At 41.9% G+C, this 55,522-nt stretch carries 68 protein-coding genes and 1 pseudogene (1 of these 69 only partly in view); 52 read left to right on the forward strand and 17 right to left on the reverse strand.

Going from position 1 to position 55,522, the window contains the following annotated elements:
* Positions 1–258 precede the first annotated feature (258 nt).
* The 6 genes from NDN11_RS01885 (at position 259) to NDN11_RS01910 (ending at position 5,856) form a co-directional block, all read left to right on the forward strand.
* Positions 259–2,214, forward strand: a complete 1,956-nt coding sequence (locus tag NDN11_RS01885; protein ID WP_167248680.1) for a DEAD/DEAH box helicase — start codon at positions 259–261, stop codon at positions 2,212–2,214.
* 419 nt (positions 2,215–2,633) lie between these two features.
* Positions 2,634–3,452, forward strand: a complete 819-nt coding sequence (locus NDN11_RS01890; RefSeq protein WP_167248682.1) for an ABC transporter ATP-binding protein — start codon at positions 2,634–2,636, stop codon at positions 3,450–3,452.
* Positions 3,449–4,228 carry a lipid asymmetry maintenance ABC transporter permease subunit MlaE gene (gene mlaE / locus NDN11_RS01895; protein ID WP_065343266.1) on the forward strand — a complete coding sequence of 260 codons (780 nt, stop codon included), beginning with the start codon at positions 3,449–3,451 and terminating at the stop codon, positions 4,226–4,228. Before NDN11_RS01890 ends, mlaE begins: the two co-directional genes overlap by 4 nt.
* Positions 4,228–4,905, forward strand: a complete 678-nt coding sequence (gene mlaD, locus NDN11_RS01900; RefSeq protein ID WP_251110630.1) for an outer membrane lipid asymmetry maintenance protein MlaD — start codon at positions 4,228–4,230, stop codon at positions 4,903–4,905. Before mlaE ends, mlaD begins: the two co-directional genes overlap by 1 nt.
* 19 nt (positions 4,906–4,924) lie before the next feature.
* Positions 4,925–5,557 (forward strand): MlaC/ttg2D family ABC transporter substrate-binding protein, encoded by a 633-nt coding sequence (locus tag NDN11_RS01905; RefSeq protein WP_251110631.1) that lies wholly within the window; start codon positions 4,925–4,927, stop codon positions 5,555–5,557.
* Between the two features lie 11 nt (positions 5,558–5,568).
* Positions 5,569–5,856, forward strand: a complete 288-nt coding sequence (locus NDN11_RS01910; protein WP_167248684.1) for an STAS domain-containing protein — start codon at positions 5,569–5,571, stop codon at positions 5,854–5,856.
* 45 nt (positions 5,857–5,901) lie between these two features.
* Here the strand turns inward: NDN11_RS01910 and NDN11_RS01915 are convergent, their stop codons facing one another.
* Positions 5,902–6,915 carry a magnesium and cobalt transport protein CorA gene (locus tag NDN11_RS01915; protein WP_167248685.1) on the reverse strand — a complete coding sequence of 338 codons (1,014 nt, stop codon included), beginning with the start codon at positions 6,913–6,915 and terminating at the stop codon, positions 5,902–5,904.
* A 172-nt stretch (positions 6,916–7,087) separates the two neighbouring features.
* On the opposite strand from NDN11_RS01915, the gene NDN11_RS01920 reads away from it, so the two are divergent.
* A complete protein-coding gene (locus NDN11_RS01920) occupies positions 7,088–7,672 on the forward strand; it encodes an LOG family protein (RefSeq protein ID WP_167248686.1) in 585 nt (194 codons plus the stop codon).
* A gap of 10 nt (positions 7,673–7,682) precedes the next feature.
* Positions 7,683–8,078 (forward strand): NUDIX hydrolase, encoded by a 396-nt coding sequence (locus NDN11_RS01925; RefSeq protein ID WP_167248687.1) that lies wholly within the window; start codon positions 7,683–7,685, stop codon positions 8,076–8,078.
* Here NDN11_RS01925 and NDN11_RS01930 read toward each other — a convergent pair.
* The gene (locus NDN11_RS01930) at positions 8,032–8,715 is read right to left on the reverse strand and encodes a ComF family protein (RefSeq protein WP_251110632.1); all 684 of its coding nucleotides are present in this window, start codon (positions 8,713–8,715) and stop codon (positions 8,032–8,034) included. The genes NDN11_RS01925 and NDN11_RS01930 overlap by 47 nt on opposite strands.
* Positions 8,708–10,753: an ATP-dependent DNA helicase RecG gene (gene recG, locus NDN11_RS01935; protein ID WP_251110633.1), complete on the reverse strand. Its 2,046-nt coding sequence runs from the start codon at positions 10,751–10,753 to the stop codon at positions 8,708–8,710. Before recG ends, NDN11_RS01930 begins: the two co-directional genes overlap by 8 nt.
* An 18-nt stretch (positions 10,754–10,771) precedes the next feature.
* Here recG and NDN11_RS01940 point away from each other — a divergent pair, with 18 nt between their 5' ends.
* Both NDN11_RS01940 and NDN11_RS01945 read left to right on the forward strand, forming a co-directional pair.
* On the forward strand, positions 10,772–11,590 hold the full coding sequence (locus NDN11_RS01940) for an NAD-dependent epimerase/dehydratase family protein (protein ID WP_167248690.1): 819 nt from the start codon (positions 10,772–10,774) through the stop codon (positions 11,588–11,590).
* A gap of 125 nt (positions 11,591–11,715) precedes the next feature.
* Positions 11,716–12,693, forward strand: a complete 978-nt coding sequence (locus tag NDN11_RS01945) for a putative solute-binding protein (RefSeq protein WP_251110634.1) — start codon at positions 11,716–11,718, stop codon at positions 12,691–12,693.
* 39 nt (positions 12,694–12,732) lie between these two features.
* Here NDN11_RS01945 and plsB read toward each other — a convergent pair whose 3' ends face one another.
* Entirely contained in the window at positions 12,733–15,279 is a 2,547-nt protein-coding gene (gene plsB / locus NDN11_RS01950; RefSeq protein ID WP_251110635.1) for a glycerol-3-phosphate 1-O-acyltransferase PlsB, read from the reverse strand.
* 298 nt (positions 15,280–15,577) lie between these two features.
* On the opposite strand from plsB, the gene NDN11_RS01955 reads away from it, so the two are divergent.
* A complete protein-coding gene (locus NDN11_RS01955; RefSeq protein WP_167248693.1) occupies positions 15,578–16,450 on the forward strand; it encodes an acyl-CoA thioesterase in 873 nt (290 codons plus the stop codon).
* 129 nt (positions 16,451–16,579) lie between these two features.
* Positions 16,580–17,821 (forward strand): dicarboxylate/amino acid:cation symporter, encoded by a 1,242-nt coding sequence (locus NDN11_RS01960; RefSeq protein WP_167248694.1) that lies wholly within the window; start codon positions 16,580–16,582, stop codon positions 17,819–17,821.
* A 61-nt stretch (positions 17,822–17,882) separates the two neighbouring features.
* Here the strand turns inward: NDN11_RS01960 and NDN11_RS01965 are convergent, their stop codons facing one another.
* The 6 genes from NDN11_RS01965 to NDN11_RS01990 form a co-directional block, all read right to left on the reverse strand.
* Complete coding sequence (locus NDN11_RS01965) at positions 17,883–18,827, reverse strand: metal-dependent hydrolase (RefSeq protein WP_251110636.1); 945 nt, start codon at positions 18,825–18,827, stop codon at positions 17,883–17,885.
* A gap of 129 nt (positions 18,828–18,956) precedes the next feature.
* Entirely contained in the window at positions 18,957–19,733 is a 777-nt protein-coding gene (gene yihA, locus NDN11_RS01970; RefSeq protein ID WP_005201214.1) for a ribosome biogenesis GTP-binding protein YihA/YsxC, read from the reverse strand.
* 84 nt (positions 19,734–19,817) lie between these two features.
* Positions 19,818–20,270, reverse strand: coding sequence for an RrF2 family transcriptional regulator (locus NDN11_RS01975; protein ID WP_005147145.1), 453 nt, complete (start codon positions 20,268–20,270; stop codon positions 19,818–19,820).
* 79 nt (positions 20,271–20,349) lie between these two features.
* The gene (hmpA, locus tag NDN11_RS01980; RefSeq protein WP_167248696.1) at positions 20,350–21,561 is read right to left on the reverse strand and encodes an NO-inducible flavohemoprotein; all 1,212 of its coding nucleotides are present in this window, start codon (positions 21,559–21,561) and stop codon (positions 20,350–20,352) included.
* A gap of 141 nt (positions 21,562–21,702) precedes the next feature.
* Positions 21,703–23,253, reverse strand: coding sequence for a helicase HerA-like domain-containing protein (locus tag NDN11_RS01985; protein ID WP_251110637.1), 1,551 nt, complete (start codon positions 23,251–23,253; stop codon positions 21,703–21,705).
* Positions 23,254–23,272: 19 nt separating this feature from the next.
* On the reverse strand, positions 23,273–24,466 hold the full coding sequence (locus tag NDN11_RS01990) for a PLP-dependent transferase (RefSeq protein WP_251110638.1): 1,194 nt from the start codon (positions 24,464–24,466) through the stop codon (positions 23,273–23,275).
* Between the two features lie 169 nt (positions 24,467–24,635).
* On the opposite strand from NDN11_RS01990, the gene NDN11_RS01995 reads away from it, so the two are divergent.
* The 32 genes and pseudogenes from NDN11_RS01995 (at position 24,636) to NDN11_RS02150 (ending at position 42,383) form a co-directional block, all read left to right on the forward strand.
* Positions 24,636–25,364, forward strand: coding sequence for a type 1 glutamine amidotransferase (locus NDN11_RS01995; protein ID WP_167248699.1), 729 nt, complete (start codon positions 24,636–24,638; stop codon positions 25,362–25,364).
* 227 nt (positions 25,365–25,591) lie between these two features.
* Complete coding sequence (gene rpsJ / locus NDN11_RS02000) at positions 25,592–25,903, forward strand: 30S ribosomal protein S10 (RefSeq protein WP_000070912.1); 312 nt, start codon at positions 25,592–25,594, stop codon at positions 25,901–25,903.
* A gap of 59 nt (positions 25,904–25,962) precedes the next feature.
* A complete protein-coding gene (gene rplC, locus NDN11_RS02005) occupies positions 25,963–26,601 on the forward strand; it encodes a 50S ribosomal protein L3 (protein WP_004657674.1) in 639 nt (212 codons plus the stop codon).
* An 11-nt stretch (positions 26,602–26,612) separates the two neighbouring features.
* Complete coding sequence (rplD, locus tag NDN11_RS02010) at positions 26,613–27,215, forward strand: 50S ribosomal protein L4 (protein WP_004804113.1); 603 nt, start codon at positions 26,613–26,615, stop codon at positions 27,213–27,215.
* Complete coding sequence (gene rplW, locus NDN11_RS02015) at positions 27,212–27,532, forward strand: 50S ribosomal protein L23 (protein ID WP_004641070.1); 321 nt, start codon at positions 27,212–27,214, stop codon at positions 27,530–27,532. The genes rplD and rplW overlap by 4 nt, the downstream gene beginning before the upstream one ends.
* Positions 27,533–27,543: 11 nt before the next feature.
* Positions 27,544–28,368, forward strand: coding sequence for a 50S ribosomal protein L2 (rplB, locus tag NDN11_RS02020; protein ID WP_004660349.1), 825 nt, complete (start codon positions 27,544–27,546; stop codon positions 28,366–28,368).
* 13 nt (positions 28,369–28,381) lie between these two features.
* The gene (gene rpsS / locus NDN11_RS02025; protein WP_004641066.1) at positions 28,382–28,657 is read left to right on the forward strand and encodes a 30S ribosomal protein S19; all 276 of its coding nucleotides are present in this window, start codon (positions 28,382–28,384) and stop codon (positions 28,655–28,657) included.
* 11 nt (positions 28,658–28,668) lie between these two features.
* On the forward strand, positions 28,669–28,998 hold the full coding sequence (gene rplV, locus NDN11_RS02030; RefSeq protein ID WP_004657676.1) for a 50S ribosomal protein L22: 330 nt from the start codon (positions 28,669–28,671) through the stop codon (positions 28,996–28,998).
* 1 nt (position 28,999) lies between these two features.
* Positions 29,000–29,816, forward strand: a pseudogene (rpsC, locus tag NDN11_RS02035) (30S ribosomal protein S3).
* The gene (gene rplP / locus NDN11_RS02040; RefSeq protein WP_004657678.1) at positions 29,756–30,169 is read left to right on the forward strand and encodes a 50S ribosomal protein L16; all 414 of its coding nucleotides are present in this window, start codon (positions 29,756–29,758) and stop codon (positions 30,167–30,169) included. Before rpsC ends, rplP begins: the two are co-directional and overlap by 61 nt.
* The gene (gene rpmC, locus NDN11_RS02045; protein WP_000849927.1) at positions 30,169–30,366 is read left to right on the forward strand and encodes a 50S ribosomal protein L29; all 198 of its coding nucleotides are present in this window, start codon (positions 30,169–30,171) and stop codon (positions 30,364–30,366) included. Before rplP ends, rpmC begins: the two co-directional genes overlap by 1 nt.
* Positions 30,363–30,620, forward strand: a complete 258-nt coding sequence (gene rpsQ / locus NDN11_RS02050; RefSeq protein WP_004657679.1) for a 30S ribosomal protein S17 — start codon at positions 30,363–30,365, stop codon at positions 30,618–30,620. Before rpmC ends, rpsQ begins: the two co-directional genes overlap by 4 nt.
* Positions 30,621–30,712: 92 nt before the next feature.
* Positions 30,713–31,081 (forward strand): 50S ribosomal protein L14, encoded by a 369-nt coding sequence (gene rplN, locus NDN11_RS02055; protein ID WP_004657680.1) that lies wholly within the window; start codon positions 30,713–30,715, stop codon positions 31,079–31,081.
* A 9-nt stretch (positions 31,082–31,090) separates the two neighbouring features.
* Positions 31,091–31,408: a 50S ribosomal protein L24 gene (gene rplX / locus NDN11_RS02060; RefSeq protein ID WP_004804115.1), complete on the forward strand. Its 318-nt coding sequence runs from the start codon at positions 31,091–31,093 to the stop codon at positions 31,406–31,408.
* A gap of 16 nt (positions 31,409–31,424) precedes the next feature.
* Complete coding sequence (gene rplE / locus NDN11_RS02065) at positions 31,425–31,961, forward strand: 50S ribosomal protein L5 (RefSeq protein ID WP_004657683.1); 537 nt, start codon at positions 31,425–31,427, stop codon at positions 31,959–31,961.
* A gap of 9 nt (positions 31,962–31,970) precedes the next feature.
* Complete coding sequence (gene rpsN, locus NDN11_RS02070; protein ID WP_004641050.1) at positions 31,971–32,276, forward strand: 30S ribosomal protein S14; 306 nt, start codon at positions 31,971–31,973, stop codon at positions 32,274–32,276.
* A gap of 11 nt (positions 32,277–32,287) precedes the next feature.
* Positions 32,288–32,683: a 30S ribosomal protein S8 gene (rpsH, locus tag NDN11_RS02075; RefSeq protein WP_004804117.1), complete on the forward strand. Its 396-nt coding sequence runs from the start codon at positions 32,288–32,290 to the stop codon at positions 32,681–32,683.
* Between the two features lie 13 nt (positions 32,684–32,696).
* Positions 32,697–33,230, forward strand: coding sequence for a 50S ribosomal protein L6 (gene rplF, locus NDN11_RS02080; RefSeq protein ID WP_004804118.1), 534 nt, complete (start codon positions 32,697–32,699; stop codon positions 33,228–33,230).
* Positions 33,231–33,244: 14 nt separating this feature from the next.
* On the forward strand, positions 33,245–33,595 hold the full coding sequence (gene rplR / locus NDN11_RS02085) for a 50S ribosomal protein L18 (RefSeq protein ID WP_004775881.1): 351 nt from the start codon (positions 33,245–33,247) through the stop codon (positions 33,593–33,595).
* 2 nt (positions 33,596–33,597) lie between these two features.
* Positions 33,598–34,095: a 30S ribosomal protein S5 gene (gene rpsE, locus NDN11_RS02090; protein WP_004657688.1), complete on the forward strand. Its 498-nt coding sequence runs from the start codon at positions 33,598–33,600 to the stop codon at positions 34,093–34,095.
* A gap of 6 nt (positions 34,096–34,101) precedes the next feature.
* Entirely contained in the window at positions 34,102–34,278 is a 177-nt protein-coding gene (rpmD, locus tag NDN11_RS02095; protein WP_004804119.1) for a 50S ribosomal protein L30, read from the forward strand.
* Positions 34,279–34,281: 3 nt separating this feature from the next.
* A complete protein-coding gene (gene rplO, locus NDN11_RS02100; protein WP_004804120.1) occupies positions 34,282–34,722 on the forward strand; it encodes a 50S ribosomal protein L15 in 441 nt (146 codons plus the stop codon).
* 45 nt (positions 34,723–34,767) lie between these two features.
* Positions 34,768–36,087 carry a preprotein translocase subunit SecY gene (gene secY, locus NDN11_RS02105; protein WP_171061115.1) on the forward strand — a complete coding sequence of 440 codons (1,320 nt, stop codon included), beginning with the start codon at positions 34,768–34,770 and terminating at the stop codon, positions 36,085–36,087.
* A gap of 21 nt (positions 36,088–36,108) precedes the next feature.
* A complete protein-coding gene (rpmJ, locus tag NDN11_RS02110; protein WP_000867907.1) occupies positions 36,109–36,225 on the forward strand; it encodes a 50S ribosomal protein L36 in 117 nt (38 codons plus the stop codon).
* Positions 36,226–36,332: 107 nt separating this feature from the next.
* Positions 36,333–36,689: a 30S ribosomal protein S13 gene (rpsM, locus tag NDN11_RS02115; protein WP_004657696.1), complete on the forward strand. Its 357-nt coding sequence runs from the start codon at positions 36,333–36,335 to the stop codon at positions 36,687–36,689.
* Between the two features lie 19 nt (positions 36,690–36,708).
* Positions 36,709–37,095, forward strand: a complete 387-nt coding sequence (gene rpsK / locus NDN11_RS02120; RefSeq protein WP_004281491.1) for a 30S ribosomal protein S11 — start codon at positions 36,709–36,711, stop codon at positions 37,093–37,095.
* A gap of 12 nt (positions 37,096–37,107) precedes the next feature.
* Positions 37,108–37,734 (forward strand): 30S ribosomal protein S4, encoded by a 627-nt coding sequence (gene rpsD, locus NDN11_RS02125; protein ID WP_004657698.1) that lies wholly within the window; start codon positions 37,108–37,110, stop codon positions 37,732–37,734.
* An 18-nt stretch (positions 37,735–37,752) separates the two neighbouring features.
* A complete protein-coding gene (locus NDN11_RS02130; RefSeq protein WP_004657700.1) occupies positions 37,753–38,760 on the forward strand; it encodes a DNA-directed RNA polymerase subunit alpha in 1,008 nt (335 codons plus the stop codon).
* Between the two features lie 18 nt (positions 38,761–38,778).
* Entirely contained in the window at positions 38,779–39,144 is a 366-nt protein-coding gene (gene rplQ, locus NDN11_RS02135; RefSeq protein ID WP_004641032.1) for a 50S ribosomal protein L17, read from the forward strand.
* Between the two features lie 269 nt (positions 39,145–39,413).
* Positions 39,414–39,932 (forward strand): tetratricopeptide repeat protein, encoded by a 519-nt coding sequence (locus tag NDN11_RS02140; protein WP_251110639.1) that lies wholly within the window; start codon positions 39,414–39,416, stop codon positions 39,930–39,932.
* A 333-nt stretch (positions 39,933–40,265) separates the two neighbouring features.
* Positions 40,266–41,756, forward strand: a complete 1,491-nt coding sequence (locus NDN11_RS02145; protein ID WP_004804131.1) for a flavin-containing monooxygenase — start codon at positions 40,266–40,268, stop codon at positions 41,754–41,756.
* A 126-nt stretch (positions 41,757–41,882) separates the two neighbouring features.
* Positions 41,883–42,383 (forward strand): DUF2059 domain-containing protein, encoded by a 501-nt coding sequence (locus NDN11_RS02150; RefSeq protein ID WP_251110640.1) that lies wholly within the window; start codon positions 41,883–41,885, stop codon positions 42,381–42,383.
* Positions 42,384–42,432: 49 nt separating this feature from the next.
* Here the strand turns inward: NDN11_RS02150 and NDN11_RS02155 are convergent, their stop codons facing one another.
* A complete protein-coding gene (locus NDN11_RS02155) occupies positions 42,433–43,605 on the reverse strand; it encodes an acyl-CoA dehydrogenase family protein (protein ID WP_167248702.1) in 1,173 nt (390 codons plus the stop codon).
* A 187-nt stretch (positions 43,606–43,792) separates the two neighbouring features.
* On the opposite strand from NDN11_RS02155, the gene NDN11_RS02160 reads away from it, so the two are divergent.
* The 7 genes from NDN11_RS02160 (at position 43,793) to NDN11_RS02190 (ending at position 49,740) form a co-directional block, all read left to right on the forward strand.
* Positions 43,793–44,050 (forward strand): FAD assembly factor SdhE, encoded by a 258-nt coding sequence (locus NDN11_RS02160; RefSeq protein WP_004804137.1) that lies wholly within the window; start codon positions 43,793–43,795, stop codon positions 44,048–44,050.
* Positions 44,043–44,432 (forward strand): hypothetical protein, encoded by a 390-nt coding sequence (locus NDN11_RS02165; RefSeq protein WP_251111469.1) that lies wholly within the window; start codon positions 44,043–44,045, stop codon positions 44,430–44,432. Before NDN11_RS02160 ends, NDN11_RS02165 begins: the two co-directional genes overlap by 8 nt.
* A 207-nt stretch (positions 44,433–44,639) precedes the next feature.
* Entirely contained in the window at positions 44,640–44,846 is a 207-nt protein-coding gene (locus tag NDN11_RS02170; RefSeq protein WP_167248705.1) for a hypothetical protein, read from the forward strand.
* 359 nt (positions 44,847–45,205) lie between these two features.
* Positions 45,206–46,321, forward strand: a complete 1,116-nt coding sequence (locus NDN11_RS02175; RefSeq protein WP_251110641.1) for a hypothetical protein — start codon at positions 45,206–45,208, stop codon at positions 46,319–46,321.
* Between the two features lie 75 nt (positions 46,322–46,396).
* Positions 46,397–46,978 (forward strand): rhombosortase, encoded by a 582-nt coding sequence (rrtA, locus tag NDN11_RS02180; RefSeq protein ID WP_167248707.1) that lies wholly within the window; start codon positions 46,397–46,399, stop codon positions 46,976–46,978.
* A gap of 179 nt (positions 46,979–47,157) precedes the next feature.
* Positions 47,158–49,362 (forward strand): TRAP transporter large permease subunit, encoded by a 2,205-nt coding sequence (locus tag NDN11_RS02185; RefSeq protein ID WP_167248708.1) that lies wholly within the window; start codon positions 47,158–47,160, stop codon positions 49,360–49,362.
* 69 nt (positions 49,363–49,431) lie between these two features.
* Complete coding sequence (locus NDN11_RS02190; protein WP_167248709.1) at positions 49,432–49,740, forward strand: hypothetical protein; 309 nt, start codon at positions 49,432–49,434, stop codon at positions 49,738–49,740.
* A gap of 2 nt (positions 49,741–49,742) precedes the next feature.
* Here the strand turns inward: NDN11_RS02190 and NDN11_RS02195 are convergent, their stop codons facing one another.
* Positions 49,743–50,624, reverse strand: a complete 882-nt coding sequence (locus NDN11_RS02195) for a DMT family transporter (protein ID WP_251110642.1) — start codon at positions 50,622–50,624, stop codon at positions 49,743–49,745.
* Between the two features lie 81 nt (positions 50,625–50,705).
* Complete coding sequence (locus NDN11_RS02200) at positions 50,706–51,473, reverse strand: AraC family transcriptional regulator (protein ID WP_251110643.1); 768 nt, start codon at positions 51,471–51,473, stop codon at positions 50,706–50,708.
* A gap of 118 nt (positions 51,474–51,591) precedes the next feature.
* Here NDN11_RS02200 and NDN11_RS02205 point away from each other — a divergent pair, with 118 nt between their 5' ends.
* A complete protein-coding gene (locus NDN11_RS02205) occupies positions 51,592–52,506 on the forward strand; it encodes a DMT family transporter (RefSeq protein ID WP_251111470.1) in 915 nt (304 codons plus the stop codon).
* Between the two features lie 49 nt (positions 52,507–52,555).
* Here the strand turns inward: NDN11_RS02205 and NDN11_RS02210 are convergent, their stop codons facing one another.
* The 4 genes from NDN11_RS02210 to NDN11_RS02225 all read right to left on the reverse strand — a co-directional run.
* A complete protein-coding gene (locus NDN11_RS02210) occupies positions 52,556–53,008 on the reverse strand; it encodes a hypothetical protein (protein WP_251110644.1) in 453 nt (150 codons plus the stop codon).
* Positions 53,009–53,018: 10 nt separating this feature from the next.
* Positions 53,019–53,225, reverse strand: coding sequence for a YheV family putative metal-binding protein (locus tag NDN11_RS02215; protein ID WP_004657752.1), 207 nt, complete (start codon positions 53,223–53,225; stop codon positions 53,019–53,021).
* Positions 53,226–53,263: 38 nt separating this feature from the next.
* Complete coding sequence (locus tag NDN11_RS02220; RefSeq protein WP_251110645.1) at positions 53,264–55,303, reverse strand: M3 family metallopeptidase; 2,040 nt, start codon at positions 55,301–55,303, stop codon at positions 53,264–53,266.
* 62 nt (positions 55,304–55,365) lie between these two features.
* Positions 55,366–55,522, reverse strand: partial view of a hypothetical protein gene (locus NDN11_RS02225; RefSeq protein WP_251110646.1) — the end only. The gene runs 449 nt beyond the window's last position; 157 of the gene's 606 nt are visible here — the last part of the coding sequence; its start codon lies beyond the right edge, outside the window — the gene reads right to left on this strand; its stop codon occupies positions 55,366–55,368.

The following is a 55,522-nucleotide window of genomic DNA, read 5'->3' on the forward strand; positions in this document are numbered from 1 at the left end:
CCAGTTCATTACCTGAACATTCAGTTCTATTCATTATTAGCGCACGCTGTCCGTAGAGAGGACCACATCTTGCGCCCAAATCGCTTAGCGATTCTTCAGGTTGAAGCAGTAATCAAGCGTGCGTTAAGTCCACATCGTCGTTATTCGGATCGCCGCTGAACATCATCTATTTTTCAGCTTGAGTCGCTTTGCCGCTTGTTGCCGATGTCTATTTTTTGTATTTATTAAAATGGAGCACCCATTAGGGTGAAACTCTCTATGAGCAAAACTTTTGCCGAATTTTCTTTACACGAAACCTTACAACAAGCGCTTGAAGGTTTAGGTTTTACCACTCCAACTCCTGTGCAAGAACAAGCGATTCCCGCTGCGTTAGAAGGGAAAGATTTATTAGTTTCGAGCCAAACTGGTTCAGGTAAAACAGCTGCATTTTTACTTCCAACGTTAAATGCATTAGCAGGCGAAGAAGCATTTGTTTCTTTTAAAGACCGTATGAAAGCGGTTACTCAGCCTACTATTTTAGTTATTTCTCCTACGCGTGAATTGGCTCAACAAGTAAGCCAAGACGCGATTGCATTTGTACGTCACATGAAAGGTGTTCGTATTGCTGCAATTATGGGTGGTATGCCTTTTGGTAAACAAATTCAACAGCTTAAAGGTGCGCAAGTTGTTGTTGCGACTCCAGGTCGTTTACTTGACCTTGTAAACCGTCGTCAAATTAAACTTGATAAAGTTGAATCATTAATTGTTGATGAAGCAGACCGTATGCTTGATCTAGGCTTCTCTGAAGATTTAGAAGCAATTGGTGAATTAGCTGCAAACCGTAAACAAACATTAATGTTCTCTGCAACATTTGCGGATCGTATTATCCGTCTTGCTGAACGCATGATGAATGATCCACAACGTATTGCAATCGAAACTGGTCACAGTACCAATACTGATGTAACTCAAACATTACATTGGACTGATGGTTTTGAACACAAGAAAAAATTACTTACGCATTGGTTATCTGACGAATCAGTAGATCAAGCTGTAGTTTTCGCAAGCACGCAAGAAGATACAGATATGCTTGCTGAAGAATTAGCTGAAGCTGGTCACTCAGTTGTTGCGTTGCACGGTGCAATGCCACAAACCGTTCGTAACCGTCGTTTACGTAGTATTCGTGAAGGTCGTGCAAAAATCTTGGTTGCAACTGACGTTGCAGCGCGTGGTTTAGACGTACCAACAATTTCACACGTAATTAACTTCGGTTTACCGATGAAAAACGAAGACTACGTACACCGTATCGGTCGTACAGGTCGTGCTGGTCGTACAGGCCAAGCGGTTACTTTAGCGACTTACCGTGAGCGTGGCAAAATCCGTGCTTTAGAAGATTATTTAGATGCACGTTTAAATGTATCTGAAATTGAAGGCTTAGAGCCATCTCCACCTCCTGCTCGCTCAGGTCGTGATGGTGGTGGTCGTGGCCGTGATGGCGGTGGTCGTGGTCGTGGTGGCCGTGATGGCGGTCGTGGTGGTTTCGGCGGTGGTCGTCGTTTTGAAGGTGAAAGCAGCTTCAAACGTCGTGAAGGTGGTGATGACCGTCCACGCCGTAGCTTCGATGACAAACCACGTGGTGAACGCCCATCATTTGGTGGCGAAGATCGTCCACGTCGCGAATTTAATTCAGATCGTCCACGCCGTGAAGGTGGTTTCGAAGACCGTCCACGTCGCGAGTTCAACTCTGATCGTCCACGTCGTGAAGGTGGTTTTGAAGACCGTCCACGTCGCGAGTTCAATTCTGACCGTCCACGTCGTGAAGGTGGTTTTGATGACCGTCCGAAGCGTAGCTTTGGTGGTGAAGATCGTCCGCGTCGCGAGTTCAACTCTGACCGTCCACGTCGCGAAGGTGGTTTTAATGATAAACCGCGTTTTGATTCGAATGATGACAACCGTGGCAACCGTGTAGATTACAAACCACGTCGTGAAGGTAGCTTCGGTGACCGTCCAAAACGTGATTTTGGTGATCGCCCACAACGTGAAGGTGGTTTTGGTGACCGTAAGCGTAGCTTCGGTGGTGATGACCGTCCAAAACGTAGCTTCGGTGGTGAAGATCGTCCAAAACGCAGCTTCGGTGGTGAAGATCGTCCAAAGCGTAAGTTTGGTGAAGATAGCCCAGCACGTGGTACACGTGAAGAAACTTTCGGTGGTGACCGTCGTCGCAAAAACGATTTTTAATCGTTAAAAACCGATAAAAACAAGAAGCCAGTTGAAAAACTGGCTTTTTTATTTTGTGTTAGTCATGTAAAATCTAAAAAATGTGTACTAATTCAAATTTTATATAAGAAATGAATAAGGTTAAGCAAAATAAAAGTCTTTTGAGTCAAATGTGGTCTTTCATGTGTAGTGAAGGACTACCATGTCTATTTGTCATTCTTATGCTTTGTAATGGTTTGTTCTTTGCTTATGCACTTTTTGATACTAATCACTCTGACTCATTTAATGTCAATTCTCAACATACAACTAGCCAAACTGTTTCGAAGAATAACTACATAAATTAAATAATCTTCATACCATCGGTTATCAAAATAAAAACAAGCGTTTAATGTTTCAGTGTATAGTATGCGTGCATAAAAAGTGCAGGAATGAATGCCATTATGAATAACAAATCTCCTCTCGATAGCGAAGCCTTAATTGAAGTTAAAAACTTGAGCTTTAATCGAGGAGAACGCGTCATTTATGACGATATCAGTCTTAAAATTCGACGTGGTCAAATTACTGCAATTATGGGACCGTCAGGCACGGGTAAGACAACTTTATTACGTTTGATTGGTGGACAGTTGAGTCCAGACCAAGGTGAAGTGCTGCTTGATGGTAAAAATATTGCAGCGATGTCTCGGAATGAGTTATTTGCAGCTCGCGCACGTATGGGAATGTTATTCCAGAGTGGGGCTTTATTTACCGATATGTCGGCTTATGAAAATGTAGCCTTTCCAATTCGTGCACACACCAAGTTACCTGAACATATTATTGCTGAATTAGTAGGCTTAAAACTAGAATCCGTAGGCTTGCGTGGTGCTGAGCAATTAATGCCCTCTGAACTTTCAGGTGGGATGAACCGTCGTGTTGCTTTGGCGCGTGCGATTGCGTTGGATCCTGAGCTGATTATGTATGATGAGCCCTTTGCAGGCCAAGATCCGATTGTCATGGGTGTTTTAACCCGTCTTATTCGCTCTTTGCGAGAAGCTCTCGATTTAACAACCATTATTGTCTCGCATGATGTTGCAGAGACTTTATCGATTGCTGATTATATTTATGTGGTGGCAGAAGGCAAAATTCAGGGTGAAGGTTCACCTGAACAATTAAAAAATCATGCATCGCCATTTGTACGCCAGTTTTTAACAGGTTCAGTTGAGGGGCCTGTCGAATATCAATTTACACACCAAGCATATTTAGATAACGAGGTTCGTCCATGAATGCGATTGCCTGGTTAGGTAGACTCGTTATTGAGCGGATAAAAGGGATTGGTGCTGCGGCACTGATGCTTTTGCAAGTTTTATTTTCCATGCCATCAAAAGGTGGGTTTCAGCGCTTTATTTATCAAATGTATCGTGTCGGGGTGATGTCCCTGCTGATTATCGCTGTTTCAGGTTTGTTTATTGGTGCGGTTCTTGGTCTTCAGATGTACAGCATTCTGGTCACTTTTGGTAGTGAGGCAATGTTGGGCACTGCAATTTCATTAACTCTGTTGCGTGAACTGGCGTCAGTGGTTGCTGCATTGTTATTTGCAGGTCGTGCAGGTTCAGCATTAACAGCTGAAATCGGCTCAATGAAGCAAAGTGAACAACTCGCCAGCATGGAAATGATTGGTGTTGATCCGCTGAGACAAATCGTATCGCCACGTTTGTGGGCTGGGATTGTCAGCTTGCCGATGCTCACGGTGATTTTTGCAACCATTGGTATTATTGGCGGCAAAATGGTAGGTGTCGATTTCTTAGGTGCGGATGAAGGTTCATTCTGGGGTGGTATGCAAAGCAGCGTACAATTCTGGCATGACATTTTTAACGGCACCATTATTAAAAGCATTGTATTTGCTTTAATTTGTACATGGGTAGCGGTCTATCAAGGTTATGCTTGTGATCCGACGCCAGAAGGTATCGCGACCGCAATGACGAGAACGGTTGTATATTCTTCACTTTGTGTATTAGGTTTTGATTTCGTGTTGACTGCGGTCATGTTCGGAGGGATTTAATGAAATCACGTACTAGTGAGCTGGCCGTAGGTATTTTTGTCATTATCTTCGGTATCGCTCTATTTTTTCTTGCGATGAAAGTCAGTGGTTTAGTTGGTACTAATTTACGTGATAGCTATAGCATGACAGCGCAGTTTGATAACGTAAATGGTTTAAAAGCACGCGCGAAAGTGACCATGAGTGGTGTAACCATAGGTCGTGTTGAGTCAATTACGCTTGATCCTGTAACACGTTTGGCAACCGTAAAATTTGATCTAGATGGTAAGTTGACCAGCTTTAGCCCAGAGCAATTAAAAGAAGTGCAAAAGAATGCACTTGAAGAATTGCGCTATAGCACTGATTATCAACAGGCTGATGCTACGAAACAAAAAGAAATGGAACAGCAACTTATTGCTAACATGACCTCCATTACCAGCCTTGATGAAGATGCTTATATTATGGTTGCAACCAATGGTCTATTGGGTGAGAAATATTTGAAAGTTGTCCCAGGTGGTGGTGTGAACTACTTGAAACGTGGTGACGTGGTTTCAAATACCCAAGGTACGATGGATTTAGAAGATTTAATCAGTAAATTTATTACTGGTGGTGCTGGTAAAGCCACATCGAGCTCGACAGAGACAGAAAGTCCAGCTTCAAAGCCAGCGGCTGCTGAAGCAGAACCGTCTTTTGTTGAGTAATTCAGGTTAGGAGATTGAAGTGAACACATTATTGAAACAAACTCTAACAGCAAGCGTATTATCAACAATGCTTGCAAGTGCGGCATTTGCGGCACCAACAGAGACCCCGCCTGATTTTGTTAAGCGTGTGGCTGATGGCTTGATTACTCGTTTAAAAGCAGAGAAACCGAAATTACAGAATAATCCAGCTTTAGTCCGTACTATTATTCGCCAAAACCTTGATCCTTATGTGGATTCACAAGCATTTACCCGCATTGTGTTGGGTACTTATGCGAATAACCAATACACCAATGCTGCACAGCGCGCTCAGTTTGAACAAAACTTCCGTGCCGTGATTATCGAAAACTACGGTGGTGCTTTTGCAAAATACACCAACGAAAGTTACACCATGCGTCCGTTTAAATCGACCAACAGCAAAAACCCTGTGGTGACTTTAGACTTCTTGCACAATGGCGAGAAAATCCCTGTTTCATTCCAGTTAACGGACAAAGGTGATCAGTGGAAAGTACGTAATATCAATGTATCTGGTATTGATCTAGGTTTACAGTTCCGTAACCAATTTGCGGCGACTGTTCAACGTAATGGTGGCGACATCAATAAAGCGATTGCAACATTTAAACCAGATGCAGATGCTGCAGTTAGCAAAAAATAAGTAGGTGACGGGTGATTCAGTATATTGATCAGCAGTTAATTGTGTCGAAGACGATTAATTTTGAAAATGCAGAACAGATCTATCAAGCTGGCTTAAAGCATATTCAGCAGCACAAGGACTTTCCTTTGGTTGTAGATTTGGCTCAGCTTGAACAGGGTAATACTTTGTCTTTGGCGGTGTTGGTGCAATGGTTGCGTCAAACACCAGAAAACAAAGGTCTGCATTTTAAGAATGTTTCTGAAAAAATGCTAAAGATCATCCAAGCTTGTCATTTACAAGATGATTTGAAATTGATTTGATAAAAATCTTGTAGATATAAAAAAGCACCGCAAGGTGCTTTTTTATTAGATCCATTTCTTCCAGCGGAAGTACACCATTGGCAGGATCAAGAATGCCATCAGAATGCCAGTGACAATCCAAAAACTGAGACTACCGTGGGCAAATGGCAGGACATCGGTGTTCATCCCATAAATACTGGCAATCAGCATAGGTGGTGCAAGCATACTTGGTAAAATCGAGAATCGACGAATCGTATCGTTCTGTTCAGTATTAATGAACCCAGAGGTTGTATCCAGTAAGAATCGTACTTTTTGGAATAAGAAAGCATCATGTTCAACTAAAGAGCGGACATCCTCACTTAACTCTCGAATATCAGCATCATAAATATGACTGCCTAAAGCACGAGGACGAGACAAGAAGGTGAGTACACGACGTAAATCAATTAAACACAGTTGTGCTTTTCCGAGCATATCTTCTTGTTGCGCCAAGCGCGTAATCATGTCGTCTAAGTCGAGTATTTTCTCTCGATGATGATTATTGAGGACTTCTGTGGAGTAACGTTCTAAGTCCTTGTGGATATCTTCTAAGATATCCGCAAGCTCATCCAGTTTTGCTTCGAGTAAACCAAGCAAGATCCAAGTTGGATCTTTATAGTCCATATCATAGTCATTGCGACGAGCCCGTGCGCGAAAGGCACGAAAAGCGACTAACTTCTCACCGCGTAAAGTAAATAACCGATCTTTATGCAAAATAAAGGCAACAGTTTGTACCATAGCCAGCATGTGTGAGGAGTCGTCAGTATCTCCGTCGACTTGAAAGTTTTTATTCTTTGTTAAAAAATAGGTGCTGATATGCAAAATTCCATCATCATCACGGTAAAATCGTGCAGATGAGGAAATGTCTTCTAGAGACTTTAATGTTGGTAGGTTTCGTTCATACGCATCCAAAACCCATTGTTGTTCTTCTTGGGATGGGGCGATGAGATCAATCCAAACTAATTCGGGGTGGAGATCGAAACCTCCGTTGATTGTTGCATCTTCTAGACTACCGCGCTCTGTGGCATAAAAGGCTTCAAGCATGTCTTTTTTCCTCGCGCAGTCGATATCATGTTTTCGGCCTTTTACCGAAAAGCAGCGTGTATTTTAGACAAGGATGAAACGAAAAACACTTGCCTAAGCGTTATTTTCTCAAAAATCTTGTTACATAGCCTACTTTATCAGCATGACAGTTATATAAAACGGTTTTAATTGTATGAATTCTATATGTGTTTTCTGTGGTTCCTCACTTGGTAATGATCCCATTTATCAGCAAATGGCGCAGGCAACTGGTCAGGCAATCGCGGCGCAAGGCAAAACTTTGGTCTATGGTGGTGGTCGTTCAGGTTTAATGGGTGTCGTGGCTGATAGTGCACTACAGGCAGGTGGGCGTGTGATTGGTGTAATTCCAAATGCTTTAGTTGATCGAGAGCTTGCGCATACGGGCTTAACTGAATTGCATATTGTGAAAAATATGCATGAGCGTAAAACCAAAATGGCTGAGTTGTCTGATGCGTTTGTCGCTTTACCTGGTGGTGCAGGAACACTGGAAGAAATTTTTGAGCAATGGACATGGAGCCAATTGGGGATTCATCAAAAACCATGTGCATTTTTAAATGTTGATGGTTTTTATGATGGTTTGATCCAGATGATTCAAGGTTCAGTTGAGCGTGGTTTTAGTCAGGAACGTTTTGTCGATAAATTGATTGTGGCAGAAAAAATTGAGGATATTCTTATCGCATTTTCGGATTATCAGCCTGCGACACCGAAGTGGATGTCAACTGCTGAAATTCAGGCTTAAGGGGGAACTAGTGAAAATCATCACCGTGGCGGCTGCCGTGATTTTGAATGAACAAAATCAATTACTGCTTGTTCGCAAGCAAAATACACAGGCGTTTATGCAAGTGGGTGGCAAGCTTGAAGTTGATGAAGCGCCTGAGGTCACAATGCAACGTGAAATTTTGGAAGAAATAGGCTGTGAATGTGAATTAACTCAGTTTATCGGTCAGTTTGAGACAGCAGCAGCGAATGAACCTGATCATATTTTGGTGAGTTATGTCTATGCGGTTGAATTAAAACAGCCACCTAAAATTGCAGCTGAAATTGCGGAAATGAAATGGATTGATTTGGATGATCAATCGACCTTGCTTGCACCTTTGACTAAAGAGATTGTGATTCCGTGGTGTCAGCAAAAGCAGATGAGCTAGATTTCTGAGTTTGTGCGGCTGCTACGCAGGCACTATAAACCTGTTGGCAGCCAAGTTGTGTCAGTACCTTGGATAAAGCACTAATCGAACTGCCTGTGGTCAGTACATCATCGATAATCAGTACTTTGCGATAACGAATTTGATTCGGTGGTGCAGCCACAAATTGTTGTTCAATGTCTTCGAGTCGTTCTAAGCGCGACAGGCCTTTTTGTGAGTGCTGCGCCAAGCGTTGTACAGGCTGCCAAACGGGAACATTCAAAACGCTGCCGAGTGCTTTGGCCAACAACAAGGCTTGATTAAAGCCACGTTCAATCAAGCGATCTGTCGAAACTGGCATGGGTACAATTGCATGTACTTTTGGAAGCTTGAGTTGCAATAACAGACCATTCAGCATTCTTTGATGATGTAGTTTTTGCTCATATTTAAACTGTTGAATAATGCGATCAATTGGATATTGATAATGGCAAGCAACAAAGACCTGTTGCTGGTTACGCTCAATACTTTGCTTCAACCAAGGCAGTTGTTGCCAACAACTGTAACAAACACCAAACTGATGTTTCATGCCGATGTCGCAGAGACTGCACGGTGTAAAATAATCAAAAATCTGCTGTGCTGATGTTCCAAGTCGTTTAAACATAGGCATATCTTGGGGCTTCAGGCAGCCAGCGCTTTAATAGTCCTTCCGCATGCTGTGGATAGTCCTTTAGAATTTGCTGAGCGACGTAATGCGCTTGTGTAAGCAAATGATCATCTCGTTCTAAGCGTGCTACTCGAAAGCCCATATCACCTGTTTGTTTGGTACCGAGTAACTCTCCCGGACCTCGTATTTCTAAATCTTTTTCAGCAATGACAAAACCATCATTACTTTCACGTAAAATTGAAAGCCGTTCCTGACCATTTTGAGACAGGGGTGTTTTATAAAGTAAGGCACAAAAACTGGCGGTTGCTCCACGACCGACGCGCCCACGGAGTTGATGCAGTTGTGAAAGCCCCAAACGCTCTGCATTTTCAATCACCATAATCGACGCATTCGGTACATCGACTCCAACTTCAATCACTGTGGTGGCAATTAACAGTTGGGATTGATTGTCTTTAAAGGCTTGCATGACACTTTGCTTTTCATCAGCCTTCATTTTGCCATGTACCAAACCAATGTTGATGTCTGGAAAACGTTCTTTAATTTCTTGATACGTGGCCTCTGCAGCTTGGGCATCCAGTGTTTCAGATTGCTCCACCAAAGTACAAACCCAATAGGCTTGTTTACCTTCACGGCAATTGCTGGCGATGCGTTGTAATACCTGTTCACGACGGTCTAATGGAATGGTCACAGTTTGAATTGGGGTTCGTCCAGGGGGTAACTCGTCAATAATCGAAGTGTCTAAATCCCCATATGCACTCATTGCTAAAGTACGCGGAATGGGGGTTGCAGTCATCACCAATTGGTGTGGGGTAAATTGATCTGCACCCTTATTTCTTAAAGCAAGACGTTGGTCAACACCGAAACGGTGCTGTTCATCAATAATCACCAAGCCGAGTTTAGAAAATCCAACCGTATCTTGAAATAGGGCATGCGTACCCACGATCAATTGGGCATGACCTTCTTTGATTTGTTGCTCCGCTTGGCTTCTGGCTTTGCCTTTTTGTTTGCCTGAGAGCCATGCGACCTGAATACCTAAGGGTTCAAACCAGCGTTTAAAGTTTAAATAATGTTGTTCAGCTAAAATTTCAGTCGGTGCCATGAGTGCCACTTGCCAATCTGCTTCGAGGGCATGGCAAGCCGCGACTGCAGCAACTAAGGTTTTACCTGCGCCTACATCACCTTGCACCAAACGTAACATCGGTTGATCTTGTTTGAGATCTTGTAGAATTTCCTTAGAGACCCGCTTTTGTGCATTGGTCATTTGGAAGGGAAGTGCTTCTAATAATTTTTTGGCTAATATTTTACTAGCGCTAAAACGAGGTGCGGCAATCTGACGTATATAGGCGCGACGCGTTAATAAGCTAATTTGATGGGCGACCAACTCTTCGAAGATTAAGCGCTGTTGTGCAGGATGTGAACCTTGATTGAGTTGCAACATATTGGCATCAATCGGGGGTTCATGGATGTAATGTAGCGCTTGTTTTAACTCATAGCCATTACTGAATTTGCTCGGTAATAATTCAGGTAGGTCATCGCTATGGTGTTTTAGGGCTTGACGTACATATTCACGTAACTTGGGTTGGGTTAACCCTTCAGTACTTGGGTAAATTGCAGTGAGTTGGGTTTTGGGTAAAGCGGTATGTTGTTGGATAACTTGTATTTCGGGGTGATACAGCTCAAGACCACGCGCACCAACACGTACCTCACCAAAAATTCGTAGCCTTTGCCCCATTGTGATGCGATCAGTGAGACCTTTATAAATATGATAAAAGCGTAAGGTCACTTTGCCAAAATCATCTTGTAGCAGAGCCGCAAGCGATTTCTTTTTCCCAGGTGGAAAATCGACTGAACGGACTTCACCTTCAAGCAAGTAACTTCGTCCAACGATCAGCTGATTCATTGGAATAATAGTGCTACGATCTTCATAGTCACGTGGAAGATGGAACAACAAATCATCCGTGCTAAAAATATGAAGCTTTTCTAATAGGGTCGCTGCGGCAGCACCAACGCCTTGTAATTGCTGAACTGATGTCATCTCTGGTCAAAGGTGTGTATGCATATTTTATTTATTGGTTATGGTAAAACATCTCAGCGCGTCGCTAAACACTTATTTGAGCAAGGTCACCACATTAGCACAATAAGTCGTAGTGAAAAAACAGATTGTTACGCGACGCATTATATTCAAGATATTCATCAGCTGGATTTAGAAAAACTGCCACCTGTTGATTTAGTCTATGTGATATTAGCACCTTCACAAAGTGATGTTGATACCTATCAGCACACCTATGTTGATAGTGTATTACCCATTGTCACCTCACTGAAAATACATCCCGTACAACGTATTGTTGTGGTGTCTTCGACCCGTGTTTATGGTGAAAATGCAGGAGAGCGAATTGATGATGAATCGCTGATACAGCCTGCTGATGAGCAAGGGCAGATTCTTCGAAAGATGGAATTACTGTGGCAGCAGCATTACCCACAACAATGCGTTATTATTCGTCCGACTGGCATTTATGGCACTTCAATTGTTCGATTAAAAAAATTGGCACAACAAAGTCTGACTTATCCGACGATCCATTTTAGTAATCGGATTCATATTGATGATTTAGCAAAATTTTTGGCTGGATTGGTTAATTTAGCTAAAGTTGAGACAAGCTATATCGTGAGCAATAATAGTCCCTTGCCAATGCATGAAATCCTATGGTGGTTTCAACAGCAGCTTGATGTAAAACCCTTGAAATTATTATCAGAACAACACACTGGCAAGCGAATTTATGCCACACGATTAATTGAGAGTGATTTTAAATTTGACCATTTGATTTGCTTTAATGACTATGCAGCAGCTTTATTAGTACATAGTAATGAAAAATAATTAGATTAGACTGTAAAGAAAGTTTAAAGAGTTGGTATGTATTTTGAATCTTAAATACTAACAAATTCCGTAAAGGAATCGCCTGAATTGAGCACATGGTTTGCGGCGAGGCGTAAAGGTGATACATGAGAAAAATAATTTGCATGATCTTATTGGGGTTGACCACAACCACCAGTTGGGCTGTCGAGCAGTCTTGGTGTGTATTTGATCCTTTAAGTACTCAAGGTGATATCAGTCGCCGACTACAAGATATTCGTTTGTATGCACAGCAGAATCAAGTTCAATTAAAATTTCAAACTTTTAACAATGAAAAAGATGCCATACAAGCATTTGATCAGCGCAAATGTTCGGGCTTGGTGGCTTCCAATTTTAATACCTACCGTTATAACCGTTTTATGGGGACAACAGGGGGGATTGGTCTGATCCCTAATAATCGCGTTGCCAGAGTCTTTCTGCAGCTTTTAAATAATAGCAATGTGGAAAAGCGGATGGTTAATTCGAATTATGAAGTGTTGGGGATGATTCCGATTGGTACCGCTTATATGATTATGAATACCCAACAGATTAATAAAGTGTCTCAGTTAAAGAATAAAACCATTGGAGTTTTGGAGAATAATCCCCCACAGCAGGCATTGGTACAAAGTGTAGGCGCAAAACCAGTCTATGTTGATTTTTCCAATGCAGTGGAATCCTTTAAGCAGAAAAAAATTGATATTTTGGCTGCACCTGCCTATGGAATATTGCCGTATAACTTAAAAAAAGAGTTTGGTGCAGACACGCAGGTGGTCAATTTCCCTATGGCGTATTTTGCGATGAATGTCGTGATTCGACCACAAGCCTATCCAACAGAGTTTGGTCACCAAATACGATCGTGGTTTGTACGTAATAGTAATGTGCTTGCTGCACAAGCCATCCAATGGGAAAACCATTTACCAGCCTATTACTGGGCGGATATTTCCAGTTATGAGAAACAGGGCTATGACGCGATGGTGGTAAAGATTCGAAACCGTTATGTCGACTCTGGTTATTATGATGCGTATTTTGTATCGCTCATTAAACGACTGCGATGTTTGGATGATCCAAAGTATTTAGAGTGTCGTTAGCACATTAAAAAAGGCAACCGAAGTTGCCTTTTTTAATGTTTAAGATTTTTTACGTTTTAAGCGACGTTTGGCTTGTTGTGAGGCCATGGCTTCTAATGCCTCTGCCAGTTCTTCATCGCTGAATGTAGTGATGTGCTGCAACATTTGTAAAGTGGTTTCATCCAACACCAGTTGTGCACCCGCAGCCATTTCACTGAAATTATCATCGTACTCAATGAGACCTTGCTCATTGTTACGAATATAATTTTGCTGAGTGAGGACTTTAATAAAGCTTTGGAATAGGGCTTTGTCAAAAAACTCTGGTGAGTTGAACTCATATAACACCGATAGACGTTGACCGAGCAAATGGCTGAGTTCTTCTACTTGCTTGGTGGATATATTGCCTGAACCACGTTGAGTGATCAGTGCAAGGGTCATGTAGTAACGTTCTAAACTCTGTTTGACTGGCATTGCCAAAGTCACGAGTTTTTGATGTTCTTCGCTGTTCGGTGTTGGGCTGAATAGGTTGTCTTCATGATCTTGGAAAACAATACCGATCTGAACCAATGCATTGATATAGTTATCAATTTGCTTTTGTAAGTCAGTAGCTTCCCATTTCATAAATAATTCAGCTTTTAAGAACGGATATAAGGTACGAATGACGTTGCTTAAATCGTTCTTGTGAATTTTACCATTGTGCTCAACGAGTGATGCCACCAATGACGGTAAAACAAAGGCATGCAAAATGTTATTGCGGAAGTAAGTGAGTAATACGGCTTGATTATCTTCAATCGCAATAATATCACCTAAAACATGCTGTACTCGTTTGATTAGCTTAAGTTTTAGGCCATAGGCAATAATTTCTTTACCTGATAATGAGGTCACTTGAGTGCGTTCATCATAGGGTTGTTGGGTTGCCAAATCACGATAAATGTCGAGTTGCTTCGCGCAGATTTCTTCATCTAAAGTATGTTTTGGTGTCGCCAATAAAATTAAAGAAAGTAATGACACAGGGTTGATGACGACAGCACGGTTGATGTTTTCTAAAATCAGATTGGCTGAGCTTGCCACAACATTGGAAATCTCGGTGGTGCTTGCGGTATCCGCTTGAATATTCTCCGCACCTTGTTGTTTCAAAATATCATTTAAGAATACAGGTTCGCCGAAGTTCACATGTACTTTACCGAAGATACGTTCAATTTTACGCAAAGTTTTCACAATACCAAAAATTGATTCTGCTTCTTTCGGTTTACCTTGCATTTCTCCTACATAAGTTGAGCCTTCCATCAGGCGCTCATAGCCAATATAAGTCGGGACAAAGACGATTGGTTTTGCAGGGCCACGTAGATGCCCTTGAATGGTCATTGCCAGCATCCCGGTCTTCGGTGGAAGTAAGCGACCTGTACGTGAACGACCACCTTCAATAAAGTATTCGATTGGCGTATTGCGCGATAAAATGCTGTATAGATATTCTTTAAATACAGAGGTGTAGAGTGCATTGCCACGGAAAGAGCGGCGAATAAAGAATGCACCACCACCACGTAACAACTGGCCTACAAACGGTAAATTCAGGTTATCACCCGCAGCGATATATGGAATCATCAAGCCGCGTTTATAAATCACATAAGACAATAGTAAATAGTCGATATGACTACGGTGACATGGCGTATAGACAATTTCATAATCTTTGGCGAGTTCACGTACGGTACTGAAGTTATGCACTTCTACGCCATCATAGAGTTGTGTCCATAAGCGAGTTAAAGCCATATCTGCAAAACGTACCGCAGATGCCGAGTAGTCAGATACGATCTCGTTGACATAACCAATCGCACGACGTTCAGCCTCCAGCATACTGATTTTATGCTGGATGCTTTCTCGGCGAATGGCATCTTGTACCTCAGGTGACTTTACTACCGATTGCATCACATTGCGACGGTCTGATAAGTCTGGCCCAAGTACCACTTCACGTTGCTGGTCTAAGTAGCTATCTAGAGAGCTTGCAATATAGGTTGCTGGCGAAATATTTGGATGATTACTCTTGGCATAATCTACCAACTCACGTAAAGATTGTGGTTCGTGGAACTCTAAATAAGATTGACGGCCATGTAAGCCAATATTCATGAGTTGTTTGACCGTACCAGGTGTTGCCCAAGTATCTGAGAATAATAATTTGAACCAAGAGTCTTCTTTATCTGGTGAACGACCCCAAAGTACCGTAACGGGTACAAGCTGAATATCAATATCTGCTTGTTGTTCAAGTGCTTCAACTAGTTGTAGTAGGCGAGGTGGGAAAGTTTGAGTATTAAAAAAATTGTTTTCGTTATGGTGTAAAAACAAGACTGAATTTTTTTCTTGATAACTGCCAAAACTCAAGGGATCTAAGGCTGGCTTTAAATTGAGGCGACGGGTTTCACCATCAACCACCAGTGCATTACTACGCGAATAATTCTGTAAAACATAGCAAACCAGCTTATTTGATTCGGTTGTATTTGGCTCTGCTGTGGTAGATTCTGTAGGAACTTCACCAAGAACATGCGGGGTTACCACAAGGTCAAGTAACTTACTCGAAAGTTGGCGATACATTTGACCAAATCCAGTCTTGGACATTACAAACTCCTAAATAATAATCCTGACATCGAGTCATGATGAACACGACATTCTGCGATATTCTTACATGAAACGGTATGTTATTTTCTGACAAAATATAGCGTATTTGGTAGATTTTATCGTTAAAAATCGTATTTTTAGTCGCTATAAATACATATTAAGATAATCCATGCATCATTATCGTGACGCATGAATCATTTTATCCTGACCATTGCCATTAGAATTTGTGGCACAATCAAAATTATCAACCCTGAAAGGATTGGTTGATCTCTCCTCATTGATGTTGGAAGGCTATTACATGAATGCGTTAACTCAAGAATTGGTTGAACTGTTGACTCTGGAAAAGTTAGAAGAACATATTTTCAGAGGTAATAGCCGCAATTTGGTAGGCAAGCGAGTATTCGGTGGGCAAGTACTTGGGCAGGCATTAAGAGCTGCGTCATATACTACAGATCGTCCCGCACATTCTTTACATGCCTATTTTCTGTATGGCGGTGATGTCAATGCACCAATTATTTATGAAGTTGATTCGCTCAGAGATGGTAAAAGTTTTGCTAGTCGACAGGTTCGTGCGATCCAACATGGTCGTACTATTTTCTCTGCAATGGTCTCTTTTGCCAATCCAGAAGAAGGCTTGAACTATCAACATAAAGAACCAGAGTACCCTGAGCCAGAGACATTAAAGTCTGAGAATGAGCTGAAAGAAAGTTTAATTAACTTTGTACCTGAAAATGTACGTGCCAGTTTTATGCGAGAGCGTCATGTGGAAATCAGACCGACGCAATTAATTAACCCATTTCAGCCGCAGCCTGAAGCGCCGTTTTATGCACACTACATTCGCACCCATGATACGATTCCAGCAAATTTAGATGAAATTTCGCTGCATCAGGCGATTGTGGCATTCTATTCAGATTTTACCTTGATGACGACGGCTTTACGTCCACATGGTTTGTCATGGATCTCTCCAAATTTACAATGTGCCAGTATCGACCATACCATTTACTTCCATCGTCCGCTGCGTGCAGATGAATGGATGCTTTACGATATGGAAGCCACAATTAGTGCCAGCTCACGTGGCTTAAACTTTGGGCGGATGTGGCAAAATGGACAGTTGGTCTGTAGTACCGTCCAAGAAGGTTTGATTCGGCTCAGAGAAATTGAAACCCAGTAAAAAGTAAACCAGTACTAAAGCCATCATTCTGATGGCTTTTTTTATCATAAGCATGTGACAAAAAATTGCTCGATTCTTCAACATGAGCATGCCATAGTACCGCTAAGTTAAATGTTTACCCATTAAACAATGAATTTAAATACACAAATTTTAATTGCAGCTGTGCTCGGTGTCGCTTTCGGTTTTTTGTTGCTTGCCTATCCACAAACCGCATTTGTTGAATCTAGTCTTTACGGACTGGGCATCTTAAGCAGTGTTTTCATTGGTTTATTGAAAATGCTGTTGATTCCATTGATTTTTAGCTCAATCGTCGTTGGGGTTTCCAATTTACAGGCGGGTGGACAATTCGGGCGTGTCTGGAAAATTACTGCATTGAGCTGCCTGACGACGACCACTTTGGCTTTGATTCTAGGGATTAGTTGTGCGCATTTGTTTGATGTGGGTAAAGGCGTCGATATTCAGTTGTTTCAGGCAGCAATGGACAGTCATCAAACACCAGACACCTTAACGCCATCAAGTTTTGTTACCACCTTTATTCAAAATACCCTAATCAATCCATTTAAGGCATTTAGTGAAGGCAATGTGTTGGCTGTGGTCGTGTTTGCCTTATTCTTAGGTGTGGCCTTGGTCAAAGGTGGTGAACGTTTTAGTCTAGTCCGTAACATCAGCCAGCAATTCTTTGACATCATGATGATGTTAGTGGGCTGGGTGATGAAGCTTGCACCGATCGGGATTTTTGCGCTTTTAGCAAAGTTGATTGCGACTGAGGATTTGTCTGTATTAAGTCGGTTGGTTGAATTCGCGGCAGTAGTGACGGGGACGACCATTTTCCATGGCGTGGTGGTGTTACCTGCCTTGCTCTGGATTTTTGGGCGGATGAATCCGATTACCTTTTTTAGAGGGGCGAGAACGGCTTTAGTCACAGCTTTTGCGACCAGTTCCAGCTCAGCGACCATGCCGCTAAGTATGAAGTGTGCACAGGAAAACCTAGGTGTACGACCGCAAACTGCAGGTTTTGTGATTCCTTTAGGCACACAACTGAATATGGATGGTACGGCTTTGTACGAAGCTGCGGCTGCCTTATTTATTGCCAATTTGATGGGCTTAGATCTGAGTTTAACGCAGCAGATTATCGTTTGTTTAACCGCAATGATTGCTTCATTGGGCGCGCCAGGGATTCCGAGTGCAGGTATGGTCACCATGATCATGGTGCTACAGTCGGTTGGTTTACCTGCTGAAGCGATTGCGATTTTATTGCCGATCGACCGTGTGCTGGATACAGTTCGTACTGTGGTCAATGTGCAAGGTGACATGATGATTAGTGTGGTGGTTGATCGCTACGCAAAACAGGCAGAAGCTGAATCAAGCTGATCGTATTGAGCACAAAAAAGCAGGAGATGACTCCTGCTTTTTTTAGTCTATAAAAGAATGTTTATGCTGCGGGTTGTAAGGCGCGCTTTGCAGCAGGTGAATTATTTAAATAATTCACCGCATCTTGGGTATTGCCTTCTTTGACTGGGTCATACCAAGGCATGAGGTAATCAATCTGTTGTGCAACCAACCATGCAGGACCCGGCAAGATTTTCGCGTCTTTTAACGCGATCTTCGACCATTCGATCCAGATCCATGGTTTAAATAAGCTTGGCTTCTTGTCCGCAAAACGCGGGTCTTGGCTCATGATATGTGCAGCGCCATCAACCCATAGGCCAAGTACACCGATAATGACGGCAACACTCATATAGTAACGTGCAATATAACCACCGCCCAAATGGCGATAAAGATCAAATGCAACGGTACGGTGTTCAATTTCTTCAGAGCCATGCCATTTGATTAAATCTAGCATTTCAGGATCAGCACCCAGCTCTTCCCAGCGTTTGTTATATAGTGCGTATTTACCTAGTACACAAGTCATGTGTTCAACAGTTGCAATCACACCTAGGCGGAATAAATCCCATTGATGCTCAAGTGCTTTAGGAATTTCTTTATCGAAAGGCTTGTCTGCCAAGACTTTGGTAAATAAGAAATCCATAATGTCGAGGTTACGCTGAATATCAATATTACGCTGCGTCAAATATTCCTTATTGGCTGAGGTGTGGGCAACGGCATGCATTGCTTCCTGACGAATAAAGGCTTGGACGTCTTGCTTTAATTTTTCATCGGTAATTTTTGGAAGGACTTTGTTATATAAACGGCAAAACCAAAACTCACCAGCTGGTAAAATATTGTTAATTTCATTAATAAAATAGCTGGCAAAAGGTTGGTTTGGAATCCAATCCACTGGTGTATTTTCCCAGTCAAATTTTACTTTGCGTGGGAGGATTTTATAGTCAATCGAAGAACCAAGAACTTTGTTCTTCACAAATGATAGTAATTTCATCGTTTAGTCCTAATCGATAGTGCAATGAACCAACACTAAGCAGTATATGAAAACTACCTAGTGTTTGTGTTTAGCAATTCGGGACAATTAAAATTTATTTTATGCAACTTGATGCATAAAATGCACTTTTTATTCTTGAATGTCGGTTTCTGAGGCTTCTGGGATCTGACTGAGGTCAAATTCTGTCGGTTGATCAAGGGTGTAATTCAAACGACCTGCCATGACAGTTGCCAGTTCTTCTAAACCAATGCGATTGAGTGACGAGAACAGTTGAATCGAGAAATCGAGTTTCATTTTCTTCAATTGCTGTTTTACATCAAATAAAACTTCATTGGCAGGGCCACGGTTCAACTTATCTGCCTTGGTCAGTAGAATATGTACAAATAAATGACGTGAATGCGCCCATTCCAGCATCATCAGGTCAAAGTGCTGTAAAGGATGACGTATGTCCATCAATAGCACTAAGCCTTGTAAGCTTTTACGGTGGATCAGATAATTTTCAAGTTCTTTTTGCCAAACAATTTTCATCGCCTCAGGAACCGCAGCATAGCCATAACCAGGTAAGTCGACTAAGCGTTGATCTGGATTGCCCAAGCTGAAAAAGTTGATCATTTGGGTGCGGCCTGGTCTTTTTGAAGCGCGTGCCAGTTGCTTTTGATTGGTTAAAGTATTAATTGCACTTGATTTACCAGCATTCGAGCGACCTGCAAATGCGATTTCATAACCTGTATCTTCTACGCATAAAGCCAGTTTTGGCGCACTCATCAAAAATTCAGCTTGGCGTAACCAAGTTAAAGACTGTACTGCATACTCAGTTAATGCAGGGTCAGCCTTTTTTTCATAACTGATTTTTTGTTTAGGTGCGAGTCTGGCTTTGGTGTCTTTCGATTTTTCACTGCGACGCATAGAAGCTTACTTTTGAATAGAAATAGCAACGACTATTATAAAGGATGTGAGGCGTTCGTGCGAACCCTTCGTCTGTATGCGATTTTAAGCTTTCTGAATAAGCTCTAAAAAATCGATATTTGAGCGTGTGGAAGAGGGGATAATGCCCTGTTGGACGACTTCGCCAAGCGTATATTGGTCAAGGCTTTGATAGAAGCATTCTAAGGCTTGATCTAAAATTCCTTTCAGTCCGCAGTTGGCTCGAAGTACACAAGGAGGGGTATTGCATTCAACAATTTGATGATTGCCTTGTAAGGTTCGAACAATCGCACCTAATTTCAGATTCTTGGCTTCCGGATTGAGGCGCAGACCGCCGCCTTTACCGCGAATGGTCACAATCCAGTGTTGTTTACCCATGAAGTGCACGACTTTAACCAAGTGGTTTTGCGACACATGTAAGTCTTCTGCGATATCTGCAATCGTATAAGGTACATCACTCGGACGAGCGACATACATCAAAATTCTGAGTGCATAATCAGTAAACTTATTGAGTTGCATGTGGTTTCACTCAATCTAGTGCAAGAAATAGAAAGGGCTAGTCTAACATAGACTAGCCCTATGCAAAATCTAGGGTGGCTTAGCTGAGTTTGACGCCACCTGTACCAAAGGCTTCGCTGTGAATGTTTGCAGCGGGAATACCACGAGCAACCAGTGCCTGATGTTGCGCTGCCATAAATGGCATTGGCCCACATAAATAATAATCGGCATTGGCTGGCAATAGTGCGGCATCAATGCTGCTTAAATCTAAACGTCCAGCAACATCGTAGTCCTCACCAAGGTTGTCATTTTCGTGTGGAAACTCATATGCCGTAAATGTACTTAAACGGGGATAGTTGCTTTTAAGTTCCTGAATATGTTGCTTCATGGCATGTACTTGGCTGCTGCGGCAGGCATGAATGAAGTTAACAGGTTGCGGCATATCCAATGTCACTAACTGGTTCAACATCGCAATCATTGGGGTTAATCCTACACCACCACTGATAAAGACATTACGCTTGCTGCTGTCGATCAGATAGAAATTACCTGTTGGTGCAGACACTTCAATTTCAGAACCTTCAGCTAGACCATGTAAGGTGCTGGATACCCAACCACCAGCGAGTTCGCCTTTTTCATCTTCACGTTTCACTGAGATACGTAAATAATCCGCTTGCGGGCTCGTAGAGAGGGTGTACTGGCGTGGTTGTCTTAAATTCAACTCAGGCACAAACACGCGAACTGAGATGTACTGACCTGCTTCATAGTATGGTAATGCGCCACCATCAACAGGCGCGAGATAGAAAGAGGTAATCTCATCACTTTCCACCACTTTTTTGGCAATTTTAAAATTACGCCAGCCTAACCAACTGCCTTGAGTTTGTTGGTGTTGATCATAAATGGCTTTTTCAGTACTGATAAATAGATCAGCTAATTGACCATAAGCGGCAGCCCATGCACCAATCAATGGATCTTCCATTGAAATATTGAGGACTTCACTAATCGAGTGCAAAAGGTTTTCACCGACAATGCCGTAGTCTGGTGATTGAATATTTAAACTGACATGTTTATGCGCAATCATTTCAACCACAGGCAAAAGCACAGAAGGGTCTTCAATATTCTCTGCATACGCCAAAACTGCACCCGCAAGTGCCTGTGCTTGAGCCCCACTACGTTGGTGTCCCATATTAAAGGTTTCTTTTAATTCGGGATGATTACCTAACATGCGGTTATAAAAGTATCCAGTCAGTGCAACACCATTTTCGCGTAGGACAGGAACAGTGGCTTTTACTAGGTCAATTTGCTGTGGAGTCATGCTTGATCTCTCTTGGCTATCACTTATAAGATGTATTTAAAATACATCTTATAAGGTGTATTTGCAATGCATATTTAAATAAAAGCCATAAAAAAATTAAGGGATAATAAATTATCCCTTAATTTACATATAAGTATGGGTTTATTTTTTACCGAATAATGAACCGAGTAAGCCACGGACAATTTTCTGTCCTGTTGAGCCGCCTAAACTACGTGCCGCACTTTTGGCAAAAGTGCCTACGATGTCTTGGGTAAGTTTCTCGCGATCACGCTGTGACTTTTCTGCAGCTTTTTGCTGCTCACGAGCAAACCGTTCTTGTTCTTTGGCTTGTTGCTTGGCCAAAGCATCTTGCTCCTTGCTTTGCTGTTTGGCTAACTCATCTGCCTCTTTTTGTTGCGACTGTTGCAGCACTTTTTTCTGTAGCATTTCATAAGCACTGTCTCGATCAACGGCTTGGTCGTAGACACCCGCCACAATACTTTGCCCGATAATCACTTGGCGTTCTTCAGGCGTGATCGGGGTAAAGGAGGAGTAAGGAGGCATCACCCAACCGCGCTCAACAATCTGTGGAGTTCCTTGTTCATCTAGGCAGCTGATCAATGCTTCACCAACGGCAAGTTCGGTAATGGCTTGGTCGACTTTAAAATCAGGATTGGCGCGGAAAGTATCCGCTGCGGTTTTGACTGCCTTTTGGTCTTTGGGAGTAAATGCACGTAAGGCATGTTGTACACGGTTACCCAATTGCCCTAAAACACTTTCAGGGAGATCGAGAGGATTCTGGGTAATAAAATAAATCCCCACACCTTTAGAACGGATCAAACGTACCACTTGTTCAATCTTTTGTTGCAAAGCAGGACTCGCATTATCAAACAGTAAATGCGCTTCATCGAAGAAGAATACCAACTTTGGCTTATCCATATCGCCTACTTCGGGCAACTGTTCAAACAATTCTGACATCATCCAAAGCAGGAAAGTGGCATATAACTTCGGCGTGTTCATCAACTTATCTGCAGCCAAGATATTGATATAGCCATGACCATTGGTATCAGTTTGAATGAAATCGAGAATATTTAGGCTTGGTTCACCAAAAAACTGTTCACCGCCTTGATCACCTAATGCCAGCAAGTTTCGTTGGATTGCACCCAGACTGGCAGGGGAAAGATTGCCGTATTCAGCTTTAAGGCTGGCCGCATTTTCGCTGACATAGGTCAGCATGGCTTTTAGGTCTTTAAAGTCAATCAGTAATAGGCCTTGATCATCGGCAACACGGAATACTGCCGAAAGTACACCTTCTTGTGTGTCATTCAGATTCAGCATTTGTGCCAGTAATAAGGGACCAATTTCTGAAATGGTGGTGCGAATGGGATGCCCTTGTTGTCCAAACAGATCCCAGAAAACCACAGGTGATGCTGCAAAAGGAATCGCATCTAATTGTAAGCTTTTCAGACGCTCATCAAATTTGGGATTGCTGCTACCTGCTTTAGCTAGACTGGAGACATCACCTTTAGCATCGGCAAGGAATACCGGTACACCAATACGAGAAAAGCTTTCGGCCATCACCTTAAGGGTGACGGTTTTACCTGTCCCAGTCGCACCTGCAATCAGACCATGTCGGTTTGCAAATTTAGAATGTAAAACAATATCTTGTGTTGTATCAGTGGTTTTTTTTGCAATAACGATTGGTGTACTCATTCTTCACCTGTTTTTAATCTCAATCGAGCTGTTTTAATGCGTTTTGAATATCTTGAATTAAATCTTCTGGATGTTCTAGTCCAATACAGAAGCGAACCAATAAACCTTGTTGTAAATGTGTATTTTCCAAAGTACGCATTTGTTTTAAGTCATACAACATTGCCAGACTAACGGGACCGCCCCAACTAAATCCGAGTTTAAACAGCGTTAAGTTGTCGCAGAACTTTCGAATTGAGGTCAGGTCATATTCTGGTTTGAAAATAACACTGACCAAGCCTGCACTTTTGCCAGTGCTGCAAATTTCTGTCCAGAACTGATGGCCTGCTGCATCAGGATCGCTTGGATGGAGGACTTGATTAAATTGTGGTTGTTTTTTTAACCAGCTCAACAGGGTGAGTGCACTTTGGGCTTGCTGTTCATAGCGCAAAGACATGTGTGCCAAACTGCGTTGGATTTGTGCAGTATCATCGCCCGAAACTGCAATACCTTGAATTGCATGCATTCGATAGAGTTTGTGATGCAGTGTTTGGTCACGGGTCACGACTGAACCCATTAAGATATCACCGCCACCACTTGGGTATTTGGTCAGTGCATGAACTGTAATATCGACAGTGAGGTGCTCATCTGAGAAATCAAAAGCATTAAAAGCCAGTCCTGCGCCCCATGTATTATCCAGTGCGGTGAGTACATTGGCATGCTGTGCTTTTTTAACCAAGTTCTTTAAATCGGGAAATTCTAAAGTGACTGATCCCGCTGCTTCGAGCCAAATCAATTTCGCTTTTTCAGTCGGTTGAAAACTATTGGCATCAATGGGATTATAAACTTTAACTGTGATGCCATAACGATCTTGTAGATGATTTAAATGCTCAAGATTGGGGCCATAAATATTATCGGCGACCCAAACCTCATCCCCTGAACTTAAAATGGCACTATTCACGAGATTAATCGCAGATAAACCGCTTGGTGCAAGCAAGCAATAACGTCCACCTTCAATTTGGGCAATGTTGTCCCCTAATGTAAACGTCGTCGGTGTACCGTGTGTGCCGTAACTATAATCATAAGCATCGGTCCAATGGCGCTCAAAAAGGTGCGCCGTGCTTTTAAAAATAATGGTCGATGCACGAAATAAGGGAGGTTGTACGGTTTCAATGTATTGAGGGGCTTGGCGTGGTGCATGAATTAGCTTGGTTTGTGCTTTATTGTGTGTTGTCATGGGGCGTGGGCTAAATAAATATAATGACTTAGGTTAAGAGAAAATCAACAAAGCCGCTAGTGTTGCGCTGCTTTTGTACAGAATCGGTACGGATTAATAGGATTGCTCAAAACTGGCTTTATTTTTGCTAAGACTAATTATCATTCTAACGATAAATAGGTTTTAGCGCATGAAGTCGCATTTAAGAGTGCATTATTTTCAGCACATTGCTGGCGAAGGTTTTGGCAGTTGCTATGACTTTTTAAAAGCACATAAAGCAAAAATTACCGCAACAGAGTTTTTTGCATTGCCCGTTGATTTGCCATTGGAATTGGAAGCCTTACCACGAGTAGATGAAGTCGATCTATTGATTATCATGGGTGGAACCATGAGTGTGAATGATGAAGCAAATTATCCATGGTTAAAGCTTGAAAAAAGGTGGCTACGACGTTATTTGGCTGCTGGTAAACCTGCTATTGGATTGTGTTTGGGTGGGCAATTGATTGCCAATGCCCTAGGGGCCGCTGTGAGCCGTAATCCGCACCAAGAATTGGGTTGGATGGATGTGGGGCGTGCATCGCATGTGCCTGAAGATTATTTTCAGATTCCAGAGCAGTTGAATATTTTACAATGGCATAGTGAAACCTTTGAAATTCCAAAGGGTGGGGTGCGCTTGGCCGAGAATAAAGTCTGTCGAAATCAAATGTATCAGATTGGGCGTAATGTTCTTGGGTTTCAGTTTCATCCAGAAATGACGCCACAGACCTTGGCACTTTTGATTGAGAATGAAGAGGACATGGCGGTTTTTAATGGTAAATATGTACAACCGATATCTGAATTAAAAAGAACTATCAAAAGTAAATTTGAACAGGGTAATCGTTTGCTGAATCAGGCAATCGATTATGTTGTGAGTGCATAGCAGGATTGATTGCTTAAAAAATGAAAAGAAGAATTGCATAAGACTTAAACAATCGTTATAATGAGCGACCCTCAAATGGAGGGCGTTTACTACGAAGAAAGTAGTTAACGCATTACAGTCGTGGCATCGATCATGACCTTAGTGATTTTCACTGCCCTTGACACTTACCAGAATGGTGAGGTGCGTCATGGGTGATTCTTTATATATTTGGCTTGGAGTTTACTGGTATGTCTAACCAGAGAATTCGTATCCGTTTGAAGTCTTTTGATCATCGTCTGATTGATCAATCTGCTCAAGAGATCGTAGAAACCGCTAAGCGTACTGGCGCACAAGTGTGTGGTCCAATTCCGATGCCTACTCGCATCGAACGCTTCAACGTTCTTACTTCACCACACGTCAACAAAGACGCTCGTGATCAGTACGAAATCCGCACTTATAAGCGTTTGATCGACATCGTTCAACCAACAGATAAAACTGTTGATGCATTGATGAAGTTAGATCTTGCTGCTGGTGTTGATGTTCAGATCGCTTTGGGTTAAGGCTTTCGGTTGATTAACTTTATAAGTTAATTAGGCCGCTTTTTTAGAGGTTTATGCACATGGCTATTGGTTTAGTCGGTCGCAAATGTGGTATGACTCGCGTCTTTACAGATGCTGGTGTATCTGTACCTGTTACAGTTATCGAAGTCGATCCAAACCGCATTACGCAAATCAAAACACTTGAAACTGATGGTTATCAAGCAATTCAAGTAACTACTGGTGAACGTCGCGAATCGCGCGTAACTAACGCTCAGAAAGGTCACTTCGCGAAAGCGGGTGTTGCTGCTGGTCGTTTGGTTAAAGAGTTCCGTGTTACTGAAGCTGAGCTTGAAGGCCGTGAAGTGGGTGCTTCTATCGGTGTTGATCTGTTCACAGTTGGTCAAATTGTTGATGTTACTGGTCAGTCAAAAGGTAAAGGTTTCCAAGGTGGTGTTAAGCGTTGGAATTTCCGTACGCAAGATGCTACTCATGGTAACTCTGTATCTCACCGTGTATTAGGTTCTACAGGTCAAAACCAGACACCTGGTCGCGTGTTCAAAGGCAAGAAAATGGCTGGTCACTTAGGTGACGAACGCGTAACAGTTCAAGGTCTTGAAATCGTATCTATTGACGCTGAACGTTCTGTTTTAGTTGTTAAGGGTGCTATTCCTGGTTCAACTGGCGGTGACGTTATCGTACGTCCTACCATCAAGGCCTGAGGGGAAATACTGTGAATTTAAAAACTGTTTCCGGCTCTGCTGTTGAATTGTCTGAAGTTGCTTTCGGACGTGAATTTAACGAAGCTCTTGTACACCAAGTTGTTACAGCTTACTTAGCTGGTGGTCGTCAAGGTACTCGTGCTCACAAATCACGTGCAGATGTTTCTGGCGGTGGTAAAAAGCCATTCCGTCAAAAAGGTACTGGTCGCGCTCGTGCGGGTTCTATTCGTAGCCCTATCTGGGTTGGTGGTGGTAAAACTTTTGCTGCTCGCCCACAAGATTGGTCTCAAAAAGTAAACCGTAAGATGTACCGCGGTGCAATGCAATGTATCTTAGCTGAACTTGTTCGCCAAGATCGTCTTGTATTAGTTGAAGAGTTTGCTGTTGCAGCTCCAAAAACTAAAGACTTGCTTGCAAAACTTACAGACTTGAATGCAACTCGCGCATTGATCATTACAGATGCTGTAGATGAGAACTTGTATCTCGCAGCTCGCAACCTTCCACACGTTGATGTGGTTGATGCTACTGCTATTGATCCTGTTAGCTTGATCGCATTTGATAAAGTTGTAATGTCTGTAGCTGCTGCTAAGAAAATTGAGGTAGAACTCGGATGAACAACGAACGTATCTATCAAGTCCTATTAGGACCAGTATTCTCAGAAAAAGCACAAGTTTTAGGTGATACTGCTGGTGTTCAAGTGTTCAAAGTTGCATTAAATGCAAACAAACTTGAAATCAAAAAAGCAGTTGAGCAGCTCTTTGGTGTTGAAGTTGTAAAAATCAATACAACGATCACTAAAGGTAAAACAAAACGCTTTGGTAAAACATTAGGACGTCGTTCTGATGTGAAAAAAGCATACGTCACCCTGAAAGCTGGCCAAGATGTAGAGATGGCTGACTTGGGCGATACCGCTGAAAACGCAGCGGAATAAGGACGAGAATTATGCCAATTCAAAAATGTAAGCCAACGTCTCCAGGACGTCGCTTTGTAGAGAAAGTGGTTCATGACCATCTTCACAAAGGCGCGCCTTATGCACCGTTGGTAGAAGCTAAAAAACGTACTGGTGGTCGTAATAACAATGGTCACATCACTACACGTCACGTGGGTGGTGGTCATAAGCAAAACTACCGTATTGTTGACTTTAAACGTAACAAAGATGGTATTCCAGCGACTGTAGAGCGCATCGAATACGATCCTAACCGTACAGCTCATATTGCTTTGTTGAAATATGCTGATGGTGAACGTCGTTACATCATTGCACCTAAAGGCCTACGTGCTGGTGATAAAGTACAATCTGGTAACGATGCTCCAATTCGTCCAGGTAACTGCTTGCCACTTCGCAACATGCCAATCGGTTCTACACTTCACAACCTTGAACTTAAAATCGGTAAAGGTGCTCAATTAGCACGTTCTGCTGGTACTTCAGTTCAGTTGTTGGGTCGTGATGGTTCTTACGCTATCGTTCGTTTACGTTCTGGTGAAATGCGTAAAGTCCACGTTGAATGTCGTGCTGTAATTGGTGAAGTTTCTAACCAAGAAAGCAACCTTCGTTCATTGGGTAAAGCTGGTGCTGCGCGCTGGCGTGGTATTCGTCCTACCGTTCGTGGTATGGCGATGAACCCGGTAGATCACCCGCACGGTGGTGGTGAAGGACGTAGTAAAGGTATTCAACCTGTAAGTCCATGGGGTCAAAAAGCTAAAGGGTACAAGACACGTACCAATAAGCGTACGACTAAGATGATTATTCGCGACCGTCGCGTCAAGTAAGGGAATCTGAATAATGCCTCGTTCATTAAAAAAAGGTCCATTCGTCGACGCGCATTTGTTCGCTAAGGTTGAAGCTGCGATTGCTGCTAACAACCGTAAGCCGATCAAAACATGGTCACGTCGTTCAATGATCCTTCCAGACTTTGTTGGTTTAACAATTTCTGTTCACAATGGCCGTAACCACGTTCCAGTAATTGTTACTGAACACATGGTTGGTCATAAATTGGGTGAATTCGCGCCAACTCGTACCTATCGTGGTCACGGTGTTGATAAGAAGTCTAAACGTTAATAGGTGCTATGATGGAAGTAACTGCTAAATTACGCGGTGCCGCTATCTCGGCACAAAAAGCACGTTTAGTTGCTGATTTGATCCGTGGTAAGTCGGTTGCACGTGCGATAGACATTTTGAACTTCAGCAACAAGAAAGCAGCTGTGCTTGTTAAAAAAGCACTTGAATCTGCAATCGCGAATGCTGAACATAACAACAGCTTAGATGTTGATGACCTTAAAGTAACTACGATTTACGTTGATGAAGGCATGAGCCTTAAACGTATCATGCCACGTGCTAAAGGCCGTGCAGATCGTATTACTAAGCGTACTTGTCACATCACCGTTAAGGTAGGGGTTTGATATGGGTCAGAAGGTTCATCCAATCGGTATCCGCCTAGGTGTTGTGAAACGTCATAACGCTAACTGGTATGCGAGTCCGAAACAATACGCTGAATACTTGCTTAAAGATCTTCAAGTTCGTGAGTTTTTAACTAAAAAACTTAAAAACGCGATGATCAGCAATATTCTTATCGAACGTCCTACAGGCGCTGCTAAAGTAACTATTAGCACTGCTCGTCCTGGTATCGTTATCGGTAAAAAAGGCGAAGATATTGAAAAATTACAGCGCGAACTCACCAACATTATGGGTGTTCCAGCTCAAGTTAGCATCAATGAAATTGATCGCCCTGACTTGGACGCACGTTTAGTTGCTGAAGCAATTGCTTCTCAATTAGAAAAGCGTGTTATGTTCCGTCGTGCTATGAAGCGTGCGGTTCAAAACACTATGCGTGCTGGCGCTAAAGGTATCAAAGTTGAAGTTTCTGGCCGTTTAGGTGGTGCAGAGATTGCTCGTACTGAGTGGTATCGTGAAGGTCGTGTACCTTTGCATACGCTTCGTGCTGACATCGACTATGCAACTATGCGCGCAGAAACAACATACGGTACGATCGGTGTTAAAGTTTGGATTTTCCGTGGCGAGATCTTAGGTGGCATGAAACAAGTCATGAACCCTGCTCCTGCTGAAGAGCGTCCAGCTAAACGTGGTCGTGGTCGTGGTGAAGGTCAAGAGCGTCGTGGTCGTCGCGGTGACCGTGCTGCTGACAAGGGAGAATAATCCATGTTGCAACCTAAACGTACCAAATTCCGTAAAGTGCACAAAGGCCGTAACACTGGTCTAGCGCATCGTGGTAGTACAGTATCATTTGGTTCGATTGCAATTAAAGCAACTGAACGTGGTCGTATGACTGCGCGTCAGATTGAAGCTGCACGTCGTACCATTAGCCGTCGTATCAAACGTGGTGGTAAAATCTTCATCCGCGTATTCCCAGACAAACCAATTACCGAAAAACCATTAGAAGTACGTATGGGTAAAGGTAAGGGTAGCGTGGAATACTGGGTTTGTCAGATCCAGCCAGGTAAGATCCTGTACGAAATTGAAGGTGTTAGCGATGAGTTAGCGCGTGAAGCTTTTGCTTTAGCTGCTGCTAAACTCCCGTTTAAAACCACTATCGTGACTCGGACGGTGATGTAATGAAAACTAAAGATCTACGTGAAAAGTCGGTAGAAGAGTTGAAAGCTTTGCTTGATGAGCAACAGCTTAACCAATTCCGTCTTCGTATGGCGAAAGCAACTGGTCAATTAGGCAAATCGCATGAAGTGCAAATTGCTCGTAAGACAATTGCTCGTATTAAGACACTCCTTACCGAAAAACAGGGGAACGGACAATGAGTGAAAAAACAGTCCGCACGTTAACCGGCAAAGTCGTAAGCGACAAAATGGACAAGTCTATTGTTGTGCTTATTGAACGCCGCGTTCAACACCCGTTGTATGGCAAATCAATCCGCCGTTCAACTAAATTACACGCTCATGATGAGAACAATGTTGCTAAATTAGGCGACTTGGTAACCATCAAAGAAAGCCGCCCAATTTCTAAAACTAAAGCTTGGACTTTAGTGGAAGTAGTTGAAGCTGCTGCTGAGTAATTAGACGTTCTTGTTGCATCATCGGACAATTTCGAGTACTCTTTGAGCCTTTCGAAATTGTGACCGGTGATGCTCGGTTTTGGAGTAGGGCAATGATTCAAACCGAAAGTATGCTCGACGTAGCAGACAATAGTGGTGCACGCCGCGTACAATGTATTAAAGTACTTGGTGGTTCACACCGTCGTTATGCTTCAGTTGGCGATATTATTAAAGTTACTGTAAAAGAAGCAATTCCACGCGCACGTGTTAAAAAAGGTGACGTGATGAATGCTGTAGTTGTTCGTACAAAATTCGGCATCCGTCGTCCAGACGGTTCAGTTATTCGTTTCGACGATAACGCAGCTGTTATTTTGAACAACAACAAAGCTCCGATTGCGACTCGTATCTTCGGACCAGTGACTCGTGAACTTCGTACTGAACAGTTCATGAAAATCATTTCATTGGCTCCTGAAGTTCTATAAGAGGCAATCATGGCTAAGATTAAAAAAGGCGATCAAGTAATTGTGATCGCAGGTAAAGAAAAAGGCAAACAAGGTATCGTTTTGTCTGTTTCTGAAGATCGAGTTAAGGTCGAAGGCCTTAACTTAGTGAAGAAGCATCAAAAGCCAAACCGTGTAACTGGCGCTGAAGGCGGTATCGTTACTCAAGAGGCTACGCTTCATATTTCAAACGTGGCAATTTTTAATGCTACAACCCAAAAGGCTGACCGTATTGGTTACCAAGTGATTGATGGCGCGAAAACTCGTGTTTATAAATCAAATGGTGAATCAGTGGCGGTAGCGAAGTAATAGGTTGAAAAAGGCAATGGCCAGACTTAAAGCACGTTACAACGATGAACTTAAAGCGAAGTTACAAGAAGAACTTAGCGTTAAGAATGTGATGGATATTCCTCGCATCACAAAAATCACTCTTAACATGGGTGTAGGCGCAGCTGCAACTGATAAGAAATTATTAGATGGCGCTGTTGCTGATATGCAACTCATTGCTGGTCAAAAACCAGTTGTGACACTTGCTCGTAAATCAATCGCTGGTTTCAAAATCCGTGATGGTTGGCCGATCGGTTGTAAAGTTACTTTACGCGGCGACCAAATGTACGAATTCTTGGATCGTTTGATCTCGATCGCTATCCCGCGTATCCGTGACTTCCGTGGTTTCTCTGCGAAATCATTTGATGGTCGTGGTAACTACTCTATGGGTTTAAAAGAGCAAATCGTTTTCCCTGAAATCGATTTTGACAAGATTGATCGTATCCGTGGTTTAGACATCACTATTACGACAACTGCTCGTAGCGATGACGAAGGCCGTGCGCTTATGCGTGCATTCGGCTTCCCGTTCAAATAAGAGGTCGATATGGCTAAGAAAGGTATGATTAATCGCGAATTGAAACGCGAAAAGACAGTTGCTAAATACGCTGCAAAACGTGCTGAATTAAAAGCAACGATTGCTAATGTAAATGCAAGTGACGAAGAACGTTTCGAAGCGACATTAAAGTTACAGGCATTGCCACGTAACGCATCTCCAGTACGTCTTCGTAACCGTTGTGGTTTAACTGGTCGTCCTCATGGTTACTTCCGTAAGTTCGGTTTAAGCCGTAACAAATTACGTGACACAGTAATGCAGGGTGATGTACCAGGCGTTGTTAAGGCAAGCTGGTAAGGAGCGACTAAATGAGTATGCAAGATACCGTTGCCGACATGTTAACACGTGTTCGTAACGCACAAATGGCTAAGAAACAAACTGTTTCTATGCCTTCTTCTAAGTTGAAAGTTGCTATTGCAAACGTACTTCAACAAGAAGGTTATATTTCAAACGTAGAAGTTGCTTCTGAAGAAACAAAATCTACTTTGACAATTACTTTAAAATATTTCGAAGGCAAACCAGTTATCGAAACCGTTAAGCGTGTAAGCCGTCCAGGTCTACGCCAATATCGCGGTAAAGATAAAATTCCTAGCGTTAAGCAAGGTTTAGGTATTGCAATTGTTTCTACAAGCAAAGGCATCATGACTGATCGCGCTGCACGTGCTGCGGGCGTTGGTGGTGAAGTTATTGCTTTTGTTTCTTAATAGGTGATTCCTCATGTCTCGTGTGGCTAAAGCCCCAGTAACTGTACCTAATGGTGTAACAGTTACTCAGAACGGCCGGCAGGTCGAAGTGAAAGGCAGCAAAGGTACATTGTCTTTCAACCTGCATGCGCTGGTCGAGCTAAAACAGGAAGAAGGTAAACTTCAACTTGCTCCAGCTAAAGAGTCGAAAGACGCTTGGATGCAAGCTGGTACTGCTCGCGCTGTATTGAACAACCTTGTAAAAGGTGTTAGCGAAGGCTTCGAACGTAAGTTACAGCTTGTTGGTGTTGGTTATAAAGCTGCGGTTAAGGGTACATCTGTAAACCTTAACCTTGGTTACTCACACCCGATTGACTACGCTTTACCTGAAGGTGTAACAGCGGAAACTCCAACTGCTACTGAAATCATTTTGAAATCAGCAAACAAGCAGTTGTTAGGTCAAGTGGCAGCGGAAATCCGTGCATACCGTTCTCCTGAACCATATAAAGGTAAAGGTGTTCGTTATTCGGATGAAGTTATTCTTCGTAAAGAAGCTAAGAAGAAATAAGGCGCGAGGTTCTTATGAACGAAAAGAAACAAACCCGTTTGCGTCGTGCGAAAAGCACACGCTTGCACATTCGTGCATTGGGTGCGACTCGTTTGTGTGTAAACCGCACGCCGCGTCACATCTATGCGCAAGTTATTTCAGCAGATGGTGGAAAAGTTTTAGCGCAAGCTTCAACTTTAGATGCATCTTTGCGTAGCGGTACTACAGGTAATGTGGATGCAGCTACGAAAGTTGGTGCTTTGATCGCAGAACGTGCTAAAGCAGCTGGTGTTACCAAAGTTGCATTTGACCGTTCTGGTTTTAAATATCATGGTCGTATCAAAGCCTTGGCTGATGCTGCTCGTGAAGGCGGCTTGGAGTTCTAATCATGGCGAAAGTTGAACAAAACGAAGGTCTCGTTGAAAAGCTGGTTGCCGTTGATCGTGTAGCCAAGGTTGTTAAAGGTGGTCGTATCTTCTCTTTCACAGCATTAACTGTTGTGGGCGATGGTAATGGTCGTGTAGGTTTTGGTCGTGGTAAAGCACGTGAAGTTCCAGCTGCTATTTCTAAAGCACTTGAAGCTGCTCGTCGTAACATGATCACTGTAGACCTTGCGGGTACTACTTTACAACACCCTGTGAATGCTCGTCATGGCGCAAGCCGTGTATACATGCAACCTGCTTCAGAAGGTACTGGCGTAATTGCTGGTGGCGCTATGCGTGCTGTTCTTGAAGCTGCAGGTGTACATAACGTACTTGCTAAATGTTATGGTTCTACAAATGCTGCTAACGTAGTAAACGCAACTTTCAAAGGTTTGCGTGATATGACTTCTCCTGAGAAAGTCGCTGCGAAACGTGGTCTTTCAGTAGAACAAATTCAAGGGTAATCAATCATGAAAACGATTAAAGTTACCCAGACTAAATCTTCTTCGCATCGTTTAAAAAATCATAAACTTTGCCTTAAAGGTTTAGGTCTGCGTCGTATTGGTCATACTGTAGAAGTGCAAGATACGCCTTCTAACCGTGGTATGGTCAACAAAGTTTACTATATGGTTAGTGTAGAGGAATAAGCCATGACTCTGCGTTTAAATGAACTTGCACCTGCAGAAGGTGCTAAGCGTGATAACCGTCGTTTAGGCCGTGGTATCGGTTCTGGCGTTGGTAAGACTGGTGGCCGTGGTGTCAAAGGTCAAAACTCACGTAAAAGTGGTGGTACTCGTCCGGGCTTTGAAGGCGGTCAAACTGCGTTATATCGTCGTTTGCCTAAATTCGGTTTCACTAGCCAAATCGCTTTGAAAACTGCTGAAGTACGTTTGTCTGAGTTGAATAAAGTTGAAGGTGATGTTGTTAGCCTTGAAACTTTAAAAGCTGCGAATGTTGTTCGTCGTGACCAAATTCGTGCTCGCATCGTTCTTTCTGGTGAAATCACTCGCGCATTCACTGTTAAAGGTGTTGTGTTGACTAAAGGCGCTAAAGCTGCTGTTGAAGCTGCTGGCGGTAAAGTCGAGGAGTAATCTCGAGTGTCTATGACTCCTAGTTCTACTGGTCATGTAAACATGATGAAAGGCCAACCATTTCATGTGAAATACCGTGAAATTATTCGTCGATTAATGTTTTTGATTGGCGCGTTATTGGTCTTTCGACTAGGAGCGCATATTCCGTTGCCGGGGATTGATAATGTAGCACTAGCTCAGTTTTTTAAAGCTAATGAAGGTACCTTCTTAGGTTTATTTAACATGTTCTCTGGTGGTGCATTAGAACGCATGTCGATTCTAGCGTTAGGGATTATGCCGTACATTTCTGCATCGATTATCGTGCAGTTAATGTCTACGGTAGTTCCTTCGCTAGAAGCTTTGAAAAAAGAAGGCGAGCAAGGCAAGCGTAAGATCAATCAATATACACGCTACGGCACCTTATTTCTTGCACTCGTGCAAGGTGTAGGGATGTGTGCTGGCCTGATTAGTCAAGGTATTACCTTAACTTCAGGCTTAGCATTCTACGTTCCAGCAGTAACTTCGTTAGTTGCGGGAACAATGTTCTTGATGTGGTTGGGCGAGCAAATTACCGAACGTGGTGTTGGTAATGGTATCTCGATGATCATTTTTGCGGGTATTGTGGCAGGTTTGCCAAATCTCGTAATTCAGTCGTTTACGTCTGTACAAAATGGTCAAGGTAGTTTAATTGGTTTAGCTGTATTCGGTTTACTCTCATTAGCCGTTTTAGCTGCGATTGTGTTTATTGAAAAAGCACAGCGTCGTATTCCAGTGAACTATGCACAGAAGCAGCAAGGTCGTCGCGTATTTACTGCACAGCAAACACACTTACCGTTAAAAATTAACATGGCAGGTGTTATTCCAGCAATTTTTGCAAGCTCATTGTTATTATTTCCAGCGAGTTTGGGACAATGGTTAGGAAGTGCTGATCCAAATGCAGGGATTGTGAAACGTAGCTTACAAGATCTGGCATTGGTGTTATCGCCTGGACAGCCGTTGTATTTAATGCTCTTTGGCGCGTTAATTATCTTCTTCTGTTATTTCTATACTGCGCTAGTATTTAGCCCGAAAGAAGTATCAGAGAATTTAAAGCGTAGCGGGGCATATGTGCCTGGTATCCGCCCAGGTGAGCAAACGGCTCGTTATTTAGATCATATTCTTAACCGTTTGACCTTCATTGGTGCAATCTACATTACCGTAGTGTGTTTAATGCCTATGGTGCTACAGAGTTCGTTCGGTATTCCATTCCATCTGGGTGGGACATCTTTACTGATTGTAGTGGTAGTGGTAATGGACTTTATGGCGCAACTCCAAGCGCACCTTACTTCGCATCAGTATGATAATCAAACGTTAATGAGAAAAACGACTGCTCATCCTAAGGGATAAGCGCACTTAGAAGGTTTCATCATGAAAGTACAAGCTTCTGTAAAGAAAATTTGTGGTAGCTGTAAAGTTATCCGTCGTAATGGGGTTATTCGCGTAATTTGTAGCGCAGAACCTCGTCATAAGCAGCGTCAAGGTTAATTTAATTAAGACCTGTTGATTTCAGTAGGCTAATTAGGTTATTATCCGCCCCTCAAGATTTTTGTGGGGCGGTTGATTATCTTGACTGCCTTTTTGGAGAAAATTGAATGGCTCGTATTGCCGGTGTAAACATTCCGGATAACAAGCATGCTGTTATCTCTCTCACGTATATTTTTGGTGTAGGTCGCCACACTGCTAAGAACATCTTGGCTGCTGTAGGTATCACTGAAACTACAAAGATTCGTGAATTAGATGATGCTCAGCTTGATGCGATTCGTGCAGAAGTTGCTAAGGTTCCGACCGAAGGTGATTTACGTCGCGAAATTTCCATGAACATTAAACGTTTAATGGATTTAGGCTGCTACCGCGGTCTTCGTCATCGTCGCAGCTTGCCTGTTCGCGGACAACGCACCAAAACTAACGCACGTACCCGTAAAGGTCCGCGCAAACCGATTAAGAAATAAGATTTCTGGAAGCTAAAAGATGGCTAAAGATACTCGCGCACGCAAGAAGGTCACTCGTACCGTCTCTGAAGGTGTCGCACACATTCACGCTTCTTTTAATAACACCATTGTTACGATTACCGATCGTCAAGGTAATGCATTGGCTTGGGCTACCTCAGGTGGACAAGGCTTCCGTGGATCACGTAAATCAACACCGTTTGCTGCTCAGGTAGCTGCTGAAGTTGCTGGTAAAGCTGCTTTAGATTACGGTTTGAAAAACTTGGACGTCCTTGTAAAAGGTCCTGGTCCTGGTCGTGAATCTGCGGTTCGTGCATTAGGTGCAGTGGGTTATAAAATTAACAGCATTACCGATGTGACTCCAATTCCGCACAACGGTTGCCGTCCACCTAAAAAACGTCGCGTGTAAGGAGAAACATTCATGGCTCGTTATATTGGTCCAAAATGCAAACTCTCTCGCCGCGAAGGGACAGACCTGCAATTAAAATCTGGCGTTAAACCATTTGACGTTAAGACTAAAAAACATGCTAAAGCTCCTGGCCAACATGGCGGAGCTCGTGGTAGCAAACAATCAGAGTACTCACTACAATTACGTGAAAAACAAAAAGTACGTCGTATGTACGGTGTGTTAGAGCGTCAATTTAGTAACTACTACAAAGAAGCTGCTCGTGTGAAAGGCGCAACAGGTGAAAACTTGTTGAAATTGCTTGAAAGCCGTCTTGATAACGTTGTTTATCGCATGGGTTTTGGTTCTACACGTGCAGAAGCTCGTCAGTTAGTATCTCACCGTAGCATCACTTTGAACGGTCGTCGTGTTAACATTGCATCTATCCAAGTTAAAGCTGGTGATGTAATTGCAGTACACGAAGGCGCTAAACAACAATTACGTATTAAAAACGCAATTGAATTAGCTGCTCAACGTGGTATCCCTGCTTGGATGGAAATTGACCATTCTAAGTTAGAAGGTACGTTTAAAGCTGCACCAGATCGTTCTGATTTACCTGCTGAAATCAACGAAAGCTTGATTGTAGAATTGTATTCTAAATAATCCTTGAGGTAGCAATAAATGACGCGTACTGCAAACGAGTTTCTAACTCCGCAAGCGATCAAGGTCGAAGCGGTGAGCGGGACCTCGGCAAAAGTGATTCTGGAACCTTTAGAGCGTGGCTTTGGTCATACTCTAGGTAATGCTTTACGTCGCATTCTATTGTCTTCTTTACCTGGCGCTGCTGTGGTTGAAGTAGAAATAGAAGGTGTCGAGCACGAGTACAGTACTTTAGAAGGCTTGCAGCAGGACATCGTCGAGCTCTTGCTGAACCTAAAAGGATTGTCTATTAAGCTGTTCGATCAAAATGAAGCATATTTGACATTAGAGAAACAAGGGGCGGGTGACGTAACTGCAGCTGACCTTCGTTTACCTCATAATGTTGAAGTGGTTAACCCTGATCATTTAATCGGTACTTTGAGTTCAACTGGTTCATTAAAAATGCGCCTTAAAGTTGCTCAAGGTCGTGGCTATGAAACATCTGACTCACGTTTCCCTGAAGGTGAAACACGTCCTGTAGGTCGTTTACAGTTAGATGCTTCTTATAGTCCAATCAAGCGTGTTTCATACACAGTAGAAAATGCTCGTGTTGAACAACGTACCGATCTTGATAAGTTAGTGATCGATCTTGAGACTAACGGAACTGTTGATCCAGAAGAAGCAATCCGCAAAGCGGCAACAATCTTGCAACAACAAATTGCAATTTTTGTTGATCTTCAGAAAGATCAAACTCCTGTTGCTCAAGAGCCTCGCGAAGAAGTTGACCCAATCTTGCTTCGTCCAGTAGATGATCTCGAGCTAACTGTTCGTTCTGCTAACTGTTTGAAGGCAGAAAATATTTACTACATTGGTGATCTTGTTCAACGTACTGAAGTGGAGTTGTTAAAAACTCCTAACTTAGGTAAAAAATCGTTAACAGAGATCAAAGATGTTTTGGCATCGAAAGGTTTACAACTCGGCATGCGTTTAGAGAACTGGCCACCAGCTAGTCTCCGTATGGATGACCGTTTTGCCTATCGTAGCCGTTAATTAAGTAGGACTATCACCATGCGTCATCGTAATAGTGGTGTGAAATTAGGCCGTACCAGCAGCCACCGTAAGGCGTTGTTTCAAAATTTAACGAATGCTTTAGTTGAGCATGAGTTAATTAAAACAACTTTACCTAAAGCGAAAGAACTTCGCCGCGTTGCTGAGCCTTTAATCACTTTAGCTAAAAACGATACAGTAGCAAACCGTCGTTTAGCGTTTGCTCGTACTCGTTCTGCAGCAACTGTTGGTAAATTATTTACCGTTCTTGGCCCTCGTTACAAAGAACGTAACGGCGGTTATCTTCGTGTTCTTAAAGCGGGCTTCCGTGCAGGTGATGCTGCACCGATGGCTTACGTTGAACTCGTTGACCGTGAAGTAAAATAATACTTCTACGTGTAGAACAGTCAGTTGTTCCAAAAAAGACCGGTGTAATAGCCGGTCTTTTTTATTATTTAATATTTAAAGAAGATCGCTTTCAGCTTTAAAAAGCTATTAATTTCTGTCTAAATCGTTATGAGCTGGTTAGATAGACTCATGATTTTCATATTTATAAAGTATGATTAAAACTCAAAGAACGAAAAACAAATTTAATTTAAAGGCGGAAAATGAAAATTTTCGGGTTCATATCTATTATTTTAGGACTAATCATTTCTATGCATACATCAGCTAATCCAACCTTCTCAAATGAGCTATTAATTAAAGCAAAGAATGGTGATTCATCAGCGCAATTAGAATTAGCAGACGTTTATATACATGGCTATGGGATTGATGAAGATGAGGTTCAAGCTGAATCTTGGGCGATGAAGTCTGCTGAAAATGGTAATGTAAATGCTATGTATTGGCTAGGCGACGGGTATGCAACATATGCAGGTTTGGTTGAAGATACAGATCCTATAGATGCTGAAGATCATTATAAAAAAGCGTTTGTTTGGTTTTTAAAGGGATCAGAACTCGATCATATTGATTCTATGGTTGGCTTAGCTAGGTTATATCGTAATGGTGAGGGTGTTACAAAAAATATTGAGCAAGCATTAGATTTACTTAAAAAATCTGCTGCTAGAGGAAGTAAAGAGGCCATGAGAGAGATGGAGTTTATGTATCAATATGGAATAGGCGTAGAACAAAATTTAGATACTGCAAAATTTTGGGAAGATAAAGCAAATGCTAATTAATCTATTTTAAGCTGTTGATTTCATTTTTGATATTTTTGTATGAGCCATTCAAGTATAAAACATTCTAGAATGGTTTTCATTTTTATGAATGTTTTAAATATTATTTTTCTAATGAACCCGAGCAGATAAGTGCCTAAACACGGCTATCTTTTCTCTTAACTAAGAGCCTCTGATAAAAGAAATCCAAGCAAAAATTTCTAGATTTTTTACCCCTCAATTTTTTAAAAATGTCCCGAAGTGATATGAAAAAACCGATGAATGACCAAACTTGACATTGCGTATTGTCAAATTTGTGCTTTAATAAAGTCATGGTTTATACAGGGTATAAAAAAAATGGAAAAGCAAGTTGATGTATTAATTATTGGTGCAGGTATCTCTGGGATTGGGTTAGCTGTGCATCTCTCGAAGAACTGTCCACAACGTAAATTCGAAATCTTAGAGCGTCGTGATAGTTTTGGCGGAACATGGGATTTATTCCGCTACCCTGGTATTCGTTCTGACTCAGATATGTCAACATTTGGTTTTAATTTTAAGCCATGGGCAAAAGACAAAGTTTTGGCGAGTGGTGCTGAGATCAAGGGTTATTTAAGCGATGTGATCAGTGAGAATCAGTTAAAAGATAAAATCCATTTTGGCCATCGTGTACTTTCTGCAAACTATGATTCTGCAAAGAAAAAATGGGCTGTGGAAATTGAAGACTCTAACAAGAAAAAGCAAACGTGGTCAGCAAACTTTGTGATGGGTTGTACGGGCTATTATAATTATGATCAAGGTTATGCACCGAAGTTCCCGAAACAAGAAGATTTCAAAGGTCAATTGATCCACCCACAACACTGGCCAGAAAATCTGGATTACACTGGCAAGAAAGTGGTGATCATTGGTAGTGGTGCGACAGCAATTACCCTTGTTCCTTCAATGGTGAAAGGCGGTGCAGGGCACGTGACCATGTTGCAGCGTTCTCCTTCTTATATTGCGACAATTCCTTCAATTGACTTTATTTATGAAAAAACCCGTAAATTTATGTCAGAAGAAACGGCTTATAAATTTACCCGTGCACGTAATATTGGTATGCAGCGCGGTATCTATGCATTAGCGCAAAAATATCCGAAAACTGTTCGTCGCTTATTGTTGAAAGGCATTGAATTACAGTTGAAGGGTAAAGTGGATATGAAACACTTTACACCGAGCTATAATCCTTGGGATCAGCGTTTATGTGTGGTGCCAGATGGTGACTTATTTAAAGCGCTACGTGAAGGCCAAGCCAATGTTGAAACAGATCAAATTGAAAAATTCACTGCCAATGGTATTCAATTGAAGTCTGGTAAACACCTTGAAGCAGATATTGTGATTTCAGCGACAGGTTTGGAAATTCAAATCTTGGGTGGCGTGAAAGGTACAATCGATGGCAAGCCAATGGATACCTCACAACACATGCTTTATCAAGGTGTGATGGTGAGTGATGTGCCAAATATGGCGATGATCATTGGTTATATCAATGCGTCTTGGACTTTAAAAGTTGATATTGCTGCGGATTATATCTGTCGTTTGCTTAATCATATGGATAAAAATGGCTATGATGAAGTGATTGCCCATGCGGATCCAGCATTGCGTGAACAAGACACCATTATGGGTAAAATGTCTTCGGGTTATATTGCACGTGCAGCAGATGTGATGCCAAAACAAGGTAAAAAAGCACCTTGGAAAATCACCAATAACTATCTTGCGGATCGCAAAGAATTGAAAGATGCATCATTCAATGATGTCGTCCTACAATTCCATAAACGTGGTGAGCAAGTCGATCGTAAACCAAAACTGGTGTCGTAATCACTCATTGAGTTCATTAAAACCCTATGCATAAGCATGGGGTTTTTTTATTTGCAATCAGACTTTAAATCTGGTCAATATCGCGTATATTGAGCACATTAGAAAATTTAGATTAGGGATAATACGATGAAAAGAATCATCATCTTAGGGACATTATTATTCAGTACATCGGTCTTTGCCGATGATGTAAAACAAAAAGAAGTCATTGCGCAAAAGTTGGCATCCGTTGACGGGACGGAACAAGGGCTGCAAAACACCGATAAAATGATTTTAGAGCAAATTCGTATGCGTTTGCCAAAAGACTTACCCGAAAGTTTTTATACCGATTTGAGTAAAAATTTGAACAGTGAACAGCGTAAGCAATTTATCGTGCAACGTTATGTGGAAAGTTTTAGCCAGAAAGAGTTACAAGCTGCCTTGAACTTCTATCAATCTGTAGAAGGGAAGGCTTGGGCAAAGAAAGCCAGTGATGTTGGCAGTGAGGTCGCGCATTTCACTACACAAAATGCGCGTACTGCGCTTAATACCACGATGCAACAATATATTGAGAATCCTAAAGTGAAGCAGTTGATGGCAAGGATGAATCCACAGCCTGTTCAAGCTGATGAAAAACCTGAATCGAAATAAATAAAAAAGGGATCGCGCATTGGGCACGATCCCTTTGTTGTATTGATATTTAGAGCGTACGAGAAATGAGTTCTTTCATGATTTCATTGGTACCTGCATAAATGCGATTGGCACGGTTATCGATATAAGCACGGGCAATTGGATATTCCAGCATATAGCCATAACCACCATGCAGTTGTAAGCAGTCATCTACAACTTTTGAGAACATATCAGAAATTTTGTATTTTGCAGCTGCCGCAGCATCCACACCTAAGCTTTCTTCAAGCTGTAGTTCCATACAGCGATCAAGATAAGTACGACAGAAATCAATTTCCGTACGCAATTCTGCCAGTTTAAAACGAGTATTTTGGAAGGTGCTAATGGCTTTGCCGAATGCTTTACGATCTTTAGTGTATTGTACTGTATGTGCAAAGGCAGCTTCAGCACCTGCTTGACAGATAATTGCGACCAGCATGCGTTCCCAAGCGAGCTCTTTCATCAACATGATAAAGCCCATGCCTTCCATACCTAATAGGTTTTCTTTCGGTACACGGACATTATCAAAGAACAATTCACAAGTATCTTGGCCTTTCATCCCAATTTTGTTCAGTGGTTTACCTTTGCTGAAACCTGCACGATCCGCTTCTACAATCAGTAAGGATAAATTGGCTGAGCCTTTTTCATTGTTGCCTGTTTTACACACCACAATCGCCATATCACATAGATAGCCATTGGTAATAAAGATTTTAGAACCATTGATGACATATTCATCGCCATCTAATACGGCAGTTGTGCGAACTGCTTGTAAGTCTGAACCTGTACCAGGTTCAGTCATCGCAATCGCAGTCACGGCTTCACCTGTTGCCATTTTCGGTAACCAGTGTTGCTTTTGCTGCTCATTCCCAAAGTTATTGATATAGTTGGCCACGATATCTGAATGTAAAGAGAAGCCCGTGCTTGAATCCATGGCATAGGCTTGTTCTTCGATCAGAATCATACTGTAAAGGCGATCTACACCTGAACCACCGTATTGCTCTGGCATGGTCGTACAAAGCAAACCAAGTGCACCTGCTTTATTCCATAAGTCACGATCAACATGTTGTTGTTTTTCATATTTTTCAATATTAGGTACAACTTCTTTCTCATAGAATTTACGCACGGTTTCGCGGAATGCTTCGTGGTCAGAAGTAAACAGTTTTCGTGGCAGCATGTTTGGAATTGGACGAATAGCACCTGATTGCATTTGTTATTTTTCCCTAGAGTGTTGGATTTAAATCATCTTCATCACCATACAAGAAATTGAAAATAGTGGACAATGTGATCAATGCTCAATTTGATTGATGTATTTGGTCACTTGAGAAAAATCTCTAAGAACTTCATTGGGGAGATCGGGTACACTATGGGAAAATTGTTGCATTGCGGAGCCAATAATGTCTGATGAAATGACACTGGAAGAGCGTAAGGTTGTGTATCGTGCACGTCGTGGTTTAAAAGAAATCGATGTGTATTTTGATCCTTATGTTAAAAACCACTATCTGACAGCTGATATCGCTGAAAAGGCATTATTTGCGGAGTTGGTCGATCAAGAAGATCCTGATTTATTGGATTGGTTTATGGAGGTTGGAGAACCGCCTCGTGCAGAATTAAAAGATTTTATTTTAAAATTAAAACACTATGTCCATGGCTAATGGTGTTTTCGAGCTGCAACGCAGTCGTTTTGCGATGGTATTGCAGCTCTTGATTTTCATTGCCATCCTTAGTTTAACTTATTCCTTGCTTGCCTTATGGATTTGGCTATTGTGCTTCTGCATGATGGGAGCTGCTTGGATTTTGTTTCTCAAACAGCCACAGATTAAACGTTTTGAATACTTGGATCATCAAGAATGTTCGTTCGAGTTTTATGACCCCGAATTAAAGATTCAGCGCAGAAAAATCGTTAAAATATTGGATCACAAATTTTACATCGCACTCTATTTTTCTCATTCAAACCAGAGAACTTGTATCATTTGGTGGGATCAATTATCACATTCTCAGTGGCAAAAGCTAAAATTACGCGCAAAATTGGCATAATTGTTTGACAATTCTACAACTGTATAAAATTAATAAAAATATAAATTTCAATAATTTAGTTAAAATTAGAATTTGTTTTGTTTAAATTGTTAGATTAAATACTCTAAAAAATAGTGAAAATTATGATTGTCAGACAATCTGGCGATCAAGTCCGATTTATTTTCGTTAAAGTACAAACACCAACGTAAAGTATGGTGGAGGTCCAAAATGGAAATTCCAACATGGTCGTTTCTGGTGATTGCAATTATTTTTGCGATTGTAGTAGGAAGAGCAGGAACTTTACTCAGGGAATTTCTTGAATCACGTCAACCTCAAGTTGCAGTGACCAAGAGAAAGAGATTGAAAGTGTCATCAATATATCACTCTCCCGTGAATATCGATGATGAACGCCAATCTAGTATCTACCAAAAGTAGATACCTAAGTGTAGGAGGTCTCTATGGAGATTTCAATGTGGATGTTTCTAGTAATTGCAATCGTTATGGCGATTGTTGTAGGAAGAGCTGGAACGTTACTCAAGGATTATTTTCAACAAAACTAAAATATAAAGAGTTTCACGATTTTACCAGTTAATAAGTAGCATGTGCTGAACCGTCGCAATGCTACTTTTTTTTGCCTGAAATTCCTGTTAAACCGCCCAAGTGTCAATTCATTCCGCTGTGATCTGTGTCAAAATGTCTCAGTTAAAATTAGAGCAATTACTCTTTAATTCAGGTTATGCATCTGATAATGTACAGCTAAAAGGAAAAAACAAATTATTAGAGGGACAGGAAGTATGTCTAAACTCCAAAAAATTGGACAAGGTGTGGCGGTTGCTGTATTGACAACATCAATGCTATCAGGATGTTCATATGTGATTAAGACGGGTGCGAATGTCGCACTTGGTTTTGGTGAGAACCATATTGTTCCACCGATTTTAGCAATGGATGATGCTGAAATGGTGTGTAACTCTGGGAATGCTTTAACCCCAGCAGTGATGTCAACCAAAGATATGGGGGCTGACCCAACCCGAATGGCGGTATTACTCTATACCGCAGCTGGTGTTTGTGCTGAAAATCAAGCTTTAGAAGCAGAGTTGCGTTATCTACGTGCGTCTAAAGCAGGTCAGATTTCAGAAGCACAAGATGCACGTATCGAACAGAAACGTTGGGCGGGAATTGCTGCTGAGCGTCAATACGCAGGCTATCAGCTTTTTGCAAACCGTTGGGAAAGCAAATACAAATATAAGTTAGGCGATTCATGCCCAACCATGCGTAATGATCTAGACCAAACTGTTTATTTACTCGGTATGGTTAGCGGTCTGCAGGCTATGACCAACGATATTAATTCTGGCGGTGCGATCAATGTACCTAAGGATATTGCAGGGATCGTTGAACGTGGTATGGCGTGTTTAGATAATGAAAAATTCTGGGGCGCTCCAGTGGCAACCCGTGCTGTGATCTGGACCTTATTACCAGGTGCTGGTGATGGCAAACCTGAACCTTATGCAACCATGAAGCAGTCTATGGCAATTGGTGAGAAGAAGGGTGTTCGTTTAGCACATGCTTTATATGCTGTTGCAGCACAAGCGAGTGGTGATGATGCGAAACTGCGCGATGCTTTTCGTTCTTATGCTGCAGCCACAGGTGATGACAAACCAGCGAATCCTCAGTTTAGATTGATTGATAAAATGGCTGGTTTGATGGTTCGTGGTATTGCAGATCGTTATTGGACTGAAAATACAGGTGTAAGGGCCAATGATGAAGGTCTAACCTCATTCTGGGATGACAAGCAAGAAAGCTCAGCTGAGTTGGATTCGTTATTTGATGGTGGTGAAGCGGCACCTGCACAGGATCAAGCTGCGCCAGCATCAGACCAAGCAGCACCAGCACAAGAAACTCCAGCGGAGTAACCTGAATTAAACGACCTTTTACAGATGAACTATCTAAAATTGTAAAAGGTCTATTTTTTAGGGGGCAGTAAGCCAATGAAAGATCAAGTATGGATAAGTAAGATTATTTTGATTGCGATATGTATTTCTATATCGGCTTGTCTACAGGTTTTTGCTGATCATTTTATTTATTGGCGGCCAAGCTTACTTACAGAATTTTGGCGTATTTGGACAGCACATTGGGTTCATGTGGGCTGGGTTCATTTTCTACTGAATATGATGGCATTCGCATGTTTGCCTTTCATTTTCCCTCATGTCCGAAATTGGCATTTATGGGCATTGTTGTTGATCTTACCTCCTTTCATTAGTTTCGTTTTTTATTTTTATTTACCTTATATTGATGCTTATGCTGGACTTTCTGGTGTTTTGCATGGTTTATATACTGCTGTAGGCTTGGTATATCTGCAATATAAAAATGAACGTAAATTTGCGGTACTAGTTTTAGCGTTAATTGCGGCAAAACTGATTTGGGAAAATACCTTCGGAAAAACTGGTACGGCTCAGTTAATTGGTAGTCCAGTATTGACTGAAGCGCATTTAATTGGTGCGATCGGTGGCGTCTTATGTGGTTTAAGTTATTTATTTATAATAAGGAAAAATAGAGAACACACAAATTGATAAAAACAACCAACAAAAAAGTGATTGTAGTCATTCTTTTTTTAAAAAGTTTGATGCAAATTTAAGCGGTTTAAAAGGGATTGGTTATGTAGAGGGTAAATTCATTTATCTATCAACCATGGACAGCGCATGATTCAACATCTTTGGATGGATGTTGATAACAATAAACTGGAATAGACATGCAAAATGATCAAGAGAATAAGTCCGGATTAGCTCGGTTAGGCTATATCTGGAATGATTGGATATCGACATTCATCATTCTTGCTTTGTTGCTAATGACTTTGCTTATTGGTACAGGCGAAATGATTCACGGTCAGATGCTTCGTATGGGGGAGCGTCTTTACGGTGATCAAACAACAGGGATGCAGTATTCGTTTTTACGTGCGGAACCTGAGAAACCATCTTGTGATCGACATCCAAACATTGATGCACAAGTTCAAGAGCAGATGAAAGCCAATGCTGCCGATGAATTTGCAAGTATGTTTGGTGCGGCTTCTGAATCTGATGTTCGTGCATCTTTATTGGCTGCGCAGCAGCAGTGTGAAGAAAAATACCAATTCTATGACAAAGCAATGAAGCACTTGGAAAATCATCCAAGTATTCGTACTTATCGTAAAGTTGAAACTACTTTCTTTGGAATCTTTAAATTAGGTTCTGAAAACCAAACTGTTATTTTATTGATAATGGTATTGTTTGCTTCTATTACCGCATCTTTACGTTATCACCACATTGGTTTACGTGCACCAAAAACTAAAATCGACTTCCGTGTCTATTCGGCGTTGATGGTTGCTGGTAATGCTTTACTCAGTTATTCAGTGATTAGCCAATACCATTCAGTATTGAATTCAGGTGTTGAAGTTGCTGGAAAAACAGCGGTCTTGTACTGGTTGTGGATTGCACTATTTGTATCTCTGACGATTATCAGTATCTTCCAATTTATCTTTATTCCTAAAACAGCACAACCGAAGGGTAACTTTGGTTTGGCGTTACTGAGCGTTCCGCTGTATGCGTTTATGTCTTTGGTGACAGGGATTGTATTTACCTTCTTCATGGATTATCCAATGGGGCAAGGGATCTACTTAGGTATTTTGGTTGAGTTCTCGGGTATTTTCTTAAATCTGGCATTATTTATTTGGGCAGGTATGTTGCTGACCCAAACACGTGTGATGGATTTATTCTTAAATATCTTACGTCCATGGAACTTGGCACCTGAAACTTTAACTTGGTTAATCTTGATTGCAGCAGCGATTCCAACAGCATATACAGGTGCTTCAGGTATTTTCGTTATTGCAGCGGGTGCGATCATCTATAAGGAAGTATGGAACTCGGGTGCTCGCCGTCAATATGCTTTAGCTGTATCGGCAATGTCTGGTTCTTTGGGTGTCGTGATTCGCCCATGTTTATTGGTTATCTTGATCTCAATGCTAGACAGTCGCCACGTAACGTCGACTGAATTATTTGATCATGGTATCTATGTATTCTGGTTAACAGCCTTCATTTTCTTAGGTGTTTCTTTGATTCTTGCCGAAGAAAAATTCCGTGTGAACTCGCCTAAAATTGCTGTACCAGGAATGTTACGTGCCTGCGTACCAGTGATTCCTTATGTGATCATTGGTTTTGCTGTGGTGATGTTCTATAAGCTTGCTTTAGATACTTCAATCAATGAATTTACTGCGCCAATGATTTTACCGTTGGTATTGATTGCAATGATCTTGTTTGACAAGTTATTTGCTTCAAAACTAGCACCTGCACCAGTTGTTGATGCGAAACATGAAGCTTTGGTTCGTGAGCATGAAAAGAAATCAGAATTTTTGAAATCACATGATCCACACGGTAGTAAGAGTTTTGGTTTTGGTGGGGCATTACGTTTTGCAACATCGGAAACGGTTGGACATATCGGTGCATTGATTCTATTGATGGCATTGTCTGCAAGTGTTGGTGGCTTAATCGAACGTGCAGAAGTGGTTGAGTTATTACCAACACACTTGGGTAATATCTATATTTCACTTGCCTTTATTGCGCTGTTACTTGCCATTATTGGTATGACAACCGATCCATTTGGTGCGGTGATTTTGGTTGCTGCAACCGTCGCACCTGTCGCCTACGAAAATGGTATTCATCCGATTCACTTCTGGATGATTGTATTGGTTGCATTCGAGTTTGGTTATGTAACACCGCCTGTTGCCTTGAACCACTTGCTGACGCGACTCTCCGTCGGGGATGAAGAGGTCACGGCCGCCGATAAGGAAGCAAAAGAGAAATACACCAGTTTCTACTTCCGTTACGAGCGTTGGTTATTGCCGATCATCGTCTTGTTCTCATCATTGGTGTTGGTGACTTATGCGCCGTATATCTTCCAGATGTTTGGTTGGTATAAACATTAATGATTGAAACCAAAAGAAAAGCAGCTTAGGCTGCTTTTTTTATTGTTATTTTATTGAATAGGTTAATCTATGAAAGAATTGAGTCAGGAAGAGTATCAGGCAACCTTTTTCCCTCCCATGCTAGATATCACAGAGAGTGCTGAAGAAATTGTAGATTTATGGGACTATGCTGATCTTGTGATTGAGCAGCTTTATCATTCTTGTACTGCATGGGAATGGTATGTGAAACATATTTATGAAACTCAAGATGGGAAATTCCAACATATTAATATTCCAGTGCCCTTAGACAATACGTATCTTGTTGTAATTATCGATAAGCCGAAACGGGAAATTCTAGGCCACTATGTACTGGATTTGCACCCTTATCCAACGCATTAAGCTTAGGGTATTGAAGGTTTTGACCTTTGTATTAAAGGACTACACAACAAAATTGCAGAGAGAATAATGCCAAAACCAATCACGCTATATAGATCAGGCACTTCATTCCACAATAAAAAACCCCAGATCCCAGCAAAGATAATCGCCACATAATTGACTGGTGCAATTTGCCCAGCAGGGGCAAGACGATAAGCATGTGACATAAAAATCTGGCTGACATTGGCCAGTACGCCTGCACCAATCAAAAACAATAATTCCTGTAAATGGTAAGGTCGCCATACCCAAAACATTGGAATGACGGACAGTAGTGATCCTATAAAACAGAAATAGAATACAATCCGTTCAGGGGGTTCGGTTTGAGTCAAGGCACGGACTGTGACAAAGGCCATTGATGCCAATAGGCTTGAACTGATCCCAACGATCGAAACCCAATTCAGCAAACCTTGATCTGGTTTTGCTACACAAAATACTCCAATAAAGCCGAGTCCCGCTGCACATAGCATCGCCGTGGTGATTTTCTCTTTCAAGAAAAGCCATGCGATCAAGGGAATAAAAATTGGAGAAGAATAAGTAAATACCATCGCATTGGAGAGTTTCAGATGTGCGATGGCATAGAAAAATCCATACATTGCGGCAAGCCCAACGATACTACGCCATGTGTGCATCCACAGTTTTTCTGTTTTTACAAAGCTTGTCCCTTGCTTAAAAATAAACGGCAAAAACAGGACCAGTCCAACGACATTGCGGAAAAATACAATGGTGTAGTTATCGACCGTATGAGAGGCATAACGAATACAGATTCCCATCACAGAGAAAAGCAGAGCAGAAAGGGTAAGGCAACCGATCGCCAACATTAGGTTGCGATTGGTTTGTTGAGCATCCATAGTGATTCGGGCATTGCAAGATTGTACTTATTTTATGCTTCTACTGTGCTGAAAGGAATGAGATTTTCACTTGGATTTAACTTAGCTGAACTGCTTCAGATAGTCGCTTGGTGTCATGCTGGTTTCACGTTTAAACATGGCACTAAAGGCACTTGGACTATCATAACCTAAGTCGAGTGCAACATTTAGAACAGGCTTGTTTAAACTCAAGTCAACCATCGCTTGCATCAATTTGGCTTGGCGAACCCAATGGGAAAAATGTAAACCAGTTTCTTTTTGAAAATGCCGTGCCAGTGTTTTGCTGCTGATATGCAGCTGCTCAGCACTATCTTCCAGATTCCAGTCTAAACTGAGATTGTCTTTGATCTGTTGACACAGCTGTTGCAGTCGTGGATTTTGAGGTTCAGGTAAATTAAAGGCGAGCGAGGGTAACAAGTGAACTTCATCTAAAATCAATTGCAATAATCTTTCATTGCGGCTCTTAGGTTGGATCACTGTTTTAATCTGCATTGCACTACTCATCAGTTCCCGTAGTAAAGCAGGAATGGCGACAACACGGCATTCTGAACTGAGGCTGGTTTGTATTGTGGCATCAATAAAAATTCCCCGTGCTTTGACATCACCACTACTGAGTAAGGCATGCGGTTTATGCGCAGGAATCCAAACGCCACGTCCAGGTGGCGTAATCCAAATTCCCTCATGGGTTTGTACCCGAATCACACCGGATAGGGTATGAATCAACTGGATCCGATCATGGCTATGCCAATCTTCAATGTGGCCATGGGGGTAGTTTTCTGAAAAAGCATAGATGGGATAATCTAAGAATCCATGTTCAAAATTCTTGCCCATGTTTAAAATGCCCGCAAAAGAAATTGTCTATTTCTCGATAGTAGTCGTCTAATTGTCGAGAAACAATAAGATGATTATTTTTTAGCATGATCTATACCGAAATATCTAGGTTTAGATGATGTTCCAACGTGCTTATTTTTATCCCTTATTCGCGATTTTATTTTGGGCAGGAAATGTTGTGGTGTCTAAAATGGCCAGCCATGCCATTTCTCCTGTAGCAATCACATTTTATCGTTTGGTATTGGCACTCGCCGTGATGAGTACGTTTGTGCTGATTCCTGTCTGGAAGAATCGACAGACCATCAAGCAACATTGGAAGCAGTTGGCATTGGGCGGTTTTCTTTCTGTGTCTTTATTTCAGTTCTTGTCTTATCAGGCGGCAGCGACCACCACAGCAACCAATATGGCGATTGTGACTGCATTGATTCCTTTGCTGACCATGATTTTAACTAGCTTGATGCTGAAAGATCGTATTAGTTACGGCATGTTGTTTGGAGGTGCTTTGTCTTTCTATGGCATTTTGTATTTGCTGAGTCATGGTTCAATTGTTGATATTTGGAAGCAAGGTGTTCATTTGGGGGATGGCTTAATGTTGCTCGCAGCAGCAGGCTATGCCTTGTATGGCGTTTTACTGAAACGCTGGAAAATGCCGATCCCTGCGTGGCAATCTAACTTCGTACAATCTAGTTTTGCGATTGTTTATGTGTTGCCATTCTTTGTATTTTTGCCTGCATCGGAAATACAACTAAATAAACAAACCATTCCACTGATTGTTTATGCCAGTATTTTTTCCTCAGTGTTGCTATCTTATTTGTGGATTGAAGGGGTAAGACATTTAGGGCCAAATCGAAATAGTATTTTTATGAATCTATTGCCCTTATTTACAGCATTGATTGCAGTAGCATTATTGGGTGAGCATTTACAAATGTTTCACTATATTGGTGGCGGCTTAACTTTAATTGGTATCTTGATTGCACAAACGATTCAGAAACCGATCCAGCTGAAACAAGACACGAAGCAAATTTTAGATTAAAGAGACGAGCAACAAAAAGGCTTTAACTGAGGTTAAAGCTTTTTCTTTTTTAAGACTTACTCTGTGCTGCGATCTGAGCTTCTAGCAGCTTAATTTGATCTTCTTTCAGCTTGAGTAAAGTATCAACATCACTACTTTGCTGCTTTAACTCATGTTGTTGGTCTTGCAGTTGTTGGTGAATATCATCCAGTTTGGCAATTTCTTCTTTTGCCAAACTATCATTTGCAGGCAGTGGCGCTTTCACAATGGATTCTTCAACCAATTGGATCGGCGCAGCAACATCATTTGTCGCTGTTATGACTTCATCATTAGTCACCACCGTTTCTGGTTGGGCTGATGCAATTGTTTTTGCGGCAACAGGTTCCGAAGGAGTGGCGGTTGGTTGCTGATCTTTTTGTGCTAAAAACCATTGGACAGCAAGGAACAGCACCACTACAACACTAATTCCACCAATTATCATCCATAATAATTTGGAATTTTCAGTCTGGTATGTGGACATCATTTTTAACCTTCTAGTCAAAATGACGAGGTTTGAACTGTATCACCCCAATCTCATCTGGCTCAGCGGGTTGCGCCTGTTCCACATGGGTCGGACGTTTTTCGCTATAAGCACATTCGATACATTCAATCCACTCGTCATCCACAGTGATGATCTTAACCACACGATCTAACGCGCCACATTTTGGGCATTTTGCACCCGCGATGAACTGTCTCTTCATGTCAGTTAATTACACCCTGCGAACAATAATGACGTAGTTTAAGCGGTTTTATGAGTGTTCGTCCAACCTTGATGACGTAATAATGCATCTATTTTTGGTTCTCTTTTTCGGAAATTGCGAAACGCATCAAGCGCTGTATCTTTTCCGCCAACTGCTAGAATAAACTTTCTAAACTCTTTTCCAGTCTCAGTATTAAAAATACCTTCACTTTCGAAACGATCAAATGCATCACTTGCTAAAACTTCTGCCCATTTATACGAGTAGTAGCCCGCAGCATAACCACCTGCAAAAATATGACTAAAACTGTGTTGGAAACGGTTGTAGGCAACCGCTGGAACAACAGCAAATTTATCGCGAATATCATCTAAAGTTGCTTGGATTTGCTGACTGTTTAATGCTGGTGCTTGACGATGAATCGTGAGATCAAATAAAGCAAACTCAATCTGACGCAAGGTTTGCATACCTGATTGGAAGAAACGTGCATTTAACAATGCAGATAACAATTCCTGTGGCAAAGTCTGTTTGGTTTCGGTGTGCTCGCTGAGTACATCTAGACTTTCATTGTCCCATGCCCAGAATTCCATAAATTGACTTGGTAATTCAACTGCATCCCAAGCTACGCCGTGTGTCCCTGCAACCGAGATGTTATCCACTTCGGTCAACATATGATGTAAGCCATGACCAAACTCATGGAATAAAGTAATTACTTCATCATGAGTCAATAGTGCAGGTTGATCGCCAATTGGTGGGGTAAAGTTACATACCATGTAACAAATTGGTTTTTGTAGGCCATTGGCTGTTTGAACACGAGAACGGAAACCGCTCATCCATGCACCACCGCGTTTGCCATTGCGTGCGTATAAGTCGAAGTAGAAACCACCGACGACTTGACCTTGATCTTCAATTTCAAAATAACGCACATCATTCTGCCAAACAGGGGCTTGGCGTTCGACAATCTGGATACCGTAAAGACGTTGTACGATCTGGAATAAACCTTGAACCACTTTCGGTGCAGGGAAATATGGTTTAAGTGCTTCTTGCGAGAGGTTGAACTGTTGTTGTTTCAACTTTTCAGAATAATAGGTTGCATCCCAAGGTTTGAGTTCATCAATGCCATCTTGTTGTGCAATGGTTTTGAGTTCTGCAATTTCGGCAAGTGCTGGCGTACGGGCATGTTCTGCCAAATCAACTAAGAATTGATTAACTGTTTCAACGTCAGGCGCCATTTTGCTCGCAAGGGAATATTCAGCGAAATTATTGAAGCCAAGCAGTTGTGCCATTTCCTGACGTAAGCTCAGGATTTCTTCCATCACAGGTGTATTGTCAAATTCAGTCTTGTCGGACTGTTCAGATGCGCGGGTGACATAGGCCTTATACAACTCTTCTCTTAACTCACGATCATCGGCATAAGTCATAATTGCAAAATAAGCAGGGAAGTCGAGCGTCGCAATGGATTGCTCAAGCTCACGTTGTTGACCGTATTGTTTTAACAGTTCAATACTGCTTTGCGGTAAGCCTTTGAGTTGCGTTTCTGTTAGCGGCTTGAAGTAAGCTTGGGTTGCATCGAGTACATGGTTAGAGAAGTCAGAAGAAAGCTGCGATAAACGTGCTGAAATTTCTGCATAACGTTTTTTAGCTTCACCTTCGAGTGCAACACCTGACAGTTTGAAATCACGTAAAGCCAGTTTAATTGCACTTTGCTGCGCTTCGCTCAGCGTTTGAAATACAGCACTATCATGGATCTGTTGATAAGTTTGATACAGTGCCGTGTGTTGTCCAAGCTGCGTATAGTATTCACTTAAACTTGGTAACAGTGCTTGATAGACTTCACGGGTTTCAGGGTTGTTCATCACCGCATTGAGATGCGACAAAATCCCCCATGCTTCACTCATATTATTTTCAAGTTGATCAACTTCGGTCAATGTTGCCAGTTGAGCTTCAGTGCCTTGAGGAACTTGATGGAGTTGATTCAGGAAGTTTTGACCATTTTGAATGGTCTGTTCAATTTGTTGTTTTAAGTCGGCAAGTTGAATTTGATCAAATTGAGGAACGGGAAGAGTTGCTTGCTGGAATGTCATTGTATTTTTGCCATATTCATCTTTAAACATAGTTATAGATGTAGGGCTTCGGAGCGGAGAAATCAAGGTTGATTTGTTGATTCAGGAATAATTCCTTGCAAACTATCTACAATTGTACCTAAGTAACTTTGTTGTGTAGACAGTTTGACCATTACGCTTTGCTTGGGAGGGAATTGTTTATATTGTTGAGTAGTCAGACAATAGTTGAAGAAAAAGTAG

The sequence above is a fragment of the Acinetobacter sp. C26M genome, assembly GCF_023702675.1.
GTDB lineage: Bacteria > Pseudomonadota > Gammaproteobacteria > Pseudomonadales > Moraxellaceae > Acinetobacter.

Bases quoted from the DNA above. Each gene is read 5' to 3' on its own strand.
- NDN11_RS01885 (WP_167248680.1), top strand. From the start codon at position 259: ATGAGCAAAACTTTTGCCGAATTTTCTTTACACGAAACCTTACAACAA.
- NDN11_RS01890 (WP_167248682.1), top strand. From the start codon at position 2,634: ATGAATAACAAATCTCCTCTCGATAGCGAAGCCTTAATTGAAGTTAAA.
- mlaE (WP_065343266.1), top strand. From the start codon at position 3,449: ATGAATGCGATTGCCTGGTTAGGTAGACTCGTTATTGAGCGGATAAAA.
- mlaD (WP_251110630.1), top strand. From the start codon at position 4,228: ATGAAATCACGTACTAGTGAGCTGGCCGTAGGTATTTTTGTCATTATC.
- NDN11_RS01915 (WP_167248685.1), bottom strand. From the start codon at position 6,915: ATGCTTGAAGCCTTTTATGCCACAGAGCGCGGTAGTCTAGAAGATGCA.
- NDN11_RS01920 (WP_167248686.1), top strand. From the start codon at position 7,088: ATGAATTCTATATGTGTTTTCTGTGGTTCCTCACTTGGTAATGATCCC.
- NDN11_RS01930 (WP_251110632.1), bottom strand. From the start codon at position 8,715: ATGTTTAAACGACTTGGAACATCAGCACAGCAGATTTTTGATTATTTT.
- recG (WP_251110633.1), bottom strand. From the start codon at position 10,753: ATGACATCAGTTCAGCAATTACAAGGCGTTGGTGCTGCCGCAGCGACC.
- NDN11_RS01940 (WP_167248690.1), top strand. From the start codon at position 10,772: ATGCATATTTTATTTATTGGTTATGGTAAAACATCTCAGCGCGTCGCT.
- NDN11_RS01945 (WP_251110634.1), top strand. From the start codon at position 11,716: ATGAGAAAAATAATTTGCATGATCTTATTGGGGTTGACCACAACCACC.
- plsB (WP_251110635.1), bottom strand. From the start codon at position 15,279: ATGTCCAAGACTGGATTTGGTCAAATGTATCGCCAACTTTCGAGTAAG.
- NDN11_RS01955 (WP_167248693.1), top strand. From the start codon at position 15,578: ATGAATGCGTTAACTCAAGAATTGGTTGAACTGTTGACTCTGGAAAAG.
- NDN11_RS01960 (WP_167248694.1), top strand. From the start codon at position 16,580: ATGAATTTAAATACACAAATTTTAATTGCAGCTGTGCTCGGTGTCGCT.
- NDN11_RS01965 (WP_251110636.1), bottom strand. From the start codon at position 18,827: ATGAAATTACTATCATTTGTGAAGAACAAAGTTCTTGGTTCTTCGATT.
- yihA (WP_005201214.1), bottom strand. From the start codon at position 19,733: ATGCGTCGCAGTGAAAAATCGAAAGACACCAAAGCCAGACTCGCACCT.
- NDN11_RS01975 (WP_005147145.1), bottom strand. From the start codon at position 20,270: ATGCAACTCAATAAGTTTACTGATTATGCACTCAGAATTTTGATGTAT.
- hmpA (WP_167248696.1), bottom strand. From the start codon at position 21,561: ATGACTCCACAGCAAATTGACCTAGTAAAAGCCACTGTTCCTGTCCTA.
- NDN11_RS01985 (WP_251110637.1), bottom strand. From the start codon at position 23,253: ATGAGTACACCAATCGTTATTGCAAAAAAAACCACTGATACAACACAA.
- NDN11_RS01990 (WP_251110638.1), bottom strand. From the start codon at position 24,466: ATGACAACACACAATAAAGCACAAACCAAGCTAATTCATGCACCACGC.
- NDN11_RS01995 (WP_167248699.1), top strand. From the start codon at position 24,636: ATGAAGTCGCATTTAAGAGTGCATTATTTTCAGCACATTGCTGGCGAA.
- rpsJ (WP_000070912.1), top strand. From the start codon at position 25,592: ATGTCTAACCAGAGAATTCGTATCCGTTTGAAGTCTTTTGATCATCGT.
- rplC (WP_004657674.1), top strand. From the start codon at position 25,963: ATGGCTATTGGTTTAGTCGGTCGCAAATGTGGTATGACTCGCGTCTTT.
- rplW (WP_004641070.1), top strand. From the start codon at position 27,212: ATGAACAACGAACGTATCTATCAAGTCCTATTAGGACCAGTATTCTCA.
- rplB (WP_004660349.1), top strand. From the start codon at position 27,544: ATGCCAATTCAAAAATGTAAGCCAACGTCTCCAGGACGTCGCTTTGTA.
- rpsS (WP_004641066.1), top strand. From the start codon at position 28,382: ATGCCTCGTTCATTAAAAAAAGGTCCATTCGTCGACGCGCATTTGTTC.
- rplV (WP_004657676.1), top strand. From the start codon at position 28,669: ATGGAAGTAACTGCTAAATTACGCGGTGCCGCTATCTCGGCACAAAAA.
- rplP (WP_004657678.1), top strand. From the start codon at position 29,756: ATGTTGCAACCTAAACGTACCAAATTCCGTAAAGTGCACAAAGGCCGT.
- rpmC (WP_000849927.1), top strand. From the start codon at position 30,169: ATGAAAACTAAAGATCTACGTGAAAAGTCGGTAGAAGAGTTGAAAGCT.
- rpsQ (WP_004657679.1), top strand. From the start codon at position 30,363: ATGAGTGAAAAAACAGTCCGCACGTTAACCGGCAAAGTCGTAAGCGAC.
- rplN (WP_004657680.1), top strand. From the start codon at position 30,713: ATGATTCAAACCGAAAGTATGCTCGACGTAGCAGACAATAGTGGTGCA.
- rplX (WP_004804115.1), top strand. From the start codon at position 31,091: ATGGCTAAGATTAAAAAAGGCGATCAAGTAATTGTGATCGCAGGTAAA.
- rplE (WP_004657683.1), top strand. From the start codon at position 31,425: ATGGCCAGACTTAAAGCACGTTACAACGATGAACTTAAAGCGAAGTTA.
- rpsN (WP_004641050.1), top strand. From the start codon at position 31,971: ATGGCTAAGAAAGGTATGATTAATCGCGAATTGAAACGCGAAAAGACA.
- rpsH (WP_004804117.1), top strand. From the start codon at position 32,288: ATGAGTATGCAAGATACCGTTGCCGACATGTTAACACGTGTTCGTAAC.
- rplF (WP_004804118.1), top strand. From the start codon at position 32,697: ATGTCTCGTGTGGCTAAAGCCCCAGTAACTGTACCTAATGGTGTAACA.
- rplR (WP_004775881.1), top strand. From the start codon at position 33,245: ATGAACGAAAAGAAACAAACCCGTTTGCGTCGTGCGAAAAGCACACGC.
- rpsE (WP_004657688.1), top strand. From the start codon at position 33,598: ATGGCGAAAGTTGAACAAAACGAAGGTCTCGTTGAAAAGCTGGTTGCC.
- rpmD (WP_004804119.1), top strand. From the start codon at position 34,102: ATGAAAACGATTAAAGTTACCCAGACTAAATCTTCTTCGCATCGTTTA.
- rplO (WP_004804120.1), top strand. From the start codon at position 34,282: ATGACTCTGCGTTTAAATGAACTTGCACCTGCAGAAGGTGCTAAGCGT.
- secY (WP_171061115.1), top strand. From the start codon at position 34,768: ATGAAAGGCCAACCATTTCATGTGAAATACCGTGAAATTATTCGTCGA.
- rpmJ (WP_000867907.1), top strand. From the start codon at position 36,109: ATGAAAGTACAAGCTTCTGTAAAGAAAATTTGTGGTAGCTGTAAAGTT.
- rpsM (WP_004657696.1), top strand. From the start codon at position 36,333: ATGGCTCGTATTGCCGGTGTAAACATTCCGGATAACAAGCATGCTGTT.
- rpsK (WP_004281491.1), top strand. From the start codon at position 36,709: ATGGCTAAAGATACTCGCGCACGCAAGAAGGTCACTCGTACCGTCTCT.
- rpsD (WP_004657698.1), top strand. From the start codon at position 37,108: ATGGCTCGTTATATTGGTCCAAAATGCAAACTCTCTCGCCGCGAAGGG.
- NDN11_RS02130 (WP_004657700.1), top strand. From the start codon at position 37,753: ATGACGCGTACTGCAAACGAGTTTCTAACTCCGCAAGCGATCAAGGTC.
- rplQ (WP_004641032.1), top strand. From the start codon at position 38,779: ATGCGTCATCGTAATAGTGGTGTGAAATTAGGCCGTACCAGCAGCCAC.
- NDN11_RS02140 (WP_251110639.1), top strand. From the start codon at position 39,414: ATGCATACATCAGCTAATCCAACCTTCTCAAATGAGCTATTAATTAAA.
- NDN11_RS02145 (WP_004804131.1), top strand. From the start codon at position 40,266: ATGGAAAAGCAAGTTGATGTATTAATTATTGGTGCAGGTATCTCTGGG.
- NDN11_RS02150 (WP_251110640.1), top strand. From the start codon at position 41,883: ATGAAAAGAATCATCATCTTAGGGACATTATTATTCAGTACATCGGTC.
- NDN11_RS02155 (WP_167248702.1), bottom strand. From the start codon at position 43,605: ATGCAATCAGGTGCTATTCGTCCAATTCCAAACATGCTGCCACGAAAA.
- NDN11_RS02160 (WP_004804137.1), top strand. From the start codon at position 43,793: ATGTCTGATGAAATGACACTGGAAGAGCGTAAGGTTGTGTATCGTGCA.
- NDN11_RS02165 (WP_251111469.1), top strand. From the start codon at position 44,043: ATGGCTAATGGTGTTTTCGAGCTGCAACGCAGTCGTTTTGCGATGGTA.
- NDN11_RS02170 (WP_167248705.1), top strand. From the start codon at position 44,640: ATGGAAATTCCAACATGGTCGTTTCTGGTGATTGCAATTATTTTTGCG.
- NDN11_RS02175 (WP_251110641.1), top strand. From the start codon at position 45,206: ATGTCTAAACTCCAAAAAATTGGACAAGGTGTGGCGGTTGCTGTATTG.
- rrtA (WP_167248707.1), top strand. From the start codon at position 46,397: ATGAAAGATCAAGTATGGATAAGTAAGATTATTTTGATTGCGATATGT.
- NDN11_RS02185 (WP_167248708.1), top strand. From the start codon at position 47,158: ATGCAAAATGATCAAGAGAATAAGTCCGGATTAGCTCGGTTAGGCTAT.
- NDN11_RS02190 (WP_167248709.1), top strand. From the start codon at position 49,432: ATGAAAGAATTGAGTCAGGAAGAGTATCAGGCAACCTTTTTCCCTCCC.
- NDN11_RS02195 (WP_251110642.1), bottom strand. From the start codon at position 50,624: ATGGATGCTCAACAAACCAATCGCAACCTAATGTTGGCGATCGGTTGC.
- NDN11_RS02200 (WP_251110643.1), bottom strand. From the start codon at position 51,473: ATGGGCAAGAATTTTGAACATGGATTCTTAGATTATCCCATCTATGCT.
- NDN11_RS02205 (WP_251111470.1), top strand. From the start codon at position 51,592: ATGTTCCAACGTGCTTATTTTTATCCCTTATTCGCGATTTTATTTTGG.
- NDN11_RS02210 (WP_251110644.1), bottom strand. From the start codon at position 53,008: ATGATGTCCACATACCAGACTGAAAATTCCAAATTATTATGGATGATA.
- NDN11_RS02215 (WP_004657752.1), bottom strand. From the start codon at position 53,225: ATGAAGAGACAGTTCATCGCGGGTGCAAAATGCCCAAAATGTGGCGCG.
- NDN11_RS02220 (WP_251110645.1), bottom strand. From the start codon at position 55,303: ATGACATTCCAGCAAGCAACTCTTCCCGTTCCTCAATTTGATCAAATT.